The sequence below is a fragment of the Nonomuraea sp. NPDC003707 genome (assembly GCF_053587055.1).
On sequence record NZ_JBSFNK010000017.1, the window covers coordinates 110,899 to 167,180 of the forward strand.

Sequence of the window (56,282 nt, forward strand, 5' to 3'; positions counted from 1 at the left end):
GCGTCCACCGTCGTCACCCCGGTCCGGTACGGCAGCCCGGCATAGAGCCACGAGTAGCGCCCGACGTGCCCGCCCTGCTCGCCCGCCTGGGTCACGCACCCGGCGAACACCTGCTCGACGGCTGCCGGGTCGAGCCCGGACCGCTCGACGAGGCCGTTCAGCGCGGTAGCCAGAACCTGTTGCGGTTTGTACCCGGCCAGCCAGCCGGCTCGCCTGCCGATGGGAGTGCGTACGGCCTCGACGATCACAGGTGTGCCCACAGTCGCCTCCAGAACGTTGCTCTGGCGAGACTGTAACGCGTTCTACTTTGTCGTGGAACCCTCCAGGGTCGACGGCAGCCCGAACGTCTCGAACAGGCTTTCCTCGAAGAACATGCCGACGTGCCGGATCTGCTCCCCGGCGAACGTCACCACCATGATCGCGAACTGCCCGTAGACGCCGTTCTCGCGGTAGTACACCGCGAACGCCGGCTGCCCGTTGGCGGCGATCGGGACCAGCTTGAGGTCGCCGGGGCGCTCGGCCGGGCACTGCGTCCTGGTGAGCTCCATGATCGCCTCGGGCCCCTGGTACCAGCCGACGAACGGCGGCATCTCCCAGACCGCGTCCTTGGTGAACAGGTGCACCAGGCTGTCGACGTCATAGTTCTCGAACGCCGCGACATAGCGGTCGAGCTGGGCCCGCTGCTCGGCCGACAGCGGCTCGACCGGGTCGTCGAGACTCGGCTGCACCTCGTTGAGCTGGGCGCGGGCCCGCTGGAGGATGCTGTTGACGGCCGCGGTGGACGTCTCCAGCGCCTCGGCCACCTCGGCGGCCTTCCACCTGAGCACGTCACGCAGCACCAGCACGGCCCGCTGCCGCGGCGGCAGGTGCTGCAGCGCGGCGATCAGGGCGAGCCTGATGCTCTCGCGGCCGGCCACGATCGTGGCGGGATCGTCGCCGCCGACGCCTGTCAGGGCGTCGGGCACGGGCTCCAGCCACGGCACCTCGTGGTCCGACACCAGGGGAGCGGTCGGCTCGGTGCTGGGGGCACCGAGACCGGTGGGCAGCGGCCGCCTGCTCCGGCTGTCGAGCGCGGTCAGGCAGGCGCTGGTGGCGATGCGATAGAGCCACGTGCGCAACGAGGAGCGCCCCTCGAAGCCCTCATAGGCCCGCCACGCGCGCAGATACGTCTCCTGGACGAGGTCCTCGGCGTCGTGCACCGAGCCCATCATCCGGTAGCAGTGCGCCAGCAGCTCGCGCCGCATCGGGTCAGCCTGTTGGAGGAACTCCTCGTTCGTCGGCTTGTCGGTCATACCTCCCTTGTATAGACGTTGCCACTGACATTTGACCGCACGGCCGGTTGATTAAGGGAAACCTTTTACGGGCCCAAAGAAATGACCATGAATGCGGTCAGTGGGAGACGGTGAGCACGATCTTGCCGGTGACCCGGTTCGTCTCGCCGAGCTCGTGCGCCTTGGCCGCCTCCGCCAGCGGCAGGGCGGCGGCGATCTCCGCGCGCAGCCTCCCCGCCTCGACCAGGGCCGCGAGCGCGCGCATCGCGGCGTGGTCGGGCTCCACCAGCATGGCCTCCGAGCGGATGCCCAGCTCGGCGGCCTGCCGGTGCAGGTCGGGGTCGAGCTCCCGGAGCACCAGGGAGACGATCGTGCCGCCCTTGCGCAGGGTGCGCAGCGAACGCGGCCCGTAGTCGCCGCCGATGGTCTCGAGCACCACGTCCACGTCCCGCACGACCTCGGCGAAGTCCTCGTCCCGGTAGTCGACCAGCTCGTCGGCGCCCAGACCGCGCAGGAACTCGTGCTTGGCCGCGCTGGCCGTCCCGATCACGTACGCGCCGCGCGCCTTGGCGATCTGCACCGCCAGGTGCCCCACCCCGCCCGCGGCGGCGTGAACGAGCACGCGCTGGCCGCCCTTCAGCCCGGCGACGTCCACGAGCGCCTGGTACGCGGTCAGCCCCGCGAGCGGGATCCCGGCCGCCTGGACGTGGTCGACGGCGGCGGGCTTGCGCACGAAGTGGCGGGACGGCGCGGTGACGTACTCGGCGAAGGCGCCGTGCGCGTCCGGGTACTTGAGCATGCCGAACACCTCGTCGCCCGGCTTGTAGAGCGCCTGCCCGACGCCCGACTCCTCGACCACGCCCGAGACGTCGTAACCGAGCACGAACGGCAGCTTGTCCCGCAGGAAGCCGCCGCCCGCGCGGGTCTTCCAGTCGGTCGGGTTCAGTCCGGCCGCCTCCACCCGCACCAGCACCTCGGTCGGGCCGGGAACCGGCCGCTCGACCTCAACCGTCTTCAGCACCTCAGGGCCGCCCAAGACGTCCTGGCTGATCGCTTTCATCTTCATGAGACCCAGCCTGCTGGTTCCGGGACCGGGCCCGCGAGTGGCCCAAAGGTCATGATGTGTAAAAATCGGGCCATGCATCGCGTTGCCGTCCTCGCTGTGGACGGGGTCATCCCGTTCGAGCTGAGCGTGCCGTCCAGGATCTTCCGCGCCGCGCAGGGGCCCGGCGGCGAGCCGCTCTACGACGTGGTCACCTGCACGGTCGACGGCCGCCCCGTCGCCACGGCCGCCGACTACTCCATCGCCGTCGAGCACGACGCGAGCGTGCTGGCGAGCGCGGACACGGTGGTGGTGCCCGCCGCGGAGTGGTTCGCCGGGCTCACGGACGCGGACTCGCTGCCCGCCGGGCTGGCCGCGGCGCTGGCCCGGATCCGCCCCGGCACCCGGATCATCTCCATCTGCATCGGCACGTACGTGCTGGCGGCGGCCGGGCTGCTCGACGGCCGTCCGGCGACCACGCACTGGCGGGACGCCGAGCGGTTCGCCGCCGCGTTCCCGAAGGTGCGGATGGACGCGGACGTGCTGTTCGTGGACGACGGCGACGTGCTCACCTCGGCCGGCGCCGCGGCCGGGGTGGACCTCTGCCTCCACCTCGTCCGCCGCGACCACGGCAGCCGGGTCGCCAACCAGGTGGCCAGGGCCTGCGTGGTGCCGCCGTGGCGGGACGGCGGCCAGGCGCAGTACGTCGAGCACCCGGTGCCCGAGCCGTCCAGCGTCGGCACCGCCCCCACCCGGGCCTGGGCCATAACCCGGCTGGGCACGCCGCTGCGGCTGGACGACCTGGCCGACCACGCGGGGATGAGCAGGCGCACGTTCACCCGGCATTTCCGGCAGGAGGTGGGGCTGAGCCCGGGGCAGTGGCTGACGCAGCAGCGGATCGCGCTGGCCAGGCAGCTGCTGGAGAGCACCGACCTGCCGGTGGACCGCGTCGCGGACCGCGCCGGCTTCGGGACGGCGGCCTCGTTCAGGCAGCACCTGCAGGCGGCGGTGGGGGTCTCGCCGCACGCGTATCGGCGCACGTTCCACATGAGGTAGCCGGCCCACCGGACACCACTTGGACGGCCCACTGTGCGCGCCGTAACGGCGGCACGCCACTGAAGGGTCAGCCGCCGTTTCCTGGAGGGGCTCTGCTCATGGTCGCGCTCGCACGGGGCTCCGCTGGTCACGCAAGCTGCCGCTCTCCGCCCCAGGCTCGCCGCTCCGTCAACCGAAGTGTGGCGGGTGGCCTGCCCGTGCGCAGCCGTAACGTATGGGTTTGCTTTTCTGCCGAAGTGCGGCGGGCGACGGGTCAGATGTCGGCGAGAAGTCGTGCGGCGGCGGTTTCGATGCGGCGCTGGATCTGGTCGTAGGTGCGGCGGCCGCGGAGCATCTCGAGGAGCTCCTGCACCCACACGCTGGCCAGCGACCCCGCGAGGTCGGCCTGCTCCTCGGTGGCGTCCTCAAGGGTCAGGCCGTCGGCCGAGACCCGCAGCAGCAGCCCCGTGATGCGCTCCCCGAACGGCGTCTGCACCTCGGCCATGATCAACGAGCGGATGAGCGCGTCGGCCAGCTCCGGCTCGCGCATCAGCCCCCGGGTCGCCCGCATCAGCACGTCCACCGCGCGGCTCGACGGGGTGGTGGCCCCGGGCGGACGCCGCTCGATGCTGCTCTCGAGGAGGTCGATCTCCTCGCCCACCACCGCCACCACCAGGTCCATCTTGGACGGGAAGTAGCGATAGAGCGTGCCAAGCGCCACGCCCGCGCGCTCGGCCACCGTGCGCATCTGCATGGCTTCGACCCCGCCGCGCGAGGCCAGCGCGGCGGCGGCCTGGACGATGCGCTTGCGGCGTTGGTGCTGGCTACGCGTACGGACGCTGTGCGTGCCCGGCGTGGGGTGGCTCTCCATGGTCCCCTCGGTGTCGCTGGAGGGCGCGGCGTGCGTGGTACGCATAAGAACACGTTATCTGATTTCTCGATGACGTGGCTTGTTACTCGCGGGTCACAAAGAAGCCCTATAGCCCCATGTCTGTGGCGTTACAGCCGTATGTCGCGACTTATCAGGATAGGTGGGCACTGGACAGATATTAGAATCTGTTCTAGTTTGCGATTCGGCTGACCGAGCGCTTGGTGGAGACTCCGGATGGCGGCGAACACGCTGGCGGCCCTGCTCCGTGCACGGGCCGACGACGATCGACCTGGGCTGATGTTCGAGGACACGACGTGGTCATGGCGCGAGCACGTGGCTGCCTGCCGCGCCGCCGGGGCCTGGCTGTCCGGGCGCGGCGCGGGGTTGCACGTGGGGGTGCTCAGCGAGAACGTTCCAGGGCTGGTGTTCCTCGTGGGCGGGGCGGCGCTGTCCGGGCACGTGGTCGTCGCGCTGAACCCGACCCGCTCGGTCGACGAGCTGATCCGCGACGCCCGCGCCACGGACGTGGACCTGATCCTGGCGGACACCCCCTACGCGGGGCTGGCCGGGCCGCTGTCCGAGGCGCTGGGGGTGGAGGTGCTGCCCCTGCCGGACGCCTCGTCGTCTCCCACGGACGCCGCGTTCGGCGAGGACGCCGCGCCCGAGGATCTCGTGATGCTGATCTTCACCTCGGGCACCTCCGGCCGCCCGCGCGCCGTGCGGATCACGCAGCGCAAGATGGCCGTCCCCGGGTTGAGCCTGGGGGCGCTGCTCACGCCGTCCGACGTCGTGTACTGCTCGATGCCGCTGTTCCACTCCGGCGCGCTGATGGCCGCCTACGCCCCGGCCGTGGTGTCGGGGGCGGCGCTGGCGCTGCGGCGGCGGTTCTCGGCGTCGGGGCTGCTGCCCGACATCAGACGGTACGGCGGCACGTACCTGCACTACGTGGGTAAAGCGCTCTCCTACGTCCTGGCCACCCCCGAGCGCCCCGATGACGCCGACAACCCGCTCAGGATCGCGTTCGGGAACGAGGGCAGCGCGGTGGCGACGAGGAGGTTCGGGGAGCGGTTCGGGTGCCGGGTGATCGATGCCTTCGGCTCCACGGAGACGGCCATCTCGCTCACCCCCGACCCGTCCGGGCCGCCGGGATGCCTGGGACGGCTGCCCGAGGGCATCCTGATCCTCGACCCCTTCACCGGCTGTCCCTGCCCGCCGGGCCGCATCGAGGACGGCCGCCTGCTCAACCCGGACGAGGCCGTCGGCGAACTGGTCAACGTGCGCGGGCTGGGGCTGTTCGACGGCTACTACAACGACCCCGAGGCGGACGCCGAGCGGATCAGGGACGGCGCGTTCTGGTCGGGCGACCTAGCGTACGCGGACGGGGACGGCTACGTGTTCTTCGCGGGCCGTGGCACCGAACGCCTGCGCGTGGACGGCGAGAACCTGGCGGTCGCGCCCATCGAGGCGGCGCTGAGGGAGTTCGCGGGGGTGGTCGAGGCGGCCGTCTACCCGGTGCCCGACCCGGCGGCGGGCGACCAGGTCATGGCGGCGCTGGTGCTGGAGGGGGCCTTCGACCCGGAGGCGTTCACGGCCTTCCTGGCGGCGCGCCGCGATCTGGGTGCCAAGTCCTTACCCCGATATATCCGCCTTTCTGATCGCTTGCCCCAGACGCCCTCCCACAAGGTCATCAAGCGGGTCCTCGCCCGCGAGGGCTGGCGTACCGCAGACCCGGTCTGGTTGCGGTCGGGCTCCGGGCTCCGGCCGCTGACCGACTCGGACGTCAAGGGGATCGAGGAGGAGTTCGTACGGCACGGCAGGCAACACCTCTTGGAGACGTGAATGGACTTCAACCTGGACGAAACCCAGCAGGACCTGCGGAAGCTGGCGGCCGAGGTGCTCGCCAGGGAAGGGGACGAGGAGCGGCTGCGGCAGGCCGGGCTCATGAGCGTGTGCGTGCCGGAGGAGGCCGGGGGAGCCGGGCTCGGGCCCGTGGAGATGGCCGTGGTGCTGCGGGAGGTGGGAGCGCGGGCGGCGCCGGTGCCCGCACTGCCCGCGCTGGTGAGCACGCTGACCCTGGCCCGCTATGGCACCCTTGACCAGCAACGCCGCGAGAACGGGATGACCCTCGCGCTCCGCGAGCCCGGCAGAGCGCCGGCCGACCCGCCTTCGACGGCCGCCCGGGCCGTGGACGGCGGCTGGACGCTGACCGGGCGCAAGGTCTCGGTGCCGTACCCCGGCGACATGGTGCTCGTCACCGCCGACGAGGGCCTGTTCCTGGTGGAGTCGCCGGCCACGACCCCCGAGTACACCTCCACCGGCGAGCCCGCCGCCACGATCGTGCTCGACGGAACCCCGGCCGAGCGGGTCGCGGGGACCGACGCGGTCACCGGGGCCCGGCGGCTGTTCATGGCGGCCGTGGCGGCCCAGGCGAGCGGGGTGCTGGCGGGCGCGCTGGAGCTGACCACCGAGTACATCAGGACGAGGAAGCAGTTCGGCCGGGCGCTGGCCGAGTTCCAGGCCGTGACCATGCAGATCGCGGACGTCTACATCGCCGCGCGGGCCCTGGACGTGGCCATGTGGTCGGCGGTCTGGCGCCTGGCCGAGGATCTGCCGGCCGACGAGGACCTGGCGCTGGCCGCGTACCACGTCAGCGATGCCTGGAAGGCCCTCTACACCTGCCAGCACCTGCACGGCGGCCTCGGGCTGGACGTCACGTACCCGCTGCACCGCTATTTCGCGCAGGCCAAGCACCTGTCCCACCTGCTCGGCGGCGCCGACGCCCAGCTCGACCTGATCGGAGCGCTCCTCTGATGCTGATCGACCTGACCCCAGCCCAGCGCGCCCTGCGCGACGAGCTGCGCGAGTACTTCCAGGGCTGCCTCACCGACGAGGACCGCAGGAAGATCGCGGAAGATCCGTTCGGCGGGGCGTACATGGAGCACTGCCGCCGCCTCGGCCGCGACGGCAAGCTCGGCCTCGGCTGGCCCAAGGAGTACGGGGGAGGCGGCTACGGCCCCCTGGAGCAGCAGATCTTCGCCAACGAGATAGCCAGGGCGGGCGTTCCGTACCCGATCATCACGGTGCAGACCGTGGGGCCCACGCTCATGCAGTACGGCACCCAGGAGCAGAAGGACCTCTTCCTGCCCCGCATCCTCGCCGGCGAGTGCCACTTCGCCATCGGCTACAGCGAGCCCGAGGCCGGCACCGACCTGGCCTCCCTGCGCACCACGGCGGTGCTCGACGGCGACCACTACGTCGTCAACGGCCAGAAGGTCTTCACCAGCGGCGCGCACTACGCCCAGTACATCTGGCTGGCCGCCCGCACGAACCCCGAGGCCAAGAAGCACAAGGGCATCACCATGATGATCGCCTCCACGGACGACCCCGGCTTCTCCTGGACGCCGATCGTCACCATGGACGGCCGCCACCACACGAACGCCACCTACTACAGCGACGTACGCGTGCCCGTGGACATGGTGGTCGGCGAGGTGGACCGGGGCTGGGACCTGATCGTCAACCAGCTCAACCACGAACGCGTCACCCTTGGCCCGGCCGGGAACCTCGGCCAGACCTACGACCGCTTCCTCGCCTGGGCCCGCCGCACCGGGGTGGCGGACAATCCGGACGTACGGCGGGCGCTGGCCAGGGTGTGGGGCTTCTTCCGCACCAACGAGCTCCTGAACTGGCAGGTCGCCGCGAACATGGACCTCGGCTGGCTCGGCGCTCCCGACGCGTCGGCCACCAAGATCTACGGCTCCGAGCGCATGCAGGAGGTCGGCAGGATCGTCGGCGACATCCTGGCCAGGTACGGGGACCCGTCGGATCCGGAGACGGCCGAGCTGCTCGAACGTACCGATCACGGGGTGAAGGGGGCGGTGGTGCTGACGTTCGGCGGCGGGGTGAACGAGGTGCAGCGGGAGCTGATCGCCATGCTCGGCCTGAACCTGCCGAGGCCGCCGCGATGACCCCTCCCCTGAGTGACGAGGAGCTGCACGAGCTCGCGGGCAAGCAGGCGGCGCTGGGCGAGGTGCGCGGGACCCCGGCGCAGGACCCGGTGAACGGCCCCATGATCCGGCACTGGCTGGACGCCATGGGCGACGAGAACCCGGCGTACCTGGAGAAAGGGGTCGCCCCGCCCGCGATGGCCCAGGTGTGGACGATGCCGGGGGTGCGCCGGTCGGCGAAGGACCGTTCGGCGGTGGACGACATGATGACCGCGCTCGACGCGAGCGGCTACACGGGCGTCGTGGCGACGAACTGCGAGCAGACCTACCACCGGTACGCGCGGGTCGGCGAGCGGCTCACCCCGGCCACCCGGTTCTCGGACCTGGCCGGGCCCAAGCGGACGGCGCTGGGGGTGGGCTTCTTCGCCACCTGGAAGGTCACCTGGTACGGCGAGGACGAGCAGCCGGTCGCCGAAATGCTCTTCCGAGTCCTGAAATTTCGCCCACGCACCAAGGCGGCTCCCGCCGCCGACCGGCCGGCGTACCCGCTCCAACCGGCGATCAACCAGGACACCGCGTTCTTCTGGGAAGGCGTACGGGAAAGGGAGCTGCGCATCCAGACCTGCGCCGACTGCGGCCACCACCGCCACCCGCCCGGCCCTCTATGCCCGCAATGCCGCTCGGCCAACAGCTCCCACCTGGTCGCGAGCGGCCGCGGAACCCTCTACAGCTACGTCGTGCACCACCACCCGCCGGTGCCGGGCCGGGAGACGCCGTTCGTCGTCGGCGTGGTGGAGCTGCCTGAGGGGGTACGGATCGTCGGCAACGTCGTGGACTGTCCGATCGAGGAGGTGGCCGTCGGCATGCCGTTGCGGGTGACGTACCGGTCGATGGACGACCAGCTCGTCCTGCCGATGTGGGCGCCTTCGAAGGAGGAGGCGTGATGGGCACCGAGATCGGGTCCGCGCTGCCGGAGCTGGCCATCGACCTCACCCCCACCTTCGTCGTCTCCACGGCGCTGGCCACCATGGACTTCACGCCGGTGCACCACGACGTCGACAAGGCCCGCGCCCAGGGTTCGCAGGACATCTTCCTCAACATCCTGACCACCATGGGCCTGGTCGAGCGGTACGTCACCGACTGGGCCGGGCCCGAGGCCGTCATCGAGCGGGTCGCCGTCAAGCTGGGCGTCCCGGCGTACGCGGGGGACCGGCTGTGCTTCAACGGGACGGTCGTGTCGCGCGAGGAGGGCCGGTTGACGGTCGAGGTACGCGGCAAGGTGAGCCTGGGCGACCACGCCACCGGGACCGTCACCTTCGCCCTGGCCGAGGAGGGAAAGCCGTGTTGAGCGGGCGTACTGCCGTCGCGGGCATCGGTGCCACCGAGTTCAGCAAGAAGTCGGGGCGTTCGGAGCTGCGGCTGGCGGCGGAGGCCGTACTGGCGGCGCTGGACGACGCCGGGCTCTCACCCGGCGACGTGGACGGCATGGTGACCTACACCCAGGACTCCAACCAGGAGATCGCCGTCGCCAGGGAGGCGGGGATCGGGGACCTGACGTTCTTCTCGCGGGTCGAGTACGGCGGCGGCGCGGCCTGTGGGACCGTGGCGCACGCGGCCATGGCCGTGGCCACGGGGATGGCGCGGACGGTCGTCTGCTACCGCGCCTTCAACGAGCGCTCCGGCCGCCGCTTCGGCCAGCCGAACAGCCGCCTGACCGGCGAGCCCACCTCCCAAGGGCTGGAGATGAGCTGGCACGTGCCGTACGGGCTGATGACGCCGGCGGCCTGGGTGGCGATGTTCGCCCGCCGGTACATGCACACGTACGGCGCGACCTCGGAGGACTTCGGCCGGGTGGCGGTGGCCATGCGCCGCCACGCCGCCACCAACCCCGCCGCCTGGTTCTACCGGCGCCCCATCACGTTGGAGGAGCACCAGGCGTCCAGGTGGATCGTCGAGCCGCTGCACCTGCTCGACTGCTGCCAGGAGAGCGACGGCGGCGTGGCCCTGGTGGTCACCTCGGCCGAACGCGCCCGTGACCTCCGCAGATCACCCGCCCTGATCACGGCCGCGGCCCAGGGCGCGGGATCGGGCCAGCTGATGATGACCAGCTACTACCGCGACGACATGACCGGCCTCCCCGAGATCGCCGTGGTAGCCCGCCAGCTCTGGGACATGTCCGGTTTATCGCCAAAAGACATCCAGACCGCAATCCTGTACGACCACTTCACCCCGTTCGTCCTGGCCCAACTGGAAGAGCTCGGCTTCTGCGCCCGAGGCGAGGCCCCTGACTTCCTCCGGGACGGCACGATCGAACTGGACGGCCGCCTGCCCGTGAACCCCCACGGAGGGCAACTGGGGGAGGCCTACATCCACGGCATGAACGGCATCGCGGAAGCCGTCCGCCAGATCCGAGGCACAGCCGCCAACCAACTCCCAGCCGTCCGAAACGTCCTGGTAACCGCCGGCACCGGCGTACCCACCAGCGGCCTGATCCTCTCCTCCGACTCGTAGGTGGGCCTGCGCTCACCCACCCGTTGCCCATCTGGGTGGTCAGCCTGCTGGACCCCGCCCCGAGCAAAAGGTCTTCGCTGAGAGCGCTTCGCGCTCGGGGCTCAGGCGTTCCTTATTCAGGCGCCTGGCGGCGCAACCCCCGCGCCTTGCGGCGCCATCGCCCACCCGTGACCCGATTACCGGTCTGACCTGCTGGAGCTCACCCCGAAACCCCCGCTCGTTGCGCTCGCCATGCACCCCACCCGTTGACTGGCGAAGCGATGGGCCGACTGACCTCCGCCCGGACCGGCACGTCTGGCCGCTCATTTCACCTGGCCATTTATGATCTTTTCCCACAGTTCTTCGGCCTTTGGGATCGGATCTGGGTGGCTTTCAAGGACGCTGAGGCCGGACCCGAGCCTGCTCGTCTTCCGCACCCACGCGAGTCCGCCAGCGGCGCAGAACTCGTGACGCATGGCGCGCACTCACATGTGTGTCGTTGAACCCGCACCCGGGCGAAGCGCCGGACCGGCTTACGCCAGTCGACAAGTTCCGCGTTGGACCTGGGTGAGACGTGAGGGCCATGGAAATCAGGGAGATTCGTCATGGCTTGATGCCTGCTTTCTGATCGCAGGCCAGAGTGAGGTGGTCGGCCTTCACACTGTTGCTCAGGTTCTTGGTGTTATTGCCGTTCAGAACGTCTGATGGATGGTCGGCTCTCAAGGTGAGCACCTCGGCCCACACCAGGTTCCACCGCATGGGCACGGGCCGCGTCCCCCATCGGATCGACGTCTGCTGGACCAGCCACAGCCCTCGCCCGCAGCAGTCGCCCTCGGAGGACTCTCGCGGCTTCGGGACGGTTGACGCTCCCTCGTCAATCACCTCGATCCTGGCCAGATCAGGACAGACCTCGTAGATGGTCACCGTAACCAGGCCCCCCGATCGTCCGGAGCCGGTGTGCTGGACGGCGTTTCCCACCAACTCGCTCGTGACGAGCCGGGCACCCTCCACATCTTGGTGTCCCGCCGTCGTCAGGGCGTCCACGACCCAGCGACGAGCCAGCGGCACCGAACGCGGTATGCCGGGAAGGATCATCTTCGCCAAGGTCTGATCGTTCATCGCGCAACCTCCCACACTCGTTCGGGCGCGTACTCGTCAAGTGCGTCCACCCACCGATCGCGGCCCCGGCCCCAAGTGAAGACCCACCGCTCCCCCTGTAGTGCAGCCCGGACGAGCAGCGGCCCCGACCCTCGGCAGATCGAGATGCACGGCTCTGCGCGTCGCGGTAACTGGACCGAAACGGCCAGGCCCCGCACCCTCAGAGCCCAGGCCAGCCGAGTCAGGTAGAGGAACTGCTCCTGCTCGCGGCTAGGCTGCGGTGAATCTGATCGCGTCCGGTCGTCTCGCCGCTGTCTGCGTCGCATGGATCGAACCGTCCTTCGAGCATCAGAACTGAACGGAAATCCTTCTGTACCTAGTTCAGTCAGTCGGATCTGTACACATATCGCCCCGACGGATGGCTCGTCGGTGATAACAGTGCAGCTCACTGGATATTGAGGCACCTTCTCTGCCTACAGATTGTGCACGGACGAAAACTCTGTGCGCAAGAGACTTGTTCAGAGTGAACTAAGTACAGATTGAAGAGCCGAGATCAATCCGGGAGACTTGGCCCGTACATGGGAGGCGAGATGACAGCTCAGCGCAGTCCGTCAGCACGCCAGCGGCGCCTTGCCGCCATCTTGCGCAGCCTGCGCAAGGAGAAAGGCATGTCCCGCGAGGCAGTCGCGGACCGGTTGGGATGTTCCCCACCGACGATCACGCGCATGGAAGCTGCCCAGACCGGCGCTCGCGTCGCCGACGTGGCCATGATGCTGGAGATCTACGAGGTGCCGGAACATACGAAGGAGGTGCTTCTCCAGTTGGCCCGTGATGCACGGAAACGTGGCTGGTGGGACAAGATGTCCGACACCATTCCCGAATACTTCCAGAGCTATGTGGGTCTCGAAGAGGACGCATCGTCCATCTCCGGCTATGAGAGCGAGTACGTCCCCGGCCTCTTCCAGACGGAGGAGTACGCGCGCGCCATCATGAGCGCTGAGCCGACCCTGCCCTCGGAAGAGCAGTTGACCCGCAGCATCTCCATCCGAATGAAGCGGCAGGAACGTCTGACATCCGCGCAGCCCCCCGAGACGTGGATGGTGCTGAATGAGGCGGTCATTCGGCGAAGCGTGGGGCGCGAGGGTGTCATGCGCCGCCAACTGCAGCATCTCCATGAACTGTCGTTGCAGGACGCCATCAACATCCAGATACTCGGCTTCGACAGCGGAGCCCATCCGGCCATGAACGGCGGGTTCAGCATCCTGAAGTTCCCTAAGCCATCAGATCCCGACCTTGTGTATCTTGAGTACTGGAGGGGCAGTATCTACCTAGAAGCCCCGGATGACGTAGATGCCTACAATCGTCTATTTGATCACCTTCGCGCACGAGCAATCGGCCCCGATCAGACTCGGCGCTTGATCGAGCAGGTAGTAGGAGGAACGTGGTGAACCACGGAAAAGATGACGATCCGACGCAGCAGGACCGTATGACATGGCGTAAGTCGAGCTTTTCCAATGGGACTGGCGGAAATTGCGTTGAAGTAGCACTATTGGAGGCAGATCGCTATGGCGCCGAGCATAAGGCTGGCCTCGGGCCTTTGATTGCGATACGTGACTCCAAGGACCCGGATGGCCCCAAGCTGTACTTCACTCGTAGCGAGTTTGCAGCCTTCCGCTATGCCATTATGGCGGGCGAGTTCGAGGATCTGGGGTAACTATCTCCTTTCTCCGGCAACTGGCACATTATCCATCTGATCGGCGTATCCCTTTCCAGCGGAACGCCACCTCTCATCGGTGTTCGATCTTTCACGCGCGTTGCATGCATAGAGGGCGCTGTGTGCCTCTGCGCTGGGCGTGGCCGAATTGAGGGTTCGGATGTGTGGGAGTGAGAAGATCGGAAAAGTTGTGAGCGCGCGGAGAAGGGAAGCGTTCGGGTTTCTACAGCGCTAGCCATCATCGCACACGATCAGCGACACAGCCATGGCCTGTGCTGTCAAGACAAGCATGTCGGCGATCGTAGTTTCGTCGATGCCGTTCCCGTGAGCCGCGCTAAAATACGAGATGATCTCTTCGAATTTCAGTTGTAGGGAAGCGTCTCCGGCCGGCCGGAAATAACTGCTTGTGTGAGGCTCACGAACGCGGCCCTCGGCTCGGGAACAAGGTAGATCGTTTCCGGAAACCACCCCAACTGACGGAAGCTCGCCTCGAAGGCCGAATGTCGGACGAACAAGTCTCTCAATTCGCTGTGGGGCCCTCTTATCGGATTCAGCCCTTGTGTCTCCAGAGCTTGCCAGTCGCCAGGTCGAGGTAGTAGACGCGCTCGTTTATGGCGCTGCGAACCAGGAAGGGCCCCTCCTTCGACCAGCCGAGGCCGACGTCGAGGAAGTCATCGCCGGGCAAGGCGGGAGCGACGCTGGACAAACGCTTCCCAGTTCCTGTGTCGAAGGTTTCGACACTCTCCTTGCCTCGGATGATCACGAGGCGACTTCCGTCCGGCTTGAGGTTGTACGTGTCATCGGGGGCATCCTTGGCGGCCTTCTTGAAGGGGAGGCTCATGCGGATCTCTCCCTGATGGTCGAGCATGAGTACTCGAGAAGCCGTCGTGGCCACGATCCCGCTGCTGTTGAGGTCATGGACCTGTTGAGCGCCGGGGATCGACAGCGTGGTCCAGGTTCTGGTGTCGGTGATCTGCGCGTCGTCCCTGGCCAGGGCGACATACCTGTTCTGGTTCTCGAACGTGGGCGTGGGCACTGCGGCGTCGGCCAGGCTACCGGTAAGGGGGTGGATTCCCCGGCCGTCCTGATACATCATGCGGCGACTGCGTCTGTCCAGATAGACGAGAGCCTTCTTGTCGGGCCTGCGCACGAACGGCCCTGGCTGGGGCGCGCCGCCTTTCCTGACGACGTATGGCGCGGCTTGCGGGAACGGCTTCCCGTTCACGAGCCATGACCGGCAGGGGTCGTCCATCTCGTCGGCCCACGCGCAGGTGGGCCGCTTGTATGTGTTCACCTTCGTGAATTCAGCCATTTGCTCGGGAAACGACCTGGGCATCGAGTATTCGGGCAGTTCGCGTCGTGGCGGTTGCCCGGGGGTGAGCAATGCGCCCGACAGCACGATTGCGGTGCCCGCCACGTAGAGAGTCCGTGCCGACCATCGGGCGATGGCCAGTTCCGCTTGGGCTATGTCGTCCGGTGCCTCGGGTATCGGTCTGGCGGTCAGTTTCCGAGCGGCGAGCGGTACGGCTCCCGCCATGACAATCACGATGACGGCATGGGCCAGACGCGTCGGCGTGGCGCCTTGGTTCGCCAGCAGATAGCCGCTTGCCGCAATGGCGGCCGCCGAACCGAGTAGCCACGTCTGGTGATAGACCTTCGCCTCGTCGTGAGCCTGGAACGCCCGGGCGGGCAGTCGTACATCGTGGAAGACCGAAACGGCGCACCAGCCCAGGACCAAATAGAACGGATCGTTGGTGAAGCAGGCCAAAGGAGCGGCGAGGGTGACGGCGATGAGTCGCCATCGGCGAAGGCCTGTGAAGTGGTCGATGACCTGGCGGGCGTTGGTCGTTGTGACGGAAAGACCCGTTAGTGCGGCGAACCTGGTGAGCCGTTCCTGTGTAACCGGCGCGGCTGCCGCCAGCACGGTTACGGCTGCAACCACCCAGCAGATCATCGGAGGTGTCGTCACGAGAGGCTAGCTTATATGGTTCTATATCGTGAATTCAGATGACATATGGCGGCAATTCGGCGTGCCTACGTGGCGCGCACAGCGTGTACGATTACGGCGAGTGATGTCCGGTTTTGTGGCTCTTGTTGCTGTTGTAGGGTTTTTGTGGTGGTTGGGGGAAGCGCCTCCGCAGGTCCGATGGAGTCTCGACAGTTTATTCCTTGGTGCTGATGTGGATGAAAATGGCGTCCTGTCCACCAGGGTGTATATCGAAGTTGAAAACGAAGGTCTGACTTCCTTCACCCTCACCGGTATCTCGGTAGAAATGCCGGGCCTCCGCCTGCTGCCTGCTGACGATGCGCAGGACGAGCGTTCCACGGTCACCGTGGAAAGCGGTGGCTGGAAGACCGTGGCGAGGCGCATCGTCATCACCGACTGTGCGGCGGTGCCACGCGAGCCCCAGCCGGTTCGCTTCACCTACAGAACCTGGATGGGCTCGGGGGCGGCGGAAGTGATATGGGACTCATGGCGGCTGGAAGGACCCAAAGGAGACCTCCCGGTCGCCTGGCAGCGAGCCCTCGCCAGCAAGGTTTGCAGCAAGGCGGTGAGCGGGGAATGGCCCTGACTGTCGGCTTATCCACGGTCAATGACAAGCCTGGAAGGTAGTGCCGCATGCTGCCCGTCACGAAGATTGCCACCGGTTTCGTCGTCGCCTTCGGCGCCATCCGTTTCAACGGCTTCGACCTGCTGTTCGACCCCGTCGGATGGGGATTGTGCGCGTCCGGCCTGCGTCAACTGCAGCGATCCGCCGACGACCCCTTCGGCAGAGCCCGGTCCTTTGCCGTCGCCATGGCCTGCATCTCGTTGGTCGCCACGATCCCGTTCGGGGGGAGCCATGACCAGGCGGTCTCCCTCTTTACGCACGTGATCGGCATCGCACACACGGCCGGTGCCTTGATCGCCGTCTGGGTCTCTGTCGACGCCGTCATCAGACAGATCCGTCCCTCCGGGGACCTCTCCAGGGCCGCGCTTCTCGACGTGTTGCGCTGGGCGGTGGCCGGCCTGGGAGCGCTCGGCGCGCTGGTTGGTTACGGCTACGCCGATCTGGGTCTTGTCCTGCTCATCGCCTGGTTCGTAGCCATCGCGGCCCTGATCGCCGTGCTTTACCACTCGGCCCCCCTGCCATGCCTCTCCCCGGCACGGGAACCTGTGGCGAACCCCTTGCCGCCAGGCGGGTTGGACTGACAGCGACGCGGCCCGCTGCCGACGCGTAGTGGTCAGCCGGACCGAGACGCCTTGGGGCCCGCCCGTCGACCGGCAAAGTGGTGGGCCGACTGACGCCCACCCCGGACCGGCGTGCCTCGGGGCATGCCATTGACCCGATGAGGGCGACCCGTTGTCATCTGGCGTCCCAGAGAGCCTGATAGCGCTGCACCGTTGGGCGAGGTGCGCCTCTTGTCGCAAGACTTCGTGGACATCGGCGGAGACCCCCCATACGCGCCAAGGCTGCACGGAGTTCGTCAGCGGTTTCCAGCGGGGCCTTACCTCGGAATCCCCTGTCAAGCGTCTCGATTAGAGGTGCGCAACTTACTTGACGGCCGGTTAGTAGCTTGCTTACCTTACGACAGGTAAGCGAGGAAAGGATCATTGCTATGCCCGTCAAGCAGACCCAGACCTTGGACGTGCCCGGCGCCCGCCTCCACTACCAGGTGCGCGGACAGGGGCCGGCACTGCTGCTGATCCCTGGAAGCAACGGCGACGCCGACCTGTTCGATACCGTCGCGGACCTACTCGCCCCTCGTTACACCGTCATCAGCTACGACCGGCGCGGGTTCTCCAGAAGCACCGTCAACGGATTATTCGACAACAGCGCCTGGGGCGATACCCACGTCGACGACGCGCGTTGCTTACTACGGGCGGTTGCGCAGGGGCCGGCGCAGGTCTTCGGCAGTAGCGCGGGCGCGGTCATCGGACTCGCTCTGATCAGCCAGAGCCCAGGCCTGGTTACCAGGCTGGTTGCCCATGAGCCACCCCTGGCCGAGGTGCTGCCCGATGCCCCCAGGTGGCGGGCGTTCTTCCAGGAGGTGTACGACACCTATCAGCGGGACGGCGTGGAACCGGCGATGCGGATGTTCATGACCGGCATCGGCCTGGACGCGCTCCAGTGGCCGGCCGACATCGACCCTGAACTGATCTACCGCCTGTCGGCCAACCTCGGCTTCTTCCTTGATCACGAAGTACGGCAGGCACCCGGCTATCGTCCCGATCTGGTGACCCTCGACGCCCAGCGGGAGCGGATCGTGATGGCCGGCGGCCGGGACTCCCGTCAGCACTTCGCCTACCGTCCCAGCCTCGCCTTGGCCGACCGCTGGGGGAAGAGCGTGATCGATTTCCCGGGCGACCACACCGGCTACTGGTCCCAGCCCGCCGAGTTTGCCGCCGTCCTCATCAACGTCCTAACCAGAGCGACGACCTAGGCCCGGACCGGAAACCACAGCGCAGCGAATCCCCCACTCTGTACAAGCCCTCGTTCGAGCTTTCGGCATCTCGGTCGGCGGGACGTCATCCCCTGCTTTGGGAGGCGCGACTCCTATGGATGACGTCCCGCCGGGCTCACCAGGTCTTGCCGGCCTGCTCCCGGATCGTACGGTTGATACGGTTGAAGAAGTTGGTCAGCGCGATCTCCAGGTTGATCGCGGACAGTTGCTTCTCGTCGAAGTGGGCCGCGGCGGCGTCCCAGATCTCATCGGTCACACCTGGCGCGCCATCTTGGATCCGGGTGGCGGCCTCGGTCAGCGCGAGCGCTGCCCGCTCCGCCTCGGTGAAGAAGGGCGTCTCGCGCCAGGCGACCACGTTGTGCAGCCGCTCGTCGGTCTCCCCGTGCTTCTTGGCCGCCGCGACCCCGGCAAAGACGCACGGACTGCAGCCGTTGATCTGGCTGGCCCGCAGGTGGACCAGTCCGAGCACGAGCGGGTCAACGCCGCTGGCGTGGATCGCCTTGTAGAGGTGCTGGATCGCTGTCATCAGGTCGGGATTCGCCGGGCCCTTCAGGCGTGCTTCCATCGGTCGTACTCCTTCATCGGTTACCTGGGCCCCTCTGGGCCCGTCATTACCCATGACGGTGCAGATCCGAGGAAGGTAACAACATGTCCAACACCAGCCCGGCGGACCCGGTGGGCGAGGCGTTCCAGGCCCAGCGCGACCGGCTGCGCGCGGTCGCCTACCGCATGCTCGGATCGCACGCCGACGCCGAGGACGTGGTCCAGGAGGCCTGGCTGCGGCTCTCCCGGCAGGACACGGCGACCATCTACAACCTCGCCGGCTGGCTGACCACGGTGGTCGGCCGGATCAGCCTCGACGTCCTGCGATCGCGCCAGGCCCACCCTGAGGCGTCCTACGACGACCGGTTGCCCGAACTCGTCGTGACGGCCGACGACAGCCCCGCGCCGGAGGACGACGTAGCGCTCGCCGACTCGGTCGGGCTCGCGCTCCTGGTCGTCCTGGAGTCGCTCGGACCGAGCGAGCGGCTGGCGTTCGTGCTGCACGACCTGTTCGCGGTGCCGTTCGACGAGATCGGCCAGATCCTCGGCAAGTCCGCCGACGCCGCCAAGATGCTCGCCAGCCGCGCCCGCAGGAAGGTACAGGCGACCGAACGGCCGACGGCCACCAGACGGGAACAGCGAGAGGTGGTCCAGGCCTTCCTGGCGGCGGCTCGCCGCGGCGACTTCGAGGAGTTGCTGCGCGTGCTCGACCCCGAGGTGAGGCTGACCGTCGACACCCCCACTGGGGTGGTCGTCATCCTCGGCGCCACCAAGGTCGCCGAAGGCGCATCCGCTCGAGTCTCCGCCGGCGCAGCCGCGAGAGGGCGAGCGGTGCTCGTCAACGGCCTTCCCGGGTTCGTCTCCTGGCGCGAGGATGGAACTCCGCTCTCGGTCATGGCGTTCACCGTCGTCGACGGCCGGATCGTCGCCATCGAGACCGTGATTGCCCCGGCCAGGCTCGCGTCGATTAACCTGCCGGATCCGGGGTGAGTCACTGCCGAGCGCCATGCACCCCACCCGTTGACCGGCGAAGCGGTGGGCCGACTGACACCCACCCCGGACCGGCGTGCCGCGGGGCTGCCGTTGCCCGACGGGGCAACGCCGAACTCACGCCCGATCACCGGGACGGGCAGCCACCGGCCAGCTCCCGCTTGGTCCCAGTCGGCGGTTGGATAGGGAAGAGGAGGCGGAAGAAAGGGGGCGCGGGCCCTCCCCGATACCTGAGGTGCCTCCTGACACGACGATCGTGCTCAAACTGGCTGGGAATCGGGGTGGGACGATGTGGCTGCTGGACGCATCCTGAACGCGGCGATCACTGCGAGGACGGCGATCACGGCCATGGCCAGAAAGACATCGGAATAGGCGGCACCGTCTTGCCCGGTATGGAGGGGGTTGAAGGCATCAGCGCCGGTTTGCTGTCGCGCGGTCACCAGCACGCCGAGGAGAGCGGGACCGGTGCCGGCGCCGAGGAACTGGGCTCCTTGCAGGATTCCGAGCCCGACGCCGGCCTGGTCGGGCGGAAGCGCACTCGCAGCCGCGCTGATGATCGGGGTCAACACGAAGAAGAAGCCGACACTGAGCCCGAGGATCCCGAGTCCTGCGGGGATCACCGAACTGCTTCCCGCGAAGGTCGAGAGGAACAGGGAGAACAGCCCCACGGCCACCAGCCCCGGCAGCACGAGCAGTCGGGTGGCGATGCGGTCGGCGAGGCGACCGATCAACGGTGAGAGGGCGGCGACCGCGACTCCGGCCGGGACCATCACCAGGGCACCCGCGCCCGGCTCGAGGCCGTTGACGTCGACCACGAGCAGCGGAACGAACACCATGCCACCCAGATTGACGACCATGGCCAGGAACGCGACGACCACCGCGGCCCGGTAGATCGGGCCGGCGAACAGTGTGGGCGGGACGAACGGATCCGCGAGGCGGACCGTGCGCCAGCCGAACAGCACGAACGCCACCACAGCCACCACGAGGCTGACCCAGGACGACGGGGCCGCGACACCGTCGGCCTGTGCCCGGGTGATCCCGAACAGGATGAGCCCGGCGCCGAGCCCGAGCAGGATGCCACCCGGAAGATCGAAGCGGCCCGCGCCGGCCGGGCGCCCGCCTGGTAGCACGCGCCACGCCGCGGGAACCAGCGCCAGCGCGACGACGAGCATCATCCAGAACAGTGCGGGCCAGCCGAGGAACTGGCCGATCCCACCACCGATGGCCGGTCCCGCGGCGGTGCCGATCCCCGTGGCCGCGGACACGACGCCGATCCCCATCCCTCGCTTGTCCTCAGGCATCAGCCTGGTGACGGCGATGATCGACAGCACGGGCAACCCGGCCGCGCCCACCCCCATCACGATCCGTCCGAGCACGAGCACCAGGAGCCCCGGCGCAAGCGCGGAGATCAGGCTCCCCGCGGCGTAAGTCACCAAAGCGAAGCAGAACAGACGCCGCAGACTGACCCGGTCAGAGATGCGGCCGTAGAACGGGATGCCGACCGAGAACATCAGCAGGAAACCGGTGACCACCCAGGCGAGCTCGGCCTCTGAAGCCCCGAACTCCTCACCGATCGAGGGGAGCATCAGATTGACCATGTCACTGGCGACGACCGTGGCGAGCATCGCCGGCATCAACACAGCCAGCAGTGCCGGCACAGAACCGGTTCGTCCTGTTCTGCTCGATGTGATTGTCATTCGGCGTCCCTCCGCGTGGCCATGACTGCCACCAGATTGGTTACAGTTAAGGTTAAGAGAAACGGCGGAGACGTCCTCTCCGCCGTTATCCAGCTACCGGTGCTGTGTTGCCGGTTTGCGCTCTTTGGTCAGCACCTGATGGACCAGGTGGGCGATGGTCGTCTGACCCAGTCGCTCCTGCATGGCCTGTTCGGCCTCCCGGAACTCCGTCTCAAGGAGGGTCTGCATGTGGCGGCCGACCTCGCACGCGTCGCTGGGTGGATGGGCGTGCCGCGACAGGACCGGCCCTGCCTCTACGGCGACAAGCGCGTCGTAGAGCGTGATCTCACGAGCGGGACGAGCAAGCGACCATCCGCCCCCGCGGCCTTCCGTCGACCACACCAGACCCGCGTCCCGCAGGCTGCCGAGGATGCGTCGCACGAGTACGGGATTGCTCGCCAGACTGTCGGCGATCTCGGTCGAGGTCAGCGAGCGATCCCAGCGACCCAACATCGTGAGCGCATGAATCGCGACAGCACTCCTACTGCTGAGGCTCACTGCTCTCACCCTTCGGTCGACATCCGCAATACTGCAACCAAACTAGTTGCGGTATGGCTACCCGTCAATCCCGGGTCGTAAGAACACGAGGCCTCGCGGTGATGACAACCGCGCCGCCCCAGGGCCTCGACCTCCTTGTCCGCCTCGCCGCGGACTGATGATCACCGCCGATGCGGCGTTCGTCGACCCGGCCGCGGTGGCGCGCCTCGCCGAACGGTTCGGGGTGCCCCGGCGTCATACTCGGTTGCAGTCCTTCGACGACTGTGAGGTGAACGATGCCGGGCACCGTGCTCCGCCACGCTTTTCACGTTCCTGCTCCGCCGCCCGTGGTGCTCGCGCACCTCAGCGAGCCGTCGAACTACGTCGGCTTGTCGCCGCTTGTGGTGGCGGTACGCGACGTGCGCCGGGAGCCCGGCAAGATGCGGTTCGTGGCTGTGGAGCGGTTCCGCTTCTTCGGTTTTGTGAAGTACGACAATCTGATCGAGGTGACGTTACGCGCCACCGAGGACGGTATCGAGGGCGAGGTGGACAGCCCGGGCGGAGTGCGGCTCGACTACCGGTTCGGGCTGACCGCGGACGGCATGGGGACCGCGGTCGAGGACGTGCTGACGGTGCACGCGAGACTGGGCCCGGTGCTGCGGTACGCCGTCCGCAAGGCCCGCCAGGTGCAGGTCGCCCGCGCGGACATCCTCGTCGGCCGGGCTCCAACGCTGACGTGAACGGTTGCCCGGGTAGGGACGGTGGTCGCGTCAGGTCTCCGGTTTGAGCTCCTGAAGGATGGCCTGACCGGCCGCGCGGTGTTCGGCGGCCGTGGGCGGGTCGCTCTCGTCGAGGACCGCGGCGATCCCCTCGTGGGCCAGGGCCTCCGCGTACCGGTATCCCAGTTTCGGGGCCAGCTCCAGCGCCTGCCGGTGCAGGCGCAGGGCCTGCTCGGGCAGGCCCGCCAGCCGGCAGGTCTCGGCGTAGCCGTTGAGGAAATGGATCTTCCAATGCTCCTCGAACAGCTCGTCCAGCAGCGCGAACGCCTGACGGTGGCTTGCGAGCGCCTCCTCGTACCGGCCCATCTGCCGCAGCGCGACGCCCATGCAGTTGAGGCACCACGCCTCGTTGTGCTTGTGGCCGTCCTCGCGGGCCAGCGTCAGCGCCTGTTCCAGGTGCTCCAGCGCCTCGCCGGGCGCCTCAGGGGCGATGGCCACGCCGAGGGTGATCCTGGCCGTCAGCGTGGGCGGCCACGCGGGGTCGGCGTGCGGCATGTCCAGCGCCACGCGGGCCAGCCGCGCCGCCTCCTCGCGGTGTCCCAGCTGCAGCATCGCCCAGGCCTCGTACGCGGTCGCATGGACCGTGCCCATCGGGCAGCCGGCGTCCGCGTACAGCTTGCCGGCCAGCCGGAAGAGGTCGAGCGGCTCCTCGACGTAGCCCTCGTCCCACCTCAGGTAGCCGCGGCGCATGGTCAGCTCGGCCTCCGACCTGGTGTCCCCGGTCTGGGACACCAGCGGCGCCGCCGCCTCGTACGCCGCCTCCGCCTCCGCCATCCGGCCCGCGTTGTACCGGGCGAAGCCAAGGTCGCTGTGCGCCTCGGCCAGCTGTACCGGATCGCCCAGGCGCTGCGCGGCCACCAGCGACCGCTCGAACAGGACGTTGAGGTGCGTCGTGCCGCAGCGCCGCGCGAAGAACGCCCGCATGAAGCGCGGCAGCTCGCACACGTGCGCGTCGGCTCCGGCCGCGACGGCAGCCTCGAAGACGGCCATCAGGTTGGTGTACTCGGTGGCGAACCAGTAGAGGGCCGCGTGCTTGCCGGCGAACCGCGGCAGCTCGGCCGGGGGCCGGCCCGCGGACACCTCCCGGACGGGGGACAGGTACGACATCGCGGCGTCACCGGCGGCCGCCGCGTGCACGTAGTAGTCGAGCACCCGGCCCAGCGCCTGCTCCAGGTCCGCCGGTGAGTCCTGCTCGGCGGCGGCCCGGCGCGCGTGCTGGCGCACCAGGTCGTGCAGGCGGTAGCGGCCGGCCGCCGGCTGCTGGACCAGGTGCGCGTCGAGCAGGTCCTCCAGCATCGCCCGGGCGCTGCGCAGCGGTATGTCCGCCAGCGCCGCCGCCACGTACTCGTCGAAGGTCGAGCCGGGCATCAGGCCCAGCAACCGGAAGAAGCGGCGCTGCGTCCGGTCCAGCTGCCGTACGGACATCGCGAACGCCGTGTCGAACTCGGTGGCCCCCTCCGCCATCCGCTCGACGAGGATGCCCACGGTCCAGCCCGGCCGGTGCCGCAGCCGGGCCGCGGCCAGGCGCAGGGCCAGCGGCAGCTGGCCGCACAGCCGTACCACCTCGGCGGCGGACTCCGGGTCGCGGGCCAGCCGGCTGTCGGGCCCGCCCGGGTCGCCGCTGGCGCGGGCCAGCAGTTCGGCGCTCTCCTGCGGGGTCAGCACGTCCAGTGACACCGGGGGCACCTCGTCCAGGCCCAGCAGCCGGTTGCGGCTGGTGATCAGGGCCACGGAGGGACCGGCGCCGGGCAGCAGCGGGCGGACCTGGTCGGCGTCGGCGACGTTGTCGAGGACCACGACGGCCCGCCGGTGGGCCAGCTCGGAGCGCCAGCAGGCGGCCAGCGGCTCGATGCCGCCCTCCTGCGGGATCTTCTCCGAGGGGACGTCGAGGGCGGCGAGCAGGGCCCGCAGCGCGGGATCGGGACCGAGCGGCTCCCGTCCGGCGGTGAACCCGTGCAGGTCCAGGTAGAGCTGGGCGTCGGGGTAGTCGGCGCCGAGCCGGTGCGCGGCGTGCACCGCCAGGCAGGTCTTGCCGACGCCCGCCATGCCGTCGATGGCGACCACCCGGCTGCTGTCCACGCCGGCGAGCACGGCGGCGAGCTGGGCTTCGCGTCCGGTGAAGTCGGGCACGTCGCGCGGCAGGTCGTTGCGGGGCGGGCGCGGAGCTCCCGCGGGTGGCGACGGGGGCTGGACCTGGCGGCTGGTCTTCGGGGGCGCAGGCAGGGGGTTGGAGGCCCGTTCCCACAGGGGGCGCAGCGGGCGGGGGTCACGTTTGAGGAGGCGGCAGAGCGCCACCACGGCGGGCCAGGGCGGCAAGGTCTGGCCGCTGAGGTAGCGCGACAGTGACGACGAGCTGAGGCCGGCGTCCCGGGCCAGGGCCCGCACGCCGCGCTCCGACAGCTCCTGGAGCAGGCGCAGGCGGGCGGCCAGCTCGTCCTTGGGGTCGGCCTTCGCTGCCTTCTGATGCACAGCCACCGTTCCCTGTCTTTCTGTCCCACACCGGCGGAAACTTCTCGAAGGCGGTCACCGCTGGTCAGAGCCATATCAACTGTCCCAGAGTGTCCCATGGACGTCGTCATCGTAGCCCTCCACAGGCTGTCATGGAGTCACGCCCCCGAGGGAACGGGGCGCAGACCTGAAAGAGGAGAAACCCGATGCAGCCCCGTATGCAGAACCCCGCCATGATCCTGTCCGGCGCGATGCAGCCCATCCAGGAGATCTTCAAGGCCGTGCACTCCGGCGGGGTGGAGGGGCAGACGCTGGAGCTGGTGCACCTGCGGGTCAGCCAGATCAACGGCTGCAGCGCCTGCGTGGACGGCGGCGTCAAGACGGCCCGCAAGGCCGGGGTGAGCGAGGAGAAGCTGGCCACGGTCGCCGCCTGGCGGGAGACCCCGTACTTCACCGATGCGGAGCGGGCGGCGCTCGCGCTGGCCGAGGCCGCCACCCGGCTGGCCGACCGCGCCGACGCGGTCAACGACGAGGTCTGGGACAGCGCCGCCACCTACTTCGACGAGAAGCAGCTGGCCGCGATCGTCCTGATGATCGGCGTCACCAACATGTTCAACCGGCTCAACGCCACCACTCGGCAGATCGCCGGCGCTTGGGGGTAGGGCCTGCCGGTCCCCGGGCGACAGGCACTGATCCGTCGCCTCGCAAGATAGATGACTCGCGGACAAGGAGATTCCCACCATGGGCGAAACGACGAAGGCCACCAAGAGTGCTGCGGCGGACAGCAAGTTCGACGGGTTCACCGACGACGAACGAGCCGCGATGAAGGAGCACGCCCAGGAGCTGAAGAAGGCCGCGCGCCGCGGTTCGGGCGCGAAGGCCGACACGGAGCGGGACGTGCTCGAGAAGATCGCCGAGATGGCGGAGGCGGACCGGGTCATCGCCGAGCGGATCCACGCCATCGTCAAGGCCGACGCCCCGTCCCTGACGGCGAAGCTCTGGTACGGGCAGCCCGCCTACGCGAAGGACGGCAAGATCGTCTGCTTCTTCCAGCCCGCCCAGAAGTTCAAGACGAGGTACGCGACCCTCGGCTTCAACGACCCGGCGAACCTCGACGACGGCACCATCTGGCCGACCGCCTTCGCGCTGACGGAGCTGACCGCCGAGGACGAGGCGAGGATCAGCGCGCTCGTGAAGCGGGCGGCGAGCTGAGGACTCGTGTCGGCGCGGGGGTGCGGGTGCCCTGCTCGGTCAGTTCCAGGGCGGCCTGCTCGGCCTCGGTGAAGACCTTGGCCTCACGCCAGGCCGCGATCAGGTTGAGGCGTGTGGAGGTCTCGCGGGTGTGCGCGGTCTCCTTGCCGTGATCACGTTCGACGATCGGCTCGACGGGGTCAGTTGCCGAGCCGATACGACGACGCACCTCACGGGTGGAGGAACGCGGGCATCGAGAAGAAGACGATCATGGCGATCGCCACGCAGATCAGGAACCCGACGACCTCCCAGGCCCAGTCGAAGTGCCGGTCCTGGCGGCGGCGGGGCTTCTCGGGCCGGGCCGTGTACGCCGGGCGCTTCTTGGGCACCGGACGGGCGCGGACCGGGCGCGGAGCCAGGAGAGAGGGCTCCGGGGCCAGCGAGGCGAAGGTCCCTTGGGGTTCCTCGTCAGGTGGAGTGGGGGTTCTCCTGCTCGATGAGGAGGAGGGCCTGGGGAGGGTGGGGGGCTTCGGGGGCGCCTTGTCGTACAGGGGCAGGCGGTAGACCGGTTCGGCGGGCCTCGTGGGCTCGGCCGGCTTGGGGGTGCGCCTGGCCGGCTCGGAGGACTTGGCGGGCTTGGTGCGCCTGGCCGACTTGGGGCGGGGGCGGAAGAGGGGGGCCGGCTCGTTCGTCCGCGGCGGCTGCTGGAGCGGGCGGGCGGGGCCCTTGTGCACCAGTACGTCGGGGTGCGGGTCCCTGGGGGCCAGGATGTCGCCGTCGTCGTCGTCCGAGAACGGCCTCGGGACATCTCTGGGCAGGATCACGTCGCCGGTCGCGAAGGGCTCAGGGGTGTCCCTGGGTAAGATCACGTCGCCGGTCGCGAAGGGCTCCAGACCGCCGAAAGGTTCGTCGGGCGGGTCCTGGAAGAACGGATGGATGTAAGGCGGCACTGGGGTCCTCCCTGCGAAGGGTGGAGCTGTGTGTGGTGTGCCGGGCTGGTCGGGCCGTGCGCCGTCCACCGCCGCCAGAGGATCTCTGAGAGACGGGGTGGGGCCCAGCGGATCGTGCAGACGCTGGGCGGAGGCCAACGGGTCCCTGAGGGGGGAGCGGGCGGTCGAGGCCGTGCCGTCGCCGAAGAAGGAGACCGGAGTCGAGGTCCGGCCCTCTCCGAAGAACGAGCGTGGCGTTGAGGACGGGGCTTCTCCGAAGGGGACGTGCGAGGCCGGGAATTCTCCGCGGCGCGGTGCGGACTCCGGGGAGTTGTTCAGCTTGGGCATCGGGGCCGTGGTGGCGGCGTGCTCGGGCACGTGCGACGGCGACGGCGGCGTCAGCAGCTCGGCCGGGAAGATGGCCGTGCTGGTCGCCGGGTCCCCGTCAGCCAGAGGCTGGGGCCACATCGGCGGGCTGGGCCAGCGGGGCTTGACGAAGAGAGGGCCGGGGCTGGCGGAACGGGAGCCCGCGAAGTGGATCCGGAGGGCTCCGGGCGGCTGCGCCCAGGGGAGGCGGCCGATGATGTCGGCGAGCGGGGCCACGCCCAGGGCGCCGTACACGTCCGCCACCGGCTTGGGCACGCGGACCCCGGTGGAGGACAGCGCCGTCACCAAGGCGTGCCGGAAGTGGTGGGCCGCCCCTACCGCCAGTTCCTCGGCGGTGTCGGGGGCGACGTCGAGTACCCACGCCAGCTCCGCCTTGCTCATCCCGCAGACCGCGCACAGCACCAGCACTTCGCGCTGGTGTGGTCGCAGCTCGCGGAAGGTGCGCTCGACGAGGGCGGAGGCGGGGTCGATCAGCGGATCGATGGAGGGGGGCGCGAAGACGATGTCCCGCCGGTGGATCTCGCGGCGGGCGAACGCGTAGAGAGCGGCGCGAGGCGCTTCGGAGGCGGAGGGAACGCCGGCGACGCTGGAGAACAAGGTCACCAGTACGTCGGACGCGGAGCCTAGGTCGCCGAGCTGGTCAGCGCAGTACGCGAACAGCCCAGCGGCATGGCGGTCGTAGAGCTCTGCGATCAACTCGGCGCGTCGGCGCTGATCGGTGAGCGGCTGAGACACGGGGCCGGATCCTCTTGCTGTGAGCGGACGCTGAGGGTGAGGGGTGCGGGGCTGAAGTTCGTGAATTTCGTTCGGGGTGTTCGTCAGGACTTTGTGGAGGTATAGGTCAGAAGTTCGTGGAGGTAATCATGCCAAGACACCACGGTCCGGCGCACTACCACTTCAACATTTGGGGTAAATATCCAGCTCAACTGAAGCGTTTCAGCTGGATCCCAGGACGACACGGTGGTCCGGATCGCCGTAGTCTGTGCTGCGATAGATCATGCGGCGGTCGTGGCACGGGGGCTGCGGCCCCTGCCACAGAAGCCTGAAGCGAGAGTTCGCGCGTGATCACATTCGACGCTGTCACCAAACGCTACCCAGACGGAACGGTCGCCGTGGACCGTCTCGACCTCGAGGCGCCCACGGGAGAGATCACCGTGCTCGTCGGCCCCTCGGGCTGCGGAAAAACCACATCCCTCCGGATGATCAACCGGATGATCGACGCCTCCGAGGGCCAGATCCTCCTCGACGGCACGCCGGTGCAGGGCATCGACCCGCCGACGCTGCGGCGCGGCATCGGGTACGTCATCCAGCAAGCCGGCCTGTTCCCGCACCGCAAGATCGTCGACAACATCGCCACGGTCCCGTACCTGCTCGGCTGGGACAAGAAGAAGGCCCGCGCCAGAGCCATGGAGCTGCTCGAACGGGTGGGCCTCGACCCGGCGCTGGCCGGTCGCTACCCCTTCCAGCTCTCGGGCGGGCAGCAGCAGCGCGTGGGCGTGGCCAGGGCGCTGGCCGCCGACCCGCCCGTGCTGCTCATGGACGAGCCGTTCAGCGCGGTCGACCCCATCGTGCGCACGAGCCTGCAGGACGAGCTGCTCAGGCTCCAGTCCGAGCTGAACAAGACCATCGTGTTCGTCACGCACGACATCGACGAGGCCATCAAGCTGGGCGACCGCGTGGCGGTGCTGCGGGTGGGCGGCAAGCTGGCGCAGCTCGCCGCTCCCAAGACGCTGCTGTCCGAGCCGGCCGACGACTTCGTGAAGGAGTTCCTGGGGCACGACCGGGGGATCCGGCGGCTGCAGTTCATCTCGACGGGCGGGCTGCGGCTGCGTACCGACCTGACCGACACCGCGGACGACCCGTGGCGGCTGGTCATGGAGGACGGCAGGCCGACCGGGTGGGTCTCCCGGGAGCGGCCCGACGAGCTGGAGCCGTACGGGACGTTCGTGTACGGGCGCGACTCCATGCGCACGGCCCTCGACGCGGCACTGCTGTCGCCGTCCGGCTGCGCGGTGGCCGTGGACGAGCAGGGCAAGGTCGTCGGCGTGGCCACCAGGGAGACGCTCGACAAGGCGCTCGCGGAGGCGGCAGATGGCTGACGGCCCTCCTTCCATATGGGAATGGATCGGGCGTAACTGGGATACCGGCCGGGTCGACAGCATCAAGAACCTGCTCCTCGACCACCTGACCATGTCCCTCGTGCCGATCCTGTTCGCGCTGGTCGTCGCGCTGCCGCTGGGGCTGGCCTGCGTGCGCTGGCGCTGGCTCTACCAGCCGACCGCCGGCTTCATGAACGTCGTCTACGCGCTCCCCTCGCTGCCGGTCTTCATGCTGCTGATCTCGGTGACCGGGCTGTCGCAGACCACGGTGATCATCCCGCTGACCTTCTACGGCATGGCCGTGCTGATCCCGGCCGTCGTGGACGGGCTCGGCTCGGTGCCCGACCACGTGCGGCAGTCGGCGATCGCGATGGGCTTCACGCCGCTGCGCAGGCTGCTCGCGGTCGAGCTGCCGATCGCCGTCCCGGTGGTGCTGGCGGGCCTGCGGGTGGTCGCGGTCTCCAGCATCAGCCTGGTCAGCGTGGGTGCGCTGATCGGGCAGGGCGGGCTCGGCGGGCTGTTCACGCGGGCGTACCAGAACCCGTTCATGCCGCCGGTGATCGTCGGGATCGTGCTGATCGTGGCGCTGGCGCTGGTCGCCGACGGGCTGCTGGTGCTGGCGCAGCGGCTGCTCACTCCATGGGTACGGGCCCGAAGGGGGCAGGGATCGTGAGCTGGCTCACCGACTTCTTCGGCTGGCTGGCCGACTTCTTCGGCAACGGCGCCAACTGGTCCGGCCCCGACGGCATCCCCATGCGCCTGCTGGAGCACCTGGAGTTCTCGGCCCTGTCGCTGGTCCTGGCCGTGATGATCGCGGTGCCGCTGGGGCTGCTGATCGGCCACACGGGCCGGGGCGAGGTGCTGGTCGCCGTCACCGCGAACCTGGCCAGGGCGCTGCCCACGCTGGGCCTGCTGGTGATGTTCGTGCTGCTGCTGGGGACGGCGTCCAGCTTGCCGGTGATCGTCCCGCTGGTGCTGCTGTCGGTGCCGCCGATCCTGGTGAACACGTTCGAGGGCATCAAGGGCGTCGATCCCGAGCTGCGCGACGCCGCGTACGGGATGGGGCTGCGCGGCGGGCAGGTGCTCGGGCGGGTGCTCGTCCCGGTCGCGCTGCCGCTGATCCTGCTGGGATGCCGGCTGTCGGCGATCCAGGTCGTGGCCACCACGACCGTCGCCGCGTACACCGGGCTCGGTGGTCTGGGGCGGTTCGTGATCGACGGTTTCGCGACGAAGGATTACGCGAGCGTCGTCGGCGGTTCAGTACTGATTGTGCTGTTTGCCCTGATGGTCCAGATATTGTTCACGCTTGCCCAGAGGGTGACGGTCTCCCCGGGCGTGAGCCAGCGGCTGAAGGTCCGATAGTCTCCTGTATTACCTCCCGCTTAGAAGGGAAAAGCAAGATGGGACGCAAGTACGGCATCGCCGGGGTGTTCGTTTCGGCGATGCTCGCGCTGGCCGCCTGTGGCGGTGGCGGCGGTGGCAACACTGGAGGCAACCCGCTCGACACCTCGAGCGCGGCCCCCAGCGGTTCGGCTTCGAGCGGGGGCGGGGGCGGGGGCAAGGCCGTCATCGGATCCTTCGACTTCGACGAGAGCGTGCTGCTCGGGTCGATCTACGCCCAGGCGCTGCAGGCCAAGGGCGTGCAGGTCGAGGAGAAGCCGCGCATCGGCAGCCGCGAGGTCGTGATCGACCAGGTCAAGAGCGGTGGCCTGACCATCGTGCCCGAGTACAACGGCAACCTGCTGGCCTTCGTCGACCTCAAGAACACGGCCGCGACCACCGACGAGGTCAACGCCGCGCTGAAGGAGAAGCTCCCCGCCGAGCTGGAGGTGCTCGACTCCTCCCCGGCCGAGGACAAGGACAGCCTGTCCATCTCCAAGGACACCCAGACCAAGCAGTCGCTGAACACCATGGAGGACCTGGCCAAGGTCTCCAAGGACTTCGTCGTCGGCGGCCCGCCCGAGTTCAAGAAGCGGTGGGAGGCGCGGTTCAAGGAGGTCTACGGGATCGAGTTCAAGCAGTGGAAGCCCACGGGCCCGACCACCGCTGACGCGATCAAGGACGGTACGATCCAGGTCGGCAACGTGTTCACCACCGACCCCAAGATGACGGCCAACAACCTGGTGCCGCTGCAGGACCCCAAGAACATCTTCCCCGCCCAGAACGTGACGCCGCTCCTCAACAAGGCGGCCGCGACCGACACGATCAAGACCACGCTGAACGCCGTCTCGGCGAAGCTCACCACGCAGTCCCTCCTGGACATGATGCAGAAGATCTCCGTCAACAAGGACGAGCCCGGCACCGTGGCCAAGGAATGGCTGACCTCCAACGGTCTCGGCTGACGCCGTTTTCCGGTGCGGGTCCCCGCCGTCCGGGGGCCCGCACCGCTAGGTTCGTGCCGTGAGCGAGTTCACGGAGGCGATGGCGCAGCTCGCGGCCGGGGTGGCCGTGGTGACCGTACGCGATGGGCGCGACGACCTCGGCACCACGGTGTCGGCGCTGATGTCCGTCTCGCTGGAGCCCCCGCTCCTCCTGGTGAGCCTGGCCAGCGGCGGCTACCTCAACGAGGTCCTGCTCCGGCAGGACCGCTGGGCGGCCTCGCTCCTGTCGTCCGGCCAGGCGGCCATCGCCAGCCGCTTCGCCACCGCCGGCCGGCCCAGCGCCCGGTTGCTGCTGGCGGGCACGCCGCATCACCGGGGAACGCACTCGGACGCGCTGGTGGTGGAGGGCGGGGTGGCCGCCCTGGAGGCCGAGACCACCAAAGTGGTCCCGGCCGGGGATCACACCCTCTTCATCGCCACCGTCCTCGCGGTCCCCTACGTCGAGGCCGCTCTCCAGCCTCTGGTACGGCTCCGCTCCCGCTACCGCCCGATCGGGTCGTGAGCGCTCAGCGGATCACGTACCACGTGGGGAGGAGCAGCGGGCCCGCGGCGGGGAGGCCGAGCTCGGCGGACAGGCGGGCGAGAGGGCCCCACGCGTCCAGGCGCAGGCGGGCCAGGGCGGCGGACTTGTCCTCGCTCGAGTCCGGCCCGCGCAGCCGCTCCAGCGGGTTGAGCCGGGGGTAGGCGCGTACGGGGGCGTCGTCGGGGAGGCCGGCCCGCTTCCTGGCCAGGACCAGCGCGTCCTCCAGGCCGCCCAGCTCGTCCACGAGCCCGCTGGCGTGCGCGTCGGCGCCGGTCCAGACGCGGCCGCGGGCCAGCTCGTGCGCGCGTTCCCGGGTCAGGTCGCGACTCGCGGCGACCTTGCCCACGAAGTCATCGTAAATACGGTCGAGCCAGGCGTTCACGCGGTCCCATTGCTCGGGGGAGAAGCCGCGAGATGTAGAGAACATTCCCGCGTTAGCCCCGGACGCCACCATTTCCGAATTTATGCCGATTTTTTCGAGCATTTCTGCCACGACGGGCTTGCCGCCGTACACGCCGATCGAGCCCGTCAGCGTGCCGGGCTGGGCCACGATCACGTCGGCGGCCATCGCCACGAAGTAGCCGCCGGACGCCGCCAGGTCGCCCATCGAGACGATCACCGGCTTGACCTTGCGCGTGAGCGTCACCTCGCGCCAGACCGTGTCGGAGGCCACGTACGAGCCGCCGGGGCTGTCCACCCGGAACACGACCGCCTTGACGTGCTCGTCCCGCCGGGCCGCCCGGAAGGCGGCGCTGATCGTGTCGGAGCCCATCGCCCCGCCCCCGCCGAGCGGGCTGCGCCCGCTGCGGCCGGTCCTGATCATGCCCGTGCCGTGGATGAGCGCGATCCCGTCCGCCGTCGGGTGCGGCAGCTTCCGCACGGCCGCGCCCCTGGCGTACCTGGACACGTACAGCAGGTGCGAGTCGTCGCCCGCCGCCTGCTTGACCTGCTCGTACACCTCGTCCCGGTACGCCAGCCCGTCGACCAGCCCGGCCTCCAGCGCCTCGGAGGCGGTGAACGGGCCGCGGTCGATCAGCTCCCGCACCTTGCCCGCGTCGAGCCGGCGCCCGTCGGCGATGCCCGCGCTGAGGCTCTCGGTGACCGACTCGACGATGCGGCCCATGGACTCGCGGTGCGGCTCGGTCATGTGGTCCTGGGTGAAGGTGTTGACGGCGGTCTTGTACTCGTGCCGCTGCCCGGCCTCGTACCCGACACCCAGCTTCGTCAGGGCCCCCTTGACGAAGCGCTGCTCCAGCGCCACCCCGGTCAGCCCGACGTCGCCGCTCGGCTGCAGGTAGACGCGCTCGAACGCGGTGGCCAGGTAGTACGGCACCGTACCGCCGCCGAACTCCCCGAACGTCTCCGAGAACGCGACGGTCAGCTTGCCCGACGCCCTGAACTGGATCACCGCCTGGCGCAGCTCCTGCACCATGGCCAGGCCCAGCGGGTTGCCCCCGATCCTCACCACCAGCGCCTTGACCCTGGAGTCCTGCCTGGCGCGCCTGAGCCCGGACAGGACGTCGGACAGGCGCGTCTTACGCATGGACAGCACCGCGGCGAGCGGGTCCGCCGGCGGGCCCTCGGTGAGGCCCTCTGTGAGATCGAGCTCCAACACCAGCGGGGCCGTGCGCCGCTGACGAAGCTTGTCGACGGTTTCGAAGATCGCCTTTCCTGCCTCCATGAAGACACCCTAAGCGACACAATACGAAATGCGTTTAGGGATCTATGGCTGCATAAAGGCGTCCGCCTGGTCGGCCTCAAGGAGCTTTACGCGTGATCGGAGCCGGTGCGCTCGGGCTGACCAGGCCGGTCTCGTAGGCGAGGACGACGGCTTGGACGCGGTCGCGGAGCTCCAGCTTTGACAGGATGCGCGCGACATGCGTCTTGACCGTCGTCGGGCTCAGCACCAGGCGGTCGGCGACCTCGGCGTTGCTCATGCCGGTCGCGAGCAGGCGCAGGACCTCCAGCTCGCGCGGGGTCAGCTGCGACAGGTCGCCGTGCACGACGCGGCGAGCGGGCTCGTCGTGGCGGGCGAAGCGCTCGATCAGGCGTCGGGTGATCGCGGGCGCGAGCAGCGCGTCCCCCGTGCGCACCAGGCGCACCGCGGCCACCAGGTGTTCGGGGGAGACGTCCTTGAGCAGGAAGCCGCTGGCCCCGGCGGTGAGCGCCGCGTAGACGTAGTGGTCGAGGTCGTACGTGGTCAGGATGAGGACGCGGGTCCCGTCCGCGCCGCCGGACAGGATCTGCCGGGTGGCCTCGATGCCGTCCAGGCGCGGCATCCGTACGTCCATGAGCACGAGATCGGGCCGGGTCCGCCGGACGGCGGCGACCGCCTCGACGCCGTCGGCGGCCTCGGCGACCACCTCGATCCCGTCGGCGGCCAGGATCATCCCGAACCCGCTGCGTACGAGCGCCTGGTCGTCGGCGATGACCACGCGGGGCGCCTCGTTCATGCCGTCCACCGCAGGCGCGCCTTCGTCACGAAGCCTCCGCCGCTCCGCGGCCCTGCCTCCAGGGTCCCGTCGTAGAGCGCCAGCCGTTCACGCAGCCCGATCAGCCCCCGGCCCTGGCCGTCCCCCGCACGGGCCGCGGGAGTGCCGCCGCGGTCGGCGACCTCGATGTCCAGCCAGCCGCCGGTGTGACTGATCGCCACCGAGACGGCGGCGCCGCCCGCGTGCTTGATCGTGTTGGTGAGCGCCTCCTGGACGACGCGGTAGACGGCCAGGCCCACCCCGGGCGGCACCGGACCCTCCGGCGTACCGATCTCGGCGCTGACCGGGACCCCGGCCGCGCGCACGCGTTCGATGAGCGAGTCGAGCTGGTCGAGCCCGGGCTGCGGTTCGAGAAGGTCGGACCCGCTGCCGGAGGCGGCAAGCAGGCCCATGACGTGGCGGAGCTCGGCCATGGCGGCCCTGCCGCTGGTCTCCACCGCGAGCATGGCCTGCTTGGCCCGCTCCGGCGTCGTGTCCATCACCTTGCGTGCCGCCCCCGCCTGGATCACCATCACGTTCACATTGTGGGTGACGACGTCGTGCAGCTCGCCGGCGATGCGCGAGCGCTCCACCTGTACGGCCCGGCGGAGCTTCTCGTCCCGCTCGGCGAGCTGCTGCCGCCAGAACCGGACGAAGCTCGCCATGACCCCCGCGCCGAGCAGCACCACGAACGGCCCGAGCCAGCTCGGCAACCCCGCCACGGCATCCTTGAAGGCCATCCCCGCCAGTACGGTGGCCAGCACCAGACCGCCCAGCGCCACCAGCCGGTTGCGGCTGTAGGCGACCGCTCCATAGGCGGCGATGGCGCAGGTCGCCACGGTGACCCAGGTCGCCTCGTCATCGGTGGCCAGGGCGGCGAGCAGCACGATCCAGAAGGCGGTCAACGGATACAGCCGCCGTACGGCCAGCGGCAACGCCGTCAGCGCCACCGCGAAGAGCAGACCGGGATCGACCGCGTCACTGTGGGTGGGCAGGACGGGCCGGGGCGGAGGAGGCAGCCGCAGGGGGTCGACGCTGTGGACGGCGTCCACGGCGGGTGCCGCCGCCACCATCGCCAGCACGGTCAAGGCGACCGCGAGGAGGACGTCGAACACGAGCGCGCGACGCGAGGGCCTGTGCTCCGCGCGGAGCAGGTCCCGCCATCGCCTTCTGATCAGTGACACTCGCACATTGTCCTGTTCGTGGCGTATGGGGGACATCGGCGGAGCGGAGTACATCTCGAGGACGACCCCGCCGCCGATGTCGTCGTCACGGCCGACGCGGCCGGAGATCGCCCGGCCCTAGCGTCGAGCCCCATGAGTCACCGAATCGGGCGGCTTGCCCTCGCCGTACTCCTCGCCCTGCCGGCCACCGCCTCCTGGGCGGCCACGTCGGAGGCCGCCGTCAGGAACCGAACCACCGGGCCGGCACCCGCTCTGCGCATCCCCAAGCCGACGGGCAAGCTGCCGGTCGGCATGACCTCCCTCCACCTCAAGGACACCTCCCGCCCCGATCCCTGGGTGCCCAGCGTGAAGGCGCGGGAGCTCATGGTCTCGCTCTGGTATCCGGCGGCGAAGGCCGGCGGGGTGCCGGCGCCGTACATGACGGTCAAGGAGTCCGAGCTCACGTTGAAGGAGGCGGGCGCTTCCGGCGTACCGGGCGATCTGCTCAGCAAGACGCGGATCGATGCCGTCAAGGACGCCAGGCCGGCCAAGGGACGGCTGCCCCTCGTGGTCCTCTCCCCGGGCTTCACCAAGCCCCGCTACTCGCTCACCGGCCTGGCCGAGGACCTGGCCAGCCGGGGCTACGCGGTGGCCGTCATCGGGCACACGTACGAGAACGTCGCCACGAGCTTCCCCGACGGGAGGGTCGCCGAGTGCGTCGCGTGCGAGATCGAACCGAAGAATCCGGCGTTCTGGGTCAAGGTCGGGCAGATCCGGGCGGCCGATGTCACCTTCGTCCTGGACTCGGTGCTCGCCAGGTATCCCAAGCTGATCGACCGATCCAGGATCGCCATGGGCGGCCACTCCGTGGGCGGCGCGAGCTCTGTGGCCGCCCTGCTGAAGGACTCCCGGCTGCGCGCCGGGATGAACATCGACGGCACCGCCGTCGTCCCGGTCCCCAGCAGTGGGCTGGCCAAGCCGTACCTACTCCTCGGCTCCGAGGCGAAGCACAGCCCGGGCAAGGACCCCACCTGGGACCAGTCCTGGCCGAACCTCACCGGCTGGAAGCGCTGGTTCGTGGTGACGGGTACCGAGCACGCCTCCTTCACCGACATCTCCGTGCTTTCCGAGCAGCTCGGCATCGACGACGGCGCCGACCTGCCCGCCACGCGATCCCTGGAGATCACGCGCGGGATCGTCGCGGCCTTCTACGACCTCCACCTGCGGGGCAGGCCACAGCCGATCCTGAACGACCCGACTTCGCGCTATCCGGAGGTCAAGTCGGCGGGCTAGGACCTGTCCTCCTGCGGTCGCATCAGGTCGAGGTCCTCGCCCCACGCGTCCAGCACCGCGCCGTGCCCGGCACGCCGGGCCGCCGCCTCGACCCGGGCGAAGAGGCGCCGTTGCAGGGGTACGTCGCCCGTTCCCGAGATGCGACAGGCGGCGTCCAGCAGCATGCCGGTGTCCCAGCCCGGCAGCGGGTATCGGGCGAGCTCCCATTCGAGGTATTTGTTGTACGGGCGGGGGCGACGGTCGAGAGCGAAGAGCAGCTCCAGCAGGAACCGGATGCTGTCGGCGGCGTCGAGGCGGGCGGCGAGCGGATGCCCGTCACGGTCGTTCTTGACGGAGCGGTAGAGGGAGTTGGCATAGGCGTCGAGCCATTCACCGGAGTCCCGGAACGCCTCGTCGGCGTCGAGCCGTGCCTTGGCGGCCAGGATCCGGCCGATGCCTCCGTCGAGCCGGTCGAGCACGACCCTGGCGCGGGCGAGCGCGTATCGCTCGAAGCCGGGCATTCCAGCCGTACGGAACTCGGCCAGGGTGATGATGACGAGGTCGAGTTCGGGGGTGCGGTGACCGGCGAACCGGGTGAGATCCGTCGCCGCGCCGTCGGCGAGGACGACGTACAGGTCATGGTCGGAGTGCTCGGTGACCATGCCGTCGTGGGCGCGGGAGCCCTTGAGGACGAGCCCGACCACGGCGGGGTCGGCGGTGGCGAGCTCGACGAACGAGCGGTAGGTGAGAGGTTGCCGGGCGGGCACGGTGATCTCCGGTGGGATCGTGACGGGGGAAGCCTGCCGGGGCGGCCCCGGCTGCCGGGGTCGCCCGCACCGTCCGCGGCGGTACGTGGCCGCCGCCCGGAAGATCAACGCACCCCTGGACTGTATCGGCCGGACCTGCCCGAGAGGTACCGGCGCGTTCGAGGCGGGGGCGCGGGCTCTACGCTCGCCGCCATGAGCCCCTATGCGGAGACCGTCCAGGTGGAAGTAGACGTCGAGGACTGCAGCACTGTCTTCCTGATGAACGGGGACTGGGACGGGGACGACGCGGGCGACGTGGAGCGGTCCGTCGCGCTCGTCACGGTACGGAAGGCCATGGCCGAACTGGCGATCTCTTACCAGCACGGCGACGGCATCCCCCTCACGGTGACCGTCGCCGACCACGATCCGGGCGCCGACCTCGACGGGTACGAGGAGATCGTGGAGATCGACTTCATGTCGACGACCGGCGAGCTCTTCCTGATCGGATGGTGCATGGACTGGGACGACACGGCGATGCGCCGCCTTCCCCCGCTGCCCGCCGGTCCGGGCACGCACCGGCTGCGCTACCACGTCTGGAGCACGCTCACGGAACGGCCGGATTTCGACGGCGACCACCACTACCTGCAGATCTGGCCCGCACAGCCATCCCCGCCCGTCGTCGTCAAACAGGGCGAATGGATCGCTCACTGGGACGGCACCGTCACCTGAGGCAGCGACTTACCGGCCGCCGGCCTTCCGGAGCGCGTCGCCGAGCGCTTCGGTGCTGGTCACACCTACGATCAGCGCGCCGTCCTCGAAGACGAATCTCGGCACGGTGGTGACGCCCTCCCGCCGCGCCGCGGCCGCCTGCTCACGTACCTCGGCGCCCCCGTCCTCGGAGGCGAGAAAGTCCCGCACCCGGCCGCCGTCCGAGCCGACCCGTTCGGCCAGCTCGGTGAGTTGCGTGTGGTCGGCGATGTTCACGCCGTCGCGGAAGTACGCGTCGAAGAGGGCGGTCGCCAGCGCGGCCTGCACCTCGGCACCGTGCTCGTGCAGGGCGAGCCACAGCAGCCGGTGCGCGGTCAAGGTGTTGACCGCCACCGCGCGGTCGAATCGGTACTCGATTCCTTCGCCGGCGCCGAGCCGGGTCATCTCCGCGACCATCGCCTCGGCTTGTTCGCGACCGAACATCTCGACCACCGCGTCCATCAGTGGCCGGGGTTCCTCGGGCGCGTCGGGAAGGAGCTGGATCGGACGATGAACGAGTTCGACATCCGCTTCTGTGCCGGCCGCGGCCACCGCGCGGTGGAACTGGTGCGTGCCGAGGCGGCACCACGGGCACGCGATATCGGCGTATATCTCTACTTTCATCTTGGTCCTTTCTCGTGTGGAAATAGCTGGTGCGTCAGGGATTCGGGATGGCTTCGGTTTTGAGGTGCGTGGATCAGGTCGTCCCGGGCCGGGGATCGGCGCTCGCGGTGGGGTCCCGCAGCACTCGGAGGGCACGGGACCATGCGAGGACTTCATCCAGCATGGTGATCAGGGCGGTTTCCTGGCGCTCGCCGGGGGCGCAGACGCCGGCTTTGGATTCGGTGAAATCGAAGTCGAAGTACGGGTTGATCGCGACCTGGGCGTGTACGTCGGCGATTTTGATCTCGCCCATGGTCTGCCGTAGTTGTTCGGCGGCGCGGGTGCCGCCGTAAACCCCGTAGCTGACGATCCCGGCTGCTTTGTCATTCCATTCCGCGTACAGGTAGTCGATGGCGTTCTTCAGCGCCGCGGGGATGGCACTGTTGTACTCCGGGGTGACGAACACGAACCCGTCGAACCTGTCGATCGTGGCCGCCCACCGCTTGGTGTGCGCATTTTGGTAATAACCGATGACCGCGGGCGCCGGCTCATCCAGCAACGGCAGCTCGTACTCGGCTATGTCGACGAGTTCGAGGCCGGCCTCCCCGGTCTTGACGGCGGGGTGCCGGCCGGCGGCCTCGGCGACCCACCGGGCCACGTCCTCGACGCGGCGCCCGGGGCGGGTGCTGCCCAGAATGATCGCGATCTGGATCATGGGCCTCCTCCAAGGTGCTCATGCCTGCTAGCGTCCCGGCGCTGGGTGTGTCCGGACCAGGCTGCGGTTTTCCTAGCCCTGGCAGGGCCAGGCTCGCCGCGAATACAATCGCGGTTGATGAGGGAGACAGAGCTGGGCGCGTTTCTACGCGCACACCGGGAGGCGGTCCCGCCGGCCGCGGTCGGGCTCCCGAACGGGAACCGGCGCCGCACCCCCGGGCTGCGCCGAGCCGAGCTGGCCACGCTCGCCGGCGTCAGCGTCGATTACCTCACCCGGCTGGAGCAGGGGCGCGACCGCAGCCCGTCCGCCCAGGTGCTCTCCGCGCTCGCGGAGACGTTGGGTCTGTCCCGTGACGAGCGGATCCACCTGCACCGGCTGGCGAAGACCACCGGCGGCGGCACGTGCGACGGGGCCGCCATGACGCGGGCCCGGACGGTGCGCCCGACCGTGCAGGCGTTGCTGGACTGGCTCGAGCCCGCCCCGGCGCTGGTTGCCAACCGGCCCGGCGACCTGCTCGCGTGGACGGCCGGGTTCGCGCAGCTCGCCGGCCCGAGCGGGCTGCTGGAGGCCGAGCCGCCGAACCTGGTCCGGTACGTCTTCACCGACCCACGCGCGCACGACGCCCACCCCGACTGGGACACGGTCGCCGACGAGCGGGCCGCCGCGCTGCGGGCCGCGTCCGCGCTCGGCGACCCGCACGCGGCGCTGCTCGCCGAGGAGCTGACGATCACCGCCGGCGACCGCTTCCGCGACCGGTTCGAAGGCTCGGCCGCACTGCCCACGCGCACCGGCGTCGAGCGGTGGGCGCACCCGGAGGTGGGGGAGCTACGGCTGGCGTACGAGAGCCTGGAGCTGCCCGACCCCGACGAGCAGCGGCTGGTCGTCTACCTCGCCTCCGACGAGGCCACCGCCGCCGCCCTCGACCGCCTCACCGACCATCACCCCGCCGCCTCCTAGCGGGCCGTGAGTAGTTGCTTCGGCTTCAGAGCGGACCCGCCGTTCTGGTGCGGCCGCCCGGTGTCGGTCCGTGTCGCTACGGTGCTGCCGTGGCTGACATTCACGAACTCATGGTCGCGATGGACCTGCGCGGCGACTTGTCCGAGACCGAACTCGCCGAGTTGCGCTGGCACGTGGGCCTCGGCGCGCGGCCCGAGCACATCACCGAGAAGACGGTCATCGTCAACGAGGTCCTCGATCTGCTGGACGACGAGCTGGAGCCGGTGCAGGACGAGAACGGCGACTGGGTGATCAAGGAGTTTCCGCAACCGGTGTGGAGCGATGGTTCGCCCTACGCGGCCTCGAAGATGTCGGGCGCCGGCTGCTCGATCCTGGTGCGCGCGGACGACCACGGCGACGAACGCTGGGCGCTGACCTGCCGCTGGGAGATCCACCCCGACGGGCATGCCGAGGTGGCCGGGCTGATGAACTGGTTGGCCGCCCGGCTCCACAAGAACGAGTCCTTTTTCGGATATCAGCGCTGGTACGAGGACGATGAGCCGGAGCTGCTGAGCGTCCGCGACGGGAAGGTTGTGACGCGTCGCGATGGCGCGTTCGGGCCGCCGTTCTGGGCCGAACCTGACGAGGAGTGAGAGACCGATCGCCGTTCTGCGTTAGTCCCGCGTCCTGTTCGCCCCATGACGGCCCGGAGCTCACATGGCCCGGCGAACTGCGGGAATCACGCGGGCGACAAACAGTGGTATGCCCGTCGCCTTCTCGCCTCCACGTGCACGACAGCTAGCCTGTTCGGCAGGGCTTTGGCGGGTGCAGGGCCCCGGCGAGTGAGGGAGACGATGTCGGCGACGCGACTGCTGGTCCTTGGCGTGGTGCGGCTGCACGGTCAGGCACACGGCTATCTGGTGGGCTCCGAACTGGAGTCGTGGGAGGCCGGGCAATGGGCAGGGCTCAGGTCGGGCTCGATTTACCACGCGCTGCGTCAGCTGGCCAAGGAAGGTCTTCTGGACACCAGCGAAGTGCACGAATGGCCGGGCCGCGTCGATTACGCCATCAATGAGAAGGGCGAGGCGGAGTTCCTCGGGCTGCTCAGAAGCGCCCTCAGGGTTCCCGATCGGCGTCCGGAGCTGCTCAACGCGGCCCTTGTGCTGCTCCCCGCGCTGCCCGAGGAGGAAGTGATCGCGCTGCTCAAGGAGCGGGTGCACGCTCTGGAGGGCGAACGGGAGCAGATCGTGGCCACGGCCCAGGAGGGAAAGCGCCCAAGGAACGTGAGAGAGCTGTTCACCCTGCGCGCGGCGCAGGCGGCGGGTGAGGCGGCGTGGATCCGTGACTTGATCGGGCGGCTGGAACGCGGTGAGGAGCCGGCCTGATCGGCCGGAGATCGGTTTGACGGCAGGAGGGTGGATGAGCCATAGTTCGATACCCAAATTTGGTTAACCAAATTTGGGTACCTCGAAGGAGTTTCATGCGCATCACGACAGCGGTACTTCTGGCGCTCGTCTCGATCCCCGCAACCTCGATCCCGGCAGCGGCGAACGCCGCCTCCGCCTGCCGGACGGTCAGCGCCGAGGTGGCGATGACCTCCAGTGGCCCCGCCGACCAGCGCGTCGCCGGCACTCTGTGCCTGCCGCGCGACCGTGCCGCCACCGTTCAGCTGCTCATTCCCGGCGGCTTCTACGGCCAGGCCTACTGGCGGATGCGCGGCGACCGGCAGCGTCCCTCCTACGTGGAGACGATGACCGCCGCCGGGTACGCGACGCTGGCCATTGATCGTCTCGGCACCGGGGCGAGCTCCTACCCGCCGAGCGCCCGCTTCGGGCAGGACACCCACCAGATCGTCATCCGCCAGCTCATCCGGCAGTTGCGCGAGGGTCGTCTAGGTGGCGGCCGGTTCGCCAAGGTCGTTCTGGTCGGCCACTCGCTGGGCTCGACCCTCGCCCGCACGGTGGCCGCCGCACATCCGTCGGAGGTGGACGGCGTCATCCTGACCGGCGAATCGAGCGTGCCGAACGAGGCCGCTTTCGAGCAGATGGGCGCGGGAATCTACCGCGCCGCCGACGACCCCCGCTTCGCCGGTCGCGGGCTCGACGACGGCTACCTCACCACCCGGCCCGGCCTGCGGGCCACCTGGTTCTACCACCGGCCGAACGCCGACCCCAAGACCATCGCCGCCGACGAGGCCACCAAGACGACGGACGTCTTCCCTCCCGGCGACTCCTACACCCCGCCCTCGATCAACAAGCAGATCCAGGCCCCCGTACTGATCGTCAACGGCGAGCATGACAAGCTGCTGGCCGGAGCCCGCTCCTCCTCCGCCGCGCTGCACGCCCAGGAGGCCCCCTTCTACGGTCCCCGCGCCAAGCTGGAGACCGTCCTGGTCCCCGGCACCGGTCACGTGCTCAATGGCCACCGCACCGCGCCCCACTGGTTCGCCCAGGCACGCGAGTGGGCCGACCGCCGCGTGGGCGGAGCGGCGCGATGAGCCAAGAGCCGATCGACAGCCCGACCGGGTGGGTGGCCAGGCACGTCAAGAGCTACGCCGAGTCCGGCGGCGCTCGAGGTCACCTCTTCCACGGCGCCCCCACGCTGCTGATCACGACGATCGGCCGCCGCTCAGGACTTCCCCGGCGCACCGCGCTCATCTACGGCCGCGACGGCGACCGCTACCTTGTGGTCGCCTCCAACGGCGGCGCCGCCGACCATCCGCTCTGGTTTCACAATCTGCTCGCCCAGCCGCAGGTCAAGGTGCAGGTCGGGGCCGAGGTGTTCGATGCGGTGGCCCGCCCGGCGGCCGAGGACGAGCGGCTCCGCCTGTGGGAGACGATGACCGGGATATGGCCGCGCTACATCGGCTACCAGCGAGAGACGTCAAGGCAGATCCCGATCGTGATCATCGAGCGGGCGGCAATGCCGGACCTCGGCAGCGATGCTCCTGCGCATCTTGTTGACCGCACGCACAACGTTGGACATGACCTTGGCCAGTTTTGAGATCGCTTTCTATGTCTCAAATCCCAACTTTCACGATCATGGGCTGGACCCCCACCCGGCGTTTCACAAGTGGTCATTATCTTGAGCCGCTGATCGTTGCATGGCCTATGACCTGGGTGGCCTCGTTGGAGACAGTGTCCACAACGAGGCCGTGGTGGTTGGGGACCACCGATCAGCAGGGACCGATCGTTGCCGAAGAGCCCGGAGAGCAAGAGCCGCTCCGCCTGTCGCCTCAGTACTGTGACTTCGCATGACCGACACCGAGATCGAGATCACCGCAGACCTGGTCCGCGACCTGCTGCAGGAGCAACATCCGGACCTTGCAGGGCTGGCCATCCGCGAGGTGGCGGGCGGCTGGGGCAACCAAATGTGGCGCCTCGGGGACGAGTTGGCCGTGCGCATGCAGCGTATGGACCCTACCCCGGAGCTCCAGCTCAAGGAGCGCCGGTGGCTACCTGTGCTGGCCCCGCGCCTGCCGCTCCCGGTGCCGACCCCGGTGCGGTTCGGCGAACCGTCCGAGCGCTTCCCCAAGCACTGGACCGTGATGACGTGGGTTCCCGGCGAGCCGCTGGACCACGGCTCGATCAGCCGCGGCGCCCACGCGGCCGACACGTTGGCGGGCTTCCTCAGGGCGCTCCATGTGAAGGCGCCCGCCGAGGCCCCGGCCAGTTCGGACTTCGGCGCTCATCCCAAGAGGTGCACGGGCGGCTTCGAGCAGTTCTTGCAGGCCATTGACCCCGACGCCGTCGGCGATGTCCGCGCCGTCCGGGCCGTCTGGGCCGATGCCGTCGCGGCCCCCGAGTGGGAGGGCCCGCCGATGTGGGTGCACGGCGACCTCCATCCCGCGAATGTCGTTGTCTCGGACGGGACGCTCTCGGGCGTGATCGATTTCGGTGCCTTGTTCGCCGGCGATCCCGCGTGGGACCTCGGCGCCGCGTGGGTGCTGCTCCCCGCGGGCGCGGCCGCACGGTTCTTCGACGCGTACGCGCACGCGGACGAGGCAACGATCAGGCGCGCCCGGGGGCTGGCCGCTATGAAGAGCCTCTTCCTGATGCTCATGGGGCAGAACGGAGATCGGGGCCTTCCCGGTGGCAAGCCGAACTGGGGACCTGCAGGCCGGGCGGCACTTGATTGTGTTCTGAAGGGCGTTTGACGCACACTTCTTGAACTTGTTCTCGATCTTGGCAGAGGCACGATTGCGCCAGTGGGTGGTCGTCAGTCGGCCCGCCGCTTCGCCGGTCAACGGGTGGGGTGCATGGCGGGCGGGGGGTTCGGGGCGGGGTCCAGCAGGCTGACCACCCAGTAGGGCAACGGGGGCCGTCTAGTAGTGGGTGCGCAGGGCCGCGTACACGTCGATGCGGGGTGTTGTGACCTCGGTCTCCGCGCTCGTGTACGTGATCGGCTTGCCCGTGCGCTTCAAAGCGTCCACCATGCTGTCCACCCCGGCGCGTGGCCGCTTCTGGTGGAGGAGGGCCAGGGAGCCGGCCACGTGTGGCGCGGCCATGGAGGTGCCGTTCAGCGTCGCGTACGTGTTCCCCGCAATCGCACCCTTGATCGACACCCCGGGCGCGAACACGTCCAGGAGCGTCCCACGGTTCGAGAAGGCGGCCACCGCGTCCTGCTTGTCCGTGGCGCCGACCGTGACCGTGTTGGAGACGCACGCGGGCCACGACACCGCGGACTCGAAGCCGTTGTTGCCCGAGGCGACCACCGTGGCGGTGCCCTTGGCGAGGAGCTTGTCGACCTCGGTCTTGAAGTCGGCCCCGTCGCCCGTGTCGCAGGCCTCGGTGTACTGGCCGCCGCCCAGGCTCAGGTTGACGGAGGCGATGTTGTACTGGTCCGCCAGCAGGTCCGCGTACGCCATGCCGGTCAGGACCGACGAGTCGTAGGCCAGGATGCAGACGGGGCGGCCGGCGCAGTACGGGGAGTCGTCGAAGCGGCTGAACACCTGCACCGGCACGATCTTGGCCTTGGGGGCGACGCCGCTGGCCGGGAAGTCGGCGGTGGCCTGGCCGGCGGCGATGCCGGCGACGTGGGTGCCGTGGTAGCACAGGCCGTACTGCGGCTGCGGGGCGCCCGTCATGCAGGCGGCCGTCTCGGCGTTGGCGGCGCCGTCGCCGATCTGGAACTGGCTGCCGTTCGGGCACAGCGGCGTGGAGTTGTCGACCGGGTCGGTGGCCGAGAAGCAGGCCTGTGCGACGATGCGATTGCCGAAGGCGGGGTGGTCGTTGTCGATGCCGCTGTCGATGATCGCGACGGCCGTGCCCTTGCCGGTGAAGCCCTTGCGGTGTGCCCGGTCCGCGCCGATCAGCGGGATGCTCTCGGCGAGCGAGGGCTCGTTGAGCTTGTCCTTGCGGATCGAGACCACGTCGGACTGCTCGGCGATCTGCTCGAGCTCCGCCCGGGTGCCCCGGTAGACGAAGAAGTCCAGCTTGCCGGCCACCTCGGAGGGCGGCTCCGCGTAGACGTTTTTCTTGTCCTGCTTGACCTCCTCCGCGCTGGACTGGACGGACCGCACCTGTGCGGGCTGCTGCACGCGGACGATGGCGCGGTGCTCGCCGGTCGCGGTGATCGCTGGGTCGATCTTGCACTCGGGGTCGGCCAGGGCGGGTGTGGCGACCAGCGCGGCCGAGGTGGCGGCTAGTGCGATGGCGCCGGCCAGCAGAGACGAGAGTCTCAACTGTTCCTCCGGGGGTTGAGGGAGCGAGGGGAGCGAGGGGAGCGAGGGAGCGAGGAGGGTGGGGGTGAGGGGGTGTTTGTCGTTAAGAGTAACGATTGGTGTAATCACGCAGCGAAAAGGGCCGGATCCCGCCGATCCGGCCCTTGTGGCCGGCCCCCCGCCGTCCGGCCCTCGCAGCCGGACCCCGCCGTCCGGCCTTCCCCGCGCCGATCAGGCGCGGGCGCCCGCGGTGGCGCGCTCGGCGTCGATCCGCGTGGTGGTCACTGAGGTGCCCGCCGCGTCGTAGCGGATGGGCGTGCCCGTCTCCTGCAGCCGCTGCAGGCTCTGCGCGACCGTGAAGGCCGGGTACGCCTGCTTCATCAGCGCGAACATCCCCGCCACGTGCGGCGCGGCCATCGAGGTCCCGCTCTTCTCCGCGTACGTGTTGTTCGGCACGGAGGAGTTGATGTTCACCCCCGGCGCGAACAGGTCGAGCAGCGGCCCCCGGTTGGTGAAGGAGGCCAGCGCGTCGGAGTCGTCGGTGGCGCCCACCGTGACGGCGGTGGAGATGCAGGCGGGGGTGGCGACGCCGTTCGGGAAGCCGTTGTTGCCCGCCGCCACCACGGGGGCCACGCCCAGGCCCACCAGCGTGTCGAACTCGGGCTTGACCGCGGCGGCGGACGCGTCCGTGTCACAGGCCTGGGCGTACGGGCCGCCCCCGCCGAGGCTCATGTTCACCGAGGCGATGTTGTGCGTCTTGGCCACCCGCGCGATGTACTCGAGCGCCAGCTTCTGGTCGGAGGTGTAGCTGAGGAAGCATGGTGCGGAAACGCCGCCGATCAGGCAGGTCATGGGGTTGTCCACGCGGCTGAAGACCTGGACCGGGAGGATGCCCGCCTCGGGGGCGACGCCGTTGGACGGCGCCCCCGTGGCCAGCCGGCCGGCCGCGATGCCGGCCACGTGCGTGCCGTGGGAGCAGGCGTTCGCACCCCTGATGACGCACTGGGCGGTCTCGGCGTCCGCCGCGCCGGGACCGGTCTGGCTGGGCTGGTTGTTCGGGCAGAGCGAGACGGCGCCGTCGCTGGCGTCGGAGGAGGAGAAGCACGCCTCGTCCACGATCCGGCCGGCGAAGAACGGGTGGTCCCGGTCGATCCCCGTGTCCAGGACGGCGACGGTGGCGCCCCGGCCGGTCCAGCCGGCCTGGTTCGCCCGGTTCGAGCGGATGACGGCGGTGCTGACGTCAAGGGTGGGCATGCGCAGCTCGTCCTTGTAGACGGACTGGACGCGGTTGTCTTTCTTGAGCTTGGCCAGCGTGGGGCCGTCCACCTCGGCCACGAAGAAGTGCGGTGACTGCGCGGACTCCAGGACCCGGCTGCCGTCCGACGCCTTCTCGATGTCGCGCGCGACGGCCTCGACGCTCTGCCCGGGCTTGAGCTGGATGATGGAGCGCACCCTGGACTTCGCCTCGACCTCCGCGGCCAGCGACGGGCTGATGATCGGATCGCCCGAGTCGGCGTGGAGCGCCGGGCCCGTACAGAGCCCGACGACTGTTGCGGCCAGCGCCGCGGCGCCGGCCAACAGAGTTCGTAGCCTCACTTGTTCCTCCGAGAGCTCCTGGCTCGCTTACAGCCGCATACATCCCCACCTGCGACAACTGTGATGTCGGTGGTCTATGTAGCCCAGAGAAACGTTGGAGGCTTTTTTGCCTTCCTGCGGCCCTAGCCGCCTAGCACTGGCTATTTGACGGTTTTCGCCGCCTTCCGCAATGCCGCCGCGGTCGACTTGCCGTTCAGCCGCACCTTCTCGGCGGTGGTCAGCTTCTTGGTGCCGTTCGTGCCGTGCGCCCAGTTCAGCCAGGACGTGAGCAGCGCGCTGTCCAGCTTGGCCTTGCTTGCCTTGGCGCTCTTCAGCACCCGGTACGCCTTGCCGAGCGAGGACGCCTTCGTGACCTCGGGGAACACCTTGCTCGACTTGCCGATCAGCTTGAGGTAGCAGGTGAGCGTGGCGTCCGGGATCGTGCCGCTGCTGCGGTGGATCTCCACGGCCCACTGCTTGGCCGACAGCTTGGTGGCGGTCGTGCCTCGCGTGCAGACCTGCGCGGTGGTCTTCGGGGTCGGCGTGATCGTCACCGTGACGGTGACCGTGGGCAGCGGGACCGGCGAGGTGGAGGTCGAGGGCTGGGGCGTGGGGTCGGCCGGGTCGTCGGGCTCGGGGCTGGGGCCGCTGCTGTCCGACGGGTCGGGCTCGGGGGCGGGGTCCTCGGTCGGCACGCCCGGGGACTGCGTGATGGTCGGCTGCGGCGAGGCGCCGGCCAGGGCCGCCGCCAGGTCCAGGCGCGGCGTGCTGACCTGCTGGCCGTTGGCCTGGTACGAGTACGGCCTGCCGGTCGTCTTCAGCGTGTTGATCAGGTCGGCCATCGGCGTCTGCGGCGAGGCCTGCTTCATCAGCGCCAGCGCGCCGGCCACGTGCGGGGTCGCCATCGAGGTGCCGCTGAAGACGGCCGTCCGGTTGTCCGGCACGGACGACTCGATGTCCACGCCCGGCGCGAACAGGTCCACGATGGCCCCGCGGTTGGAGAAGTCCGCGATGACGTCGTTGTTGTCGTTCGCCCCGACGGCCACCGCCGAGGAGATGCAGGCCGGGTACGACGCCCCCTCGAAGAACTCGTTGCCCGCGGCGACCACGGTCGCGATGCCCTTGGCCAGCAGGGCGTCGATCTTCGGCTTGAAGATCAACCCTTCCTCGCTGGAGTCGCAGTCGGTCTCGGACAGCTCGCCGCCCAGGCTCAGGTTCACGGCGGCGACCGGCTCGGTCAGGCCGGCCACGTAGTCCATGGCCTGCCGCAGCGACGACTCGAACGCCAGCAGGCACGACGGCTCGCCGCAGATGTCCTCGTCGTTGACCCGGCTGAAGACCTGCACCGCCACGATGTTCGCGCCCGGCGCGACGCCGCCGGTGCCGGCCGCGATGCCCGCGACGTGGCTGCCGTGCTCGCACAGGTTCGCGCCGTCGGCCAGGCACTTGGCCGTCGTGGCGTCCGCCGCGCCCGCGCCGGTCTGTGACGTCTGCCCGTTCGGGCAGAGCGACTCGACGCCGGCCTCCACGGCGGAGAAGCAGGCCTCGGCCACGATCCTGTTCCCGAACCACGGGTGGTCGCGGTCGATGCCGGTGTCCAGCACGGCCACCGCCTGCCCGGTGCCGGTGTAGTTCTTGGCGTGCGCCTGGTCGGCCCCGATCAGCTTGAGATTGGGGCTCACGTCCACCGGCGCGTACGTCCTGTCCCGGTGGATGGACGTGACCCGCGGGTCGTCGGCCAGCTTGGCCAGCTCCTCCGCGGTCCCCTCCACGACCATGAACGACTGGTTCTGCGGCTGCATCACCACGTCCACGCTCTCGGCGGCCGCCTGGCTCGCGACGGGCGCGTTCTGCGCCGGGTCGGTGAGCTCGACGATGGCCCGCACGGAGCCGCCGTCGACGCCTAACCCCTCCTCCACCTTGGCGGGGGGATCGCCGGGGGTGGAGGTTGTCTCTTCCACGACGCTCGGACTGGGAGTCGGATCCTCCGCGTAGGCCGGCGCCGATAACGGCAGCAGGGCCAACACGATCGAACTCACGATCAGGGGGCGAAGTCGCACGCGTCCTCCGAGAGGGGGATGATCTCGGAGTTTAGGGTGATTTTCCGGATAGAGACAGGTCTCGGGGCCGGTTTCTCACCTAACTCTCAGCGGGCGCACCTCAAACGTTCAGCGTTTCCCCCTCGTGCGTGAGCCACACCGCGCCGAGCGGCGGCACCCTCAGCGTGGTCGAATGCGGCAGCCCGTGCCACGGCTCGTCGTCGGCCTCGACCACGCCCATGTTGCCCACGCCGCTGCCCCAGTAGTCGTAGGCGTCGGTGTTGACGATCTCCGACCACTGGCCGGAGTAGGGGAGGCCGAGCCGGTAGCTCTCGTGCGGCGCGCCGCTGAAGTTGATGACGCACGCCAGCGCGGACCCGTCGTCGGCGTAGCGGACGAACGAGAACGTGTTACCGGAGGCGTCGTCGGCGTCGATCCACCGGAACCCCTCGGGCTTGGAGTCCTGCTGCCACAGCGCCGGGGTCTCCTTGTAGATCCGGTTCAGGTCGCGGACCAGCCGCTGCACGCCCTGGTGCCCGTCGAACTCCAGCACCCACCAGTCGAGCCCGCGCTCCTCCGACCACTCCGAGCCCTGGCCGAACTCGCCGCCCATGAACAGCAGCTGCTTGCCCGGATGCGCCCACATGAACGCCAGCAGCGCCCGCAGCTGCGCGAACCGCTGCCACTCGTCCCCGGGCATCTTCCCGAGCAGCGACCCCTTGCCGTGCACGACCTCGTCGTGGGACAGCGGCAGCACGTAGTTCTCGGAGTACGCGTACAGCAGCGAGAACGTCAGCTGATGGTGGTGGTACTGGCGGAAGATCGGCTCGTGGCGCAGGTATTCGAGCGTGTCGTGCATCCACCCCATGTTCCACTTGAACCCGAACCCGAGCCCGCCCAGGTGCACCGGTCGCGAGACCCCCGGCCAGGCCGTCGACTCCTCGGCGACGGTCGAGATGCCGGGCGTCTCCCGGTAGGCGACGGAGTTCATCTCCTTGAGGAACTCGACCGCGTCCAGGTTCTCCCTGCCGCCGTAGACGTTGGGCGTCCACTCGCCCTCGCGCCGCGAGTAGTCGAGGTAGAGCATCGACGCCACCGCGTCCACCCGCAGCCCGTCGATGTGGAACTCCTTGAGCCAGTAGAGCGCGTTGGCCACCAGGAAGTTGCGCACCTCCCTGCGGCCGAAGTCGAACACGTACGTGCCCCAGTCGGGGTGCTCGCCCCTGGCCGGGTCGGCGTGCTCGTAGAGGGGGGTGCCGTCGAAGCGCGCCAGCGCCCAGTCGTCCATCGGGAAGTGCGCAGGCACCCAGTCCAGCAGCACGCCGACGCCGCGCCGGTGCATCAGGTCCACGAAGTGGCGGAACTCGTCGGGCGTGCCGAACCTGGCCGTCGGCGCGTAGTAGGACGTCACCTGGTAGCCCCAGGACCCGCCGAACGGGTGCTCGGCCACCGGCAGCAGCTCCACGTGGGTGAACCCCATGTCGACCACGTACGCGGACAGCTGCTCGGCCAGCTCCATGTAGGACAGGCCCGGCCGCCAGGACCCCAGGTGCACCTCGTAGATGCTCATCGGCCCGTCCTGCGGATGGCTCTCGGCCCGGTCCGCCACCCACTGGTCGTCCGCCCAGGCGTAGGCGGACCTGTCGACCACGGAGGCGGTCAGCGGCGGCACCTCGGTGCGCCTGGCCATCGGGTCGGCCTTGTCACGCCACACGCCGTCGGCGCCCAGGATCTGGAACTTGTACCGCTCGCCCGCGCCGACGTCCGGGACGAACAGCTCCCACACCCCGGAGCGGCCCAGCGACCGCATCGGGTAGGCGGTGCCGTCCCAGTGGTTGAAGTCGCCGACGACCCGGATGCCGCGCGCGTTGGGCGCCCAGACGGCGAACGCCGTGCCCTCGACGTCCTCGTGCTCCATCACGCGGGCGCCGAGGGCCTCCCACAGCCGCTCGTGCCGCCCCTCGCCGATGAGGTGCAGGTCCACTTCGCCGAGCGTGGGCCAGTGCCGGTAGGGGTCGCGGACCTCGTACGGGTCGTGGTCGGCGTACTTGACGCTCAGCGCGTAGCCGGGCACCTTGTCCAGGCCGGGGACGGTGACCTCGAACACCCCGTGGGCCTGGTGTTTCATGTCGTGGGCCGTGCCGTCCTCCAGCACCACCCGCACCCGCTCGGCCAGCGGGCGCAGCGTGCGGAAGACCACCCCGCCGGACACGGGATGCGCCCCCAGCACGGAGTGCGGATCGTGGTGTGCCCCACCCGCGAGGCGGTCGAGCTCTGTCCTCATCGGCATGCTCCCAACCTTGCCCTATGATGACCGTCCATCCCAGGCACTGCCCGCTTTCACCGAGACAATCACCGAAAGTGCGAAATCCTGGGTTTAACCTGCCTCACACCAGGCTTGGATCCAGCCTCTCCGGCTCCGACTCCGCGCCGCGTGCCAGAGCCGCGTCGAGCGCCTCCTGACCCAGGGCCGCCCGCACGGCAGCGGTGATCCGGTCGACGTCGCCCCGTTCCCCGGCGGGGAGCGGCGCGCCCGAGGCCGCCCGCAGCGCCGCCGCCCGGCCCAGCGGCAGCGCCGCCTCCTCGTGGCGTCCGTCCAGAGCACGCGCGCCCGCCAGTCCTTCCAGCGCGAGCGCGGTGGCCCGCGGATCGCCGACCCTGCGGGCCGCTCTGAGCCCTTCCAGCTGCAGCTCCAGGGCGGCGGCCGCGTCGCCCCGCTGCTCGGCCGCGAACCCCAGTTCGGCCAGGATCAGCGCCGCCCCCGGCTCGCCGGCCACCTCCCTGACCCAGCCCAGCCAGGCCCGCAGCCGCCGCTCGGCCTCGTCGAGGCGCCCCTGCCGCCGCGCCGCGAGCGCCAGGCCCAGCTCCGCGAACTCCTCGGCCGGACGGTTCGACTGCTCCACGGCCAGCCGCCTGGCCCGCTCGTGATAGTCGTCGGCCCGCGCGTGGTCGCCCGTCAGCAGGGCGATCCGCCCCAACCGGGACAGCGCGTCGGACACCGAGCTCCACAGCCCGAGCTCCTCCGCCATCCGCAGACCGTCCGCCCGCAGCTCGGTGGCCCGCTCGTAGTCGCCCGTGATCTCGGCGAGCGTGCCGAGGTTCTCGGCGGCCCGCAGTTCGCCCCACCGGTCGCCGAGCTCCCTGAACAGCGCCAGCCCCCGCTCGCCGTCCCGCCGCAGCGCCGCCAGGTCGCCGCGGGTGGCGGCGTAGCGGGCCAGCACGTTCAGCGCCGCGCCGGTGCCCCACTTGTCGCCCAGCTCCTGGAACGTCTCCAGCGCCCGCTCGATCAGGGCCCGGCTGGCCGACAGATCGTCGTAGCCGAACATCGCGTACCCGATGAACCACCGCGCCCTGGCCCGCGCCGACCGCCCTTCGATGGCCTCGAACACCTCGTCGTCCGGCGGCCGCAGCCACCCCGCCAGCATCCGGAGCCCGGCCAGCCACACCCTCGCCTGCGCGGCGCCGGGCCCGGCCGTGTCCGGGACGGACAGCGCGGCCTCCAGCGCCCGCTGTCCCTCGCCGAGCCTGCCGCGCAGCACCCAGTACCAGGCCGTGGCGTTCACCAACCGCACCGCCTCGCCGGGCCGGGCCAGCCGCACCGCCGTCTCCAGGGCCGCCCGCAGGTTGGCGCTCTCGGAGTCGAGCAGCGCGAGCGCGTCCCGCTGCCCATGCCCCCGCAGGTACGGCTCCGCCCGCTCGGCGAGCGCCGTGTAGTACGCGGCGTGCCTGAGCCGCACCTCGTCCAGCTCGCCGGCCTCCTCCAGCCGTTCCAGGCAGTAGGCCGAGACCGACTCCAGCAGCCGGTACCGCGGCTCCGCCCCGGGCGCCCGCACGCGGACGACCAGCGAGCGGTCAACGAGCCTGGCCAGCACGTCGAGGACGTCCACGCCGGGGTCGGCGGACACCTCCTCGGCGGCCTCCAGCGTGCTGCCGTCGGCGTGCGCGGCCAGCCGCCTGAGCACGACGCGCTCGGGGCCGGTCAGCAGCTCCCAGCTCCAGTCGATCATCGCCCGCAGCGTCCGCTGCCTGGCCGGAGCCCCGCGCAGACCCGATGCGAGCAGCCTGAACCGGTCGTCCAGCCGGTCGGCGAGCTGGCGCGGGGTCAGCGCCCGCATCCTGGACGCGGCCAGCTCCAGCGCCAGCGGCAGGCCGTCGAGGCGGGCGCAGATCTCCGCCACGTCCGCGTCGGGCTCCACCCCGGCGCGCGCCGCGAACAGCTCCACCGCCGCCTCGCGCGTCAGCGGCGGCACGCTCCACAGGGCCTCGCCCCCGATCCGCAGCGACTCCTGGCTGGTGGCGAGGATCCGCAACCCGGGAGCGGCCTGGAGCAGCCGCCCGGCCAGCGCGGCGACCTGCTCGACGACGTGCTCGCAGTTGTCCAGCACGAGCAGCGTCTCCCCGCCCGCCAGCGCGCCCGCGATCCGCTCGACCGCGCCCTCGTGCGGAGCGCCCGGCCCGGCCGTGTCGTCGCGCAGGCCGAGCACGGCCGCGATCGCCTCGGCCACCTCGACCTCCGCCGCTTCGACCTCCTGCGGCCGCGGCCGCAGCGCGGCCAGCTCGACCAGCCACACGTCCCCGCCGCCCGTACCCGAGGCGGCGGCCAGGGCCAGGCGGGTCTTGCCGACGCCGCCGGGGCCGGTGAGCGTCACCAGGCGGCCGGCCCGCAGCAGCGAGCGGACCTCGGCCACCGCCTCGTCCCGGCCCACCAGGCTCGTCAAGGGCGCGGGGAGGTTGCCGCGGGAGCGCGCGACCGGGCCCAGGGACGGATCCTGCCGCAGGATCGCCTGGTGCAGGGCCGCCAGCTCCGGCCCGGGGTCCAGGCCCAGCTCCTCCGACAGGCGCCGCCGCAGCTCCTCGTAGCCGGTCAGCGCCTCGCTCTGCCGCCCGGCCAGGTAGAGGGCCCGTACGTGCGCGGCGCGCAGCCGTTCGCGCAGCGGATGTTCGGCCACCAGTGAGGCCAGCTCGGCCGCGAGCAGGACGTGCTCACCGAGCCCGAGGCGCGCCTCGGCCAGCTCCTCCAGGGCCGCCAGCCGCTGCTCGCCCAGCCGGGCCACGGCCGCCAGGGCGAACGGCTCGTCGGCGAACTCGGCGTAGGCGTCCCCGCGCCACAGCCCGAGCGCCTCGCGCAGCAGCGCGGCCCGCTCCTCCGGGCCGGAGGAGCGCTGCGCGCGCCCGATCAACGTCTCGAACAGGCCGGCGTCCACGGAGGACGGCTCCACGTGCAGCACGTACCCGGGCGCCCGGTACGCGACCAGCCCGCCGACCGCCCGGCGCAGCTGCGACACCTTCACCCGGAGGGCGCCGGACGCGTTCGCCGGAGGACGGTCGCCCCAGAGGTCCTCGATCAGCCGGTCCGCGGAGACGGGGCGGCCGGCGTGGATCAGCAGGTCGGCGAGGAGCGCCCGGACCTTGACCTCCGGCACCTTGACCGGCTCCCCGTCCGCGGTCCACACCGCGAGCGGGCCCAGCACCCCGAACCGCATCCCGCCCCCATAACCGACTCCGAATCAGACCATAACCGCGCACCTGGAGGGTGAACGCATCACTCCTACTCAGAGAGAACACTGAAATGTCGGAAAATATCTCCGTGCTCGGCCTCGGTCTCATGGGCACCGCGCTCGCGGTGAGCCTCATCGAGGCGGGCCACCGCGTCACCGTGTGGAACCGTACACCGGCCAAGGCCGACCCCCTCGTCGCCAAGGGCGCGACCCGGGCGGCCACCCCGGCGCAGGCCGTCGAGGCGAGCCCGCTGGTGATCGTCTGCCTGCTTGACTACCCCTCCGTCCTGGAGACGCTCAGGGACGTCCCGCTGGAGGGCCACGTCGTCGCCAACCTCACCACCGGCCGCCCCGCCGAGGCCCGCGAGATGGCGGCCTGGGTGGGCGAGCGCGGCGGCGACTACCTGGACGGGGGCATCATGGCGGTGCCCCAGATGATCGCCAAGCCGGGGGCGCTCATC

Annotated in this window: 53 protein-coding genes (2 of these 53 only partly in view); 30 read left to right on the forward strand and 23 right to left on the reverse strand. The window is 69.7% G+C overall.

Features of this window, described 5'->3' with window-relative positions; translation table 11 throughout:
• The 3 genes from ACWDRB_RS36785 to ACWDRB_RS36795 form a co-directional block, all read right to left on the reverse strand.
• A protein-coding gene (locus tag ACWDRB_RS36785; RefSeq protein ID WP_449901647.1) for a steroid 3-ketoacyl-CoA thiolase crosses the window boundary here: on the reverse strand, positions 1-260 show its 5' end (the start). 856 nt of this gene lie to the left of the window's left edge; only the first 260 of its 1,116 coding nucleotides appear in the window; the start codon lies at positions 258-260; its stop codon lies off the left edge, out of view.
• Positions 261-302: 42 nt separating this feature from the next.
• On the reverse strand, positions 303-1,292 hold the full coding sequence (locus ACWDRB_RS36790; protein WP_364259938.1) for a sigma-70 family RNA polymerase sigma factor: 990 nt from the start codon (positions 1,290-1,292) through the stop codon (positions 303-305).
• A gap of 97 nt (positions 1,293-1,389) precedes the next feature.
• Positions 1,390-2,331: an NADP-dependent oxidoreductase gene (locus ACWDRB_RS36795; RefSeq protein ID WP_363976708.1), complete on the reverse strand. Its 942-nt coding sequence runs from the start codon at positions 2,329-2,331 to the stop codon at positions 1,390-1,392.
• Between the two features lie 78 nt (positions 2,332-2,409).
• Between ACWDRB_RS36795 and ACWDRB_RS36800 the strand changes: the two genes are divergently transcribed.
• The gene (locus tag ACWDRB_RS36800) at positions 2,410-3,369 is read left to right on the forward strand and encodes a GlxA family transcriptional regulator (RefSeq protein ID WP_449901650.1); all 960 of its coding nucleotides are present in this window, start codon (positions 2,410-2,412) and stop codon (positions 3,367-3,369) included.
• 253 nt (positions 3,370-3,622) lie between these two features.
• On the opposite strand, the gene ACWDRB_RS36805 is transcribed toward ACWDRB_RS36800, so the two are convergent.
• A complete protein-coding gene (locus ACWDRB_RS36805) occupies positions 3,623-4,219 on the reverse strand; it encodes a TetR family transcriptional regulator (protein WP_350729801.1) in 597 nt (198 codons plus the stop codon).
• A gap of 234 nt (positions 4,220-4,453) precedes the next feature.
• Between ACWDRB_RS36805 and ACWDRB_RS36810 the strand changes: the two genes are divergently transcribed.
• Genes ACWDRB_RS36810 through ACWDRB_RS36835 form a run of 6 tightly spaced genes read left to right on the forward strand, consistent with a single transcriptional unit; the run spans position 4,454 to position 10,674 of the window.
• Positions 4,454-6,058 carry an AMP-binding protein gene (locus ACWDRB_RS36810; RefSeq protein WP_449901652.1) on the forward strand — a complete coding sequence of 535 codons (1,605 nt, stop codon included), beginning with the start codon at positions 4,454-4,456 and terminating at the stop codon, positions 6,056-6,058.
• Positions 6,059-7,030, forward strand: a complete 972-nt coding sequence (locus ACWDRB_RS36815; protein ID WP_449901654.1) for an acyl-CoA dehydrogenase family protein — start codon at positions 6,059-6,061, stop codon at positions 7,028-7,030.
• Positions 7,030-8,184, forward strand: coding sequence for an acyl-CoA dehydrogenase family protein (locus ACWDRB_RS36820; RefSeq protein ID WP_350729416.1), 1,155 nt, complete (start codon positions 7,030-7,032; stop codon positions 8,182-8,184). Before ACWDRB_RS36815 ends, ACWDRB_RS36820 begins: the two co-directional genes overlap by 1 nt.
• Complete coding sequence (locus tag ACWDRB_RS36825; protein ID WP_449901657.1) at positions 8,181-9,107, forward strand: bifunctional MaoC family dehydratase N-terminal/OB-fold nucleic acid binding domain-containing protein; 927 nt, start codon at positions 8,181-8,183, stop codon at positions 9,105-9,107. The genes ACWDRB_RS36820 and ACWDRB_RS36825 overlap by 4 nt, the downstream gene beginning before the upstream one ends.
• Positions 9,107-9,511, forward strand: a complete 405-nt coding sequence (locus tag ACWDRB_RS36830) for a MaoC family dehydratase (protein WP_449901659.1) — start codon at positions 9,107-9,109, stop codon at positions 9,509-9,511. The genes ACWDRB_RS36825 and ACWDRB_RS36830 overlap by 1 nt, the downstream gene beginning before the upstream one ends.
• Positions 9,508-10,674 carry a lipid-transfer protein gene (locus ACWDRB_RS36835; RefSeq protein ID WP_387579833.1) on the forward strand — a complete coding sequence of 389 codons (1,167 nt, stop codon included), beginning with the start codon at positions 9,508-9,510 and terminating at the stop codon, positions 10,672-10,674. Before ACWDRB_RS36830 ends, ACWDRB_RS36835 begins: the two co-directional genes overlap by 4 nt.
• Before the next feature lie 582 nt (positions 10,675-11,256).
• Here the strand turns inward: ACWDRB_RS36835 and ACWDRB_RS36840 are convergent.
• On the reverse strand, positions 11,257-11,772 hold the full coding sequence (locus tag ACWDRB_RS36840; RefSeq protein ID WP_449901662.1) for an ATP-binding protein: 516 nt from the start codon (positions 11,770-11,772) through the stop codon (positions 11,257-11,259).
• A gap of 569 nt (positions 11,773-12,341) precedes the next feature.
• On the opposite strand from ACWDRB_RS36840, the gene ACWDRB_RS36845 reads away from it, so the two are divergent.
• Together ACWDRB_RS36845 and ACWDRB_RS36850 are read left to right on the forward strand one after the other, a co-directional pair.
• The gene (locus ACWDRB_RS36845) at positions 12,342-13,199 is read left to right on the forward strand and encodes a helix-turn-helix domain-containing protein (protein WP_449901664.1); all 858 of its coding nucleotides are present in this window, start codon (positions 12,342-12,344) and stop codon (positions 13,197-13,199) included.
• Positions 13,196-13,465, forward strand: coding sequence for a DUF397 domain-containing protein (locus ACWDRB_RS36850; RefSeq protein ID WP_449901666.1), 270 nt, complete (start codon positions 13,196-13,198; stop codon positions 13,463-13,465). Before ACWDRB_RS36845 ends, ACWDRB_RS36850 begins: the two co-directional genes overlap by 4 nt.
• Before the next feature lie 550 nt (positions 13,466-14,015).
• Here ACWDRB_RS36850 and ACWDRB_RS36855 read toward each other — a convergent pair.
• Complete coding sequence (locus ACWDRB_RS36855; RefSeq protein ID WP_449901668.1) at positions 14,016-15,434, reverse strand: hypothetical protein; 1,419 nt, start codon at positions 15,432-15,434, stop codon at positions 14,016-14,018.
• 103 nt (positions 15,435-15,537) lie between these two features.
• Between ACWDRB_RS36855 and ACWDRB_RS36860 the strand changes: the two genes are divergently transcribed.
• The 3 genes from ACWDRB_RS36860 to ACWDRB_RS36870 all read left to right on the forward strand — a co-directional run bounded on the left by ACWDRB_RS36860 (position 15,538) and on the right by ACWDRB_RS36870 (position 17,890).
• On the forward strand, positions 15,538-16,038 hold the full coding sequence (locus ACWDRB_RS36860) for a hypothetical protein (protein WP_449901670.1): 501 nt from the start codon (positions 15,538-15,540) through the stop codon (positions 16,036-16,038).
• 47 nt (positions 16,039-16,085) lie between these two features.
• Positions 16,086-16,658 carry a hypothetical protein gene (locus ACWDRB_RS36865; protein ID WP_449901673.1) on the forward strand — a complete coding sequence of 191 codons (573 nt, stop codon included), beginning with the start codon at positions 16,086-16,088 and terminating at the stop codon, positions 16,656-16,658.
• Between the two features lie 407 nt (positions 16,659-17,065).
• Positions 17,066-17,890, forward strand: coding sequence for an alpha/beta fold hydrolase (locus ACWDRB_RS36870; RefSeq protein ID WP_449901675.1), 825 nt, complete (start codon positions 17,066-17,068; stop codon positions 17,888-17,890).
• Positions 17,891-18,026: 136 nt separating this feature from the next.
• Here ACWDRB_RS36870 and ACWDRB_RS36875 read toward each other — a convergent pair whose 3' ends face one another.
• Complete coding sequence (locus ACWDRB_RS36875) at positions 18,027-18,476, reverse strand: carboxymuconolactone decarboxylase family protein (RefSeq protein ID WP_449901678.1); 450 nt, start codon at positions 18,474-18,476, stop codon at positions 18,027-18,029.
• 83 nt (positions 18,477-18,559) lie between these two features.
• Here ACWDRB_RS36875 and ACWDRB_RS36880 point away from each other — a divergent pair, with 83 nt between their 5' ends.
• Positions 18,560-19,444, forward strand: a complete 885-nt coding sequence (locus ACWDRB_RS36880; RefSeq protein WP_449901680.1) for a sigma-70 family RNA polymerase sigma factor — start codon at positions 18,560-18,562, stop codon at positions 19,442-19,444.
• A 260-nt stretch (positions 19,445-19,704) separates the two neighbouring features.
• On the opposite strand, the gene ACWDRB_RS36885 is transcribed toward ACWDRB_RS36880, so the two are convergent.
• Positions 19,705-21,102: an MFS transporter gene (locus ACWDRB_RS36885; protein WP_449901683.1), complete on the reverse strand. Its 1,398-nt coding sequence runs from the start codon at positions 21,100-21,102 to the stop codon at positions 19,705-19,707.
• Positions 21,103-21,234: 132 nt separating this feature from the next.
• Entirely contained in the window at positions 21,235-21,678 is a 444-nt protein-coding gene (locus tag ACWDRB_RS36890) for an Rrf2 family transcriptional regulator (protein ID WP_397371531.1), read from the reverse strand.
• Between the two features lie 275 nt (positions 21,679-21,953).
• Between ACWDRB_RS36890 and ACWDRB_RS36895 the strand changes: the two genes are divergently transcribed.
• Complete coding sequence (locus tag ACWDRB_RS36895) at positions 21,954-22,397, forward strand: SRPBCC family protein (RefSeq protein ID WP_449901686.1); 444 nt, start codon at positions 21,954-21,956, stop codon at positions 22,395-22,397.
• A 30-nt stretch (positions 22,398-22,427) separates the two neighbouring features.
• Here ACWDRB_RS36895 and ACWDRB_RS36900 read toward each other — a convergent pair whose 3' ends face one another.
• Positions 22,428-24,905: a tetratricopeptide repeat protein gene (locus ACWDRB_RS36900; RefSeq protein ID WP_449901688.1), complete on the reverse strand. Its 2,478-nt coding sequence runs from the start codon at positions 24,903-24,905 to the stop codon at positions 22,428-22,430.
• A gap of 185 nt (positions 24,906-25,090) precedes the next feature.
• Here ACWDRB_RS36900 and ACWDRB_RS36905 point away from each other — a divergent pair, with 185 nt between their 5' ends.
• Positions 25,091-25,546 carry a carboxymuconolactone decarboxylase family protein gene (locus ACWDRB_RS36905; RefSeq protein ID WP_449901690.1) on the forward strand — a complete coding sequence of 152 codons (456 nt, stop codon included), beginning with the start codon at positions 25,091-25,093 and terminating at the stop codon, positions 25,544-25,546.
• Positions 25,547-25,625: 79 nt separating this feature from the next.
• Entirely contained in the window at positions 25,626-26,096 is a 471-nt protein-coding gene (locus tag ACWDRB_RS36910) for an iron chaperone (RefSeq protein ID WP_449901693.1), read from the forward strand.
• Here the strand turns inward: ACWDRB_RS36910 and ACWDRB_RS36915 are convergent.
• Complete coding sequence (locus tag ACWDRB_RS36915; RefSeq protein ID WP_449901696.1) at positions 26,065-26,304, reverse strand: hypothetical protein; 240 nt, start codon at positions 26,302-26,304, stop codon at positions 26,065-26,067. The genes ACWDRB_RS36910 and ACWDRB_RS36915 overlap by 32 nt on opposite strands.
• A 1-nt stretch (position 26,305) precedes the next feature.
• Entirely contained in the window at positions 26,306-28,126 is a 1,821-nt protein-coding gene (locus ACWDRB_RS36920) for a hypothetical protein (RefSeq protein WP_449901699.1), read from the reverse strand.
• A 326-nt stretch (positions 28,127-28,452) separates the two neighbouring features.
• Between ACWDRB_RS36920 and ACWDRB_RS36925 the strand changes: the two genes are divergently transcribed.
• From ACWDRB_RS36925 to ACWDRB_RS36945, 5 genes are read left to right on the forward strand one after another with little or no spacing between them, the layout of a single operon-like run.
• The gene (locus ACWDRB_RS36925; protein WP_350729444.1) at positions 28,453-29,490 is read left to right on the forward strand and encodes an ABC transporter ATP-binding protein; all 1,038 of its coding nucleotides are present in this window, start codon (positions 28,453-28,455) and stop codon (positions 29,488-29,490) included.
• Positions 29,483-30,163, forward strand: coding sequence for an ABC transporter permease (locus ACWDRB_RS36930; protein ID WP_350729446.1), 681 nt, complete (start codon positions 29,483-29,485; stop codon positions 30,161-30,163). Before ACWDRB_RS36925 ends, ACWDRB_RS36930 begins: the two co-directional genes overlap by 8 nt.
• Positions 30,160-30,852, forward strand: a complete 693-nt coding sequence (locus ACWDRB_RS36935; RefSeq protein WP_449901703.1) for an ABC transporter permease — start codon at positions 30,160-30,162, stop codon at positions 30,850-30,852. Before ACWDRB_RS36930 ends, ACWDRB_RS36935 begins: the two co-directional genes overlap by 4 nt.
• 38 nt (positions 30,853-30,890) lie before the next feature.
• A complete protein-coding gene (locus ACWDRB_RS36940; protein WP_449901706.1) occupies positions 30,891-31,832 on the forward strand; it encodes an ABC transporter substrate-binding protein in 942 nt (313 codons plus the stop codon).
• 58 nt (positions 31,833-31,890) lie between these two features.
• The gene (locus ACWDRB_RS36945; RefSeq protein WP_363976399.1) at positions 31,891-32,373 is read left to right on the forward strand and encodes a flavin reductase family protein; all 483 of its coding nucleotides are present in this window, start codon (positions 31,891-31,893) and stop codon (positions 32,371-32,373) included.
• Positions 32,374-32,377: 4 nt separating this feature from the next.
• On the opposite strand, the gene sppA is transcribed toward ACWDRB_RS36945, so the two are convergent.
• From sppA to ACWDRB_RS36960, 3 genes are all read right to left on the reverse strand, one after another.
• A complete protein-coding gene (sppA, locus tag ACWDRB_RS36950) occupies positions 32,378-34,075 on the reverse strand; it encodes a signal peptide peptidase SppA (protein WP_350729452.1) in 1,698 nt (565 codons plus the stop codon).
• A gap of 76 nt (positions 34,076-34,151) precedes the next feature.
• Positions 34,152-34,847, reverse strand: coding sequence for a response regulator (locus ACWDRB_RS36955; protein ID WP_397371540.1), 696 nt, complete (start codon positions 34,845-34,847; stop codon positions 34,152-34,154).
• Positions 34,844-36,049, reverse strand: coding sequence for a sensor histidine kinase (locus ACWDRB_RS36960; protein ID WP_449901711.1), 1,206 nt, complete (start codon positions 36,047-36,049; stop codon positions 34,844-34,846). Before ACWDRB_RS36960 ends, ACWDRB_RS36955 begins: the two co-directional genes overlap by 4 nt.
• A 132-nt stretch (positions 36,050-36,181) precedes the next feature.
• Here ACWDRB_RS36960 and ACWDRB_RS36965 point away from each other — a divergent pair, with 132 nt between their 5' ends.
• Positions 36,182-37,321, forward strand: coding sequence for an alpha/beta hydrolase family protein (locus ACWDRB_RS36965; protein ID WP_449901713.1), 1,140 nt, complete (start codon positions 36,182-36,184; stop codon positions 37,319-37,321).
• On the opposite strand, the gene ACWDRB_RS36970 is transcribed toward ACWDRB_RS36965, so the two are convergent.
• A complete protein-coding gene (locus ACWDRB_RS36970; protein ID WP_449901715.1) occupies positions 37,318-38,067 on the reverse strand; it encodes a hypothetical protein in 750 nt (249 codons plus the stop codon). The genes ACWDRB_RS36965 and ACWDRB_RS36970 overlap by 4 nt on opposite strands.
• A gap of 192 nt (positions 38,068-38,259) precedes the next feature.
• Here ACWDRB_RS36970 and ACWDRB_RS36975 point away from each other — a divergent pair, with 192 nt between their 5' ends.
• Positions 38,260-38,775 carry a hypothetical protein gene (locus ACWDRB_RS36975; RefSeq protein WP_449901717.1) on the forward strand — a complete coding sequence of 172 codons (516 nt, stop codon included), beginning with the start codon at positions 38,260-38,262 and terminating at the stop codon, positions 38,773-38,775.
• 9 nt (positions 38,776-38,784) lie between these two features.
• Here the strand turns inward: ACWDRB_RS36975 and ACWDRB_RS36980 are convergent, their stop codons facing one another.
• Complete coding sequence (locus tag ACWDRB_RS36980) at positions 38,785-39,417, reverse strand: DsbA family oxidoreductase (protein WP_449901719.1); 633 nt, start codon at positions 39,415-39,417, stop codon at positions 38,785-38,787.
• A 73-nt stretch (positions 39,418-39,490) separates the two neighbouring features.
• On the reverse strand, positions 39,491-40,111 hold the full coding sequence (locus tag ACWDRB_RS36985) for an NADPH-dependent FMN reductase (RefSeq protein ID WP_449901722.1): 621 nt from the start codon (positions 40,109-40,111) through the stop codon (positions 39,491-39,493).
• A 117-nt stretch (positions 40,112-40,228) separates the two neighbouring features.
• On the opposite strand from ACWDRB_RS36985, the gene ACWDRB_RS36990 reads away from it, so the two are divergent.
• From ACWDRB_RS36990 to ACWDRB_RS37015, 6 genes are all read left to right on the forward strand, one after another.
• Positions 40,229-41,068, forward strand: a complete 840-nt coding sequence (locus ACWDRB_RS36990; RefSeq protein ID WP_449901724.1) for a helix-turn-helix transcriptional regulator — start codon at positions 40,229-40,231, stop codon at positions 41,066-41,068.
• An 89-nt stretch (positions 41,069-41,157) separates the two neighbouring features.
• Positions 41,158-41,700: a hypothetical protein gene (locus ACWDRB_RS36995; protein WP_449901726.1), complete on the forward strand. Its 543-nt coding sequence runs from the start codon at positions 41,158-41,160 to the stop codon at positions 41,698-41,700.
• Between the two features lie 201 nt (positions 41,701-41,901).
• Positions 41,902-42,432 carry a PadR family transcriptional regulator gene (locus ACWDRB_RS37000; protein WP_350729473.1) on the forward strand — a complete coding sequence of 177 codons (531 nt, stop codon included), beginning with the start codon at positions 41,902-41,904 and terminating at the stop codon, positions 42,430-42,432.
• Between the two features lie 95 nt (positions 42,433-42,527).
• Positions 42,528-43,544 (forward strand): alpha/beta hydrolase, encoded by a 1,017-nt coding sequence (locus ACWDRB_RS37005; RefSeq protein ID WP_449901729.1) that lies wholly within the window; start codon positions 42,528-42,530, stop codon positions 43,542-43,544.
• Complete coding sequence (locus tag ACWDRB_RS37010) at positions 43,541-44,050, forward strand: nitroreductase family deazaflavin-dependent oxidoreductase (protein ID WP_449901731.1); 510 nt, start codon at positions 43,541-43,543, stop codon at positions 44,048-44,050. Before ACWDRB_RS37005 ends, ACWDRB_RS37010 begins: the two co-directional genes overlap by 4 nt.
• Positions 44,051-44,300: 250 nt before the next feature.
• The gene (locus ACWDRB_RS37015) at positions 44,301-45,203 is read left to right on the forward strand and encodes an aminoglycoside phosphotransferase family protein (protein ID WP_449901733.1); all 903 of its coding nucleotides are present in this window, start codon (positions 44,301-44,303) and stop codon (positions 45,201-45,203) included.
• Between the two features lie 168 nt (positions 45,204-45,371).
• Here the strand turns inward: ACWDRB_RS37015 and ACWDRB_RS37020 are convergent, their stop codons facing one another.
• From ACWDRB_RS37020 to ACWDRB_RS37040, 5 genes are all read right to left on the reverse strand, one after another.
• Positions 45,372-46,730, reverse strand: a complete 1,359-nt coding sequence (locus tag ACWDRB_RS37020) for a S8 family peptidase (protein ID WP_449901735.1) — start codon at positions 46,728-46,730, stop codon at positions 45,372-45,374.
• A gap of 210 nt (positions 46,731-46,940) precedes the next feature.
• On the reverse strand, positions 46,941-48,305 hold the full coding sequence (locus ACWDRB_RS37025; protein WP_449901737.1) for a S8 family peptidase: 1,365 nt from the start codon (positions 48,303-48,305) through the stop codon (positions 46,941-46,943).
• 140 nt (positions 48,306-48,445) lie between these two features.
• On the reverse strand, positions 48,446-50,245 hold the full coding sequence (locus ACWDRB_RS37030) for a S8 family peptidase (RefSeq protein ID WP_449901739.1): 1,800 nt from the start codon (positions 50,243-50,245) through the stop codon (positions 48,446-48,448).
• Between the two features lie 199 nt (positions 50,246-50,444).
• Complete coding sequence (gene glgB / locus ACWDRB_RS37035; RefSeq protein WP_350729805.1) at positions 50,445-52,607, reverse strand: 1,4-alpha-glucan branching protein GlgB; 2,163 nt, start codon at positions 52,605-52,607, stop codon at positions 50,445-50,447.
• Between the two features lie 103 nt (positions 52,608-52,710).
• A complete protein-coding gene (locus ACWDRB_RS37040; protein WP_449901742.1) occupies positions 52,711-55,806 on the reverse strand; it encodes a BTAD domain-containing putative transcriptional regulator in 3,096 nt (1,031 codons plus the stop codon).
• 104 nt (positions 55,807-55,910) lie between these two features.
• Between ACWDRB_RS37040 and ACWDRB_RS37045 the strand changes: the two genes are divergently transcribed.
• Positions 55,911-56,282, forward strand: partial view of an NAD(P)-dependent oxidoreductase gene (locus tag ACWDRB_RS37045; RefSeq protein WP_449901744.1) — the beginning only. The gene runs 462 nt beyond the window's last position; the window shows 372 of its 834 coding nt (coding positions 1-372); its start codon is at positions 55,911-55,913; the stop codon falls past the right edge of the window.

What these genes read in the sequence shown, in the direction of transcription:
- ACWDRB_RS36790 (WP_364259938.1), bottom strand. Translation starts at nt 1,292, where the DNA reads ATGACCGACAAGCCGACGAACGAGGAGTTCCTCCAACAGGCTGACCCG.
- ACWDRB_RS36795 (WP_363976708.1), bottom strand. Translation starts at nt 2,331, where the DNA reads ATGAAAGCGATCAGCCAGGACGTCTTGGGCGGCCCTGAGGTGCTGAAG.
- ACWDRB_RS36800 (WP_449901650.1), top strand. Translation starts at nt 2,410, where the DNA reads ATGCATCGCGTTGCCGTCCTCGCTGTGGACGGGGTCATCCCGTTCGAG.
- ACWDRB_RS36805 (WP_350729801.1), bottom strand. Translation starts at nt 4,219, where the DNA reads ATGGAGAGCCACCCCACGCCGGGCACGCACAGCGTCCGTACGCGTAGC.
- ACWDRB_RS36810 (WP_449901652.1), top strand. Translation starts at nt 4,454, where the DNA reads ATGGCGGCGAACACGCTGGCGGCCCTGCTCCGTGCACGGGCCGACGAC.
- ACWDRB_RS36815 (WP_449901654.1), top strand. Translation starts at nt 6,059, where the DNA reads ATGGACTTCAACCTGGACGAAACCCAGCAGGACCTGCGGAAGCTGGCG.
- ACWDRB_RS36820 (WP_350729416.1), top strand. Translation starts at nt 7,030, where the DNA reads ATGCTGATCGACCTGACCCCAGCCCAGCGCGCCCTGCGCGACGAGCTG.
- ACWDRB_RS36825 (WP_449901657.1), top strand. Translation starts at nt 8,181, where the DNA reads ATGACCCCTCCCCTGAGTGACGAGGAGCTGCACGAGCTCGCGGGCAAG.
- ACWDRB_RS36830 (WP_449901659.1), top strand. Translation starts at nt 9,107, where the DNA reads ATGGGCACCGAGATCGGGTCCGCGCTGCCGGAGCTGGCCATCGACCTC.
- ACWDRB_RS36840 (WP_449901662.1), bottom strand. Translation starts at nt 11,772, where the DNA reads ATGAACGATCAGACCTTGGCGAAGATGATCCTTCCCGGCATACCGCGT.
- ACWDRB_RS36845 (WP_449901664.1), top strand. Translation starts at nt 12,342, where the DNA reads ATGACAGCTCAGCGCAGTCCGTCAGCACGCCAGCGGCGCCTTGCCGCC.
- ACWDRB_RS36860 (WP_449901670.1), top strand. Translation starts at nt 15,538, where the DNA reads ATGTCCGGTTTTGTGGCTCTTGTTGCTGTTGTAGGGTTTTTGTGGTGG.
- ACWDRB_RS36865 (WP_449901673.1), top strand. Translation starts at nt 16,086, where the DNA reads ATGCTGCCCGTCACGAAGATTGCCACCGGTTTCGTCGTCGCCTTCGGC.
- ACWDRB_RS36870 (WP_449901675.1), top strand. Translation starts at nt 17,066, where the DNA reads ATGCCCGTCAAGCAGACCCAGACCTTGGACGTGCCCGGCGCCCGCCTC.
- ACWDRB_RS36875 (WP_449901678.1), bottom strand. Translation starts at nt 18,476, where the DNA reads ATGGAAGCACGCCTGAAGGGCCCGGCGAATCCCGACCTGATGACAGCG.
- ACWDRB_RS36880 (WP_449901680.1), top strand. Translation starts at nt 18,560, where the DNA reads ATGTCCAACACCAGCCCGGCGGACCCGGTGGGCGAGGCGTTCCAGGCC.
- ACWDRB_RS36895 (WP_449901686.1), top strand. Translation starts at nt 21,954, where the DNA reads ATGCCGGGCACCGTGCTCCGCCACGCTTTTCACGTTCCTGCTCCGCCG.
- ACWDRB_RS36905 (WP_449901690.1), top strand. Translation starts at nt 25,091, where the DNA reads ATGCAGCCCCGTATGCAGAACCCCGCCATGATCCTGTCCGGCGCGATG.
- ACWDRB_RS36910 (WP_449901693.1), top strand. Translation starts at nt 25,626, where the DNA reads ATGGGCGAAACGACGAAGGCCACCAAGAGTGCTGCGGCGGACAGCAAG.
- ACWDRB_RS36930 (WP_350729446.1), top strand. Translation starts at nt 29,483, where the DNA reads ATGGCTGACGGCCCTCCTTCCATATGGGAATGGATCGGGCGTAACTGG.
- ACWDRB_RS36940 (WP_449901706.1), top strand. Translation starts at nt 30,891, where the DNA reads ATGGGACGCAAGTACGGCATCGCCGGGGTGTTCGTTTCGGCGATGCTC.
- sppA (WP_350729452.1), bottom strand. Translation starts at nt 34,075, where the DNA reads ATGGAGGCAGGAAAGGCGATCTTCGAAACCGTCGACAAGCTTCGTCAG.
- ACWDRB_RS36955 (WP_397371540.1), bottom strand. Translation starts at nt 34,847, where the DNA reads ATGAACGAGGCGCCCCGCGTGGTCATCGCCGACGACCAGGCGCTCGTA.
- ACWDRB_RS36965 (WP_449901713.1), top strand. Translation starts at nt 36,182, where the DNA reads ATGAGTCACCGAATCGGGCGGCTTGCCCTCGCCGTACTCCTCGCCCTG.
- ACWDRB_RS36975 (WP_449901717.1), top strand. Translation starts at nt 38,260, where the DNA reads ATGAGCCCCTATGCGGAGACCGTCCAGGTGGAAGTAGACGTCGAGGAC.
- ACWDRB_RS36980 (WP_449901719.1), bottom strand. Translation starts at nt 39,417, where the DNA reads ATGAAAGTAGAGATATACGCCGATATCGCGTGCCCGTGGTGCCGCCTC.
- ACWDRB_RS36985 (WP_449901722.1), bottom strand. Translation starts at nt 40,111, where the DNA reads ATGATCCAGATCGCGATCATTCTGGGCAGCACCCGCCCCGGGCGCCGC.
- ACWDRB_RS36990 (WP_449901724.1), top strand. Translation starts at nt 40,229, where the DNA reads ATGAGGGAGACAGAGCTGGGCGCGTTTCTACGCGCACACCGGGAGGCG.
- ACWDRB_RS37000 (WP_350729473.1), top strand. Translation starts at nt 41,902, where the DNA reads ATGTCGGCGACGCGACTGCTGGTCCTTGGCGTGGTGCGGCTGCACGGT.
- ACWDRB_RS37005 (WP_449901729.1), top strand. Translation starts at nt 42,528, where the DNA reads ATGCGCATCACGACAGCGGTACTTCTGGCGCTCGTCTCGATCCCCGCA.
- ACWDRB_RS37010 (WP_449901731.1), top strand. Translation starts at nt 43,541, where the DNA reads ATGAGCCAAGAGCCGATCGACAGCCCGACCGGGTGGGTGGCCAGGCAC.
- ACWDRB_RS37015 (WP_449901733.1), top strand. Translation starts at nt 44,301, where the DNA reads ATGACCGACACCGAGATCGAGATCACCGCAGACCTGGTCCGCGACCTG.
- glgB (WP_350729805.1), bottom strand. Translation starts at nt 52,607, where the DNA reads ATGAGGACAGAGCTCGACCGCCTCGCGGGTGGGGCACACCACGATCCG.
- ACWDRB_RS37040 (WP_449901742.1), bottom strand. Translation starts at nt 55,806, where the DNA reads ATGCGGTTCGGGGTGCTGGGCCCGCTCGCGGTGTGGACCGCGGACGGG.